Annotated in this window: 57 protein-coding genes and 1 pseudogene (2 of these 58 running past the window's edge); 24 read left to right on the top strand and 34 right to left on the bottom strand. The window is 68.3% G+C overall.

Annotated elements, in window-relative coordinates; all coding sequences use genetic code 11:
- From BM199_RS01110 to BM199_RS01120, 3 genes are all read left to right on the top strand, one after another.
- Positions 1–443 carry the 3' portion of a response regulator gene (locus BM199_RS01110; RefSeq protein ID WP_091668108.1) on the top strand. It extends 241 nt beyond the left edge of the window, so 443 of the gene's 684 nt are visible here — the last part of the coding sequence; its start codon lies beyond the left edge, outside the window; its stop codon occupies positions 441–443.
- A gap of 218 nt (positions 444–661) precedes the next feature.
- Positions 662–1,909 carry a glycosyltransferase 87 family protein gene (locus BM199_RS01115; protein ID WP_245788063.1) on the top strand — a complete coding sequence of 416 codons (1,248 nt, stop codon included), beginning with the start codon at positions 662–664 and terminating at the stop codon, positions 1,907–1,909.
- 93 nt (positions 1,910–2,002) lie between these two features.
- Complete coding sequence (locus BM199_RS01120; RefSeq protein WP_245788064.1) at positions 2,003–3,202, top strand: glycosyltransferase 87 family protein; 1,200 nt, start codon at positions 2,003–2,005, stop codon at positions 3,200–3,202.
- A gap of 79 nt (positions 3,203–3,281) precedes the next feature.
- Here BM199_RS01120 and BM199_RS01125 read toward each other — a convergent pair whose 3' ends face one another.
- Positions 3,282–3,866: a Uma2 family endonuclease gene (locus BM199_RS01125; protein ID WP_245788065.1), complete on the bottom strand. Its 585-nt coding sequence runs from the start codon at positions 3,864–3,866 to the stop codon at positions 3,282–3,284.
- 147 nt (positions 3,867–4,013) lie between these two features.
- Positions 4,014–4,775, bottom strand: a complete 762-nt coding sequence (locus tag BM199_RS01130; RefSeq protein WP_091668111.1) for a helix-turn-helix domain-containing protein — start codon at positions 4,773–4,775, stop codon at positions 4,014–4,016.
- Positions 4,776–4,886: 111 nt separating this feature from the next.
- Between BM199_RS01130 and BM199_RS01135 the strand changes: the two genes are divergently transcribed.
- Together BM199_RS01135 and BM199_RS01140 are read left to right on the top strand one after the other, a co-directional pair.
- On the top strand, positions 4,887–5,183 hold the full coding sequence (locus BM199_RS01135; RefSeq protein WP_091668115.1) for a hypothetical protein: 297 nt from the start codon (positions 4,887–4,889) through the stop codon (positions 5,181–5,183).
- Complete coding sequence (locus BM199_RS01140) at positions 5,180–5,713, top strand: GNAT family N-acetyltransferase (RefSeq protein ID WP_091668118.1); 534 nt, start codon at positions 5,180–5,182, stop codon at positions 5,711–5,713. Before BM199_RS01135 ends, BM199_RS01140 begins: the two co-directional genes overlap by 4 nt.
- A gap of 9 nt (positions 5,714–5,722) precedes the next feature.
- Here BM199_RS01140 and BM199_RS01145 read toward each other — a convergent pair whose 3' ends face one another.
- From BM199_RS01145 to BM199_RS01180, 8 genes are all read right to left on the bottom strand, one after another.
- Positions 5,723–7,315 carry an AbgT family transporter gene (locus BM199_RS01145; RefSeq protein ID WP_091668120.1) on the bottom strand — a complete coding sequence of 531 codons (1,593 nt, stop codon included), beginning with the start codon at positions 7,313–7,315 and terminating at the stop codon, positions 5,723–5,725.
- A 52-nt stretch (positions 7,316–7,367) separates the two neighbouring features.
- Positions 7,368–8,696 carry a M20 family metallopeptidase gene (locus BM199_RS01150; protein ID WP_091669581.1) on the bottom strand — a complete coding sequence of 443 codons (1,329 nt, stop codon included), beginning with the start codon at positions 8,694–8,696 and terminating at the stop codon, positions 7,368–7,370.
- Positions 8,697–8,753: 57 nt separating this feature from the next.
- On the bottom strand, positions 8,754–9,182 hold the full coding sequence (gene arfB / locus BM199_RS01155; protein ID WP_091669583.1) for an alternative ribosome rescue aminoacyl-tRNA hydrolase ArfB: 429 nt from the start codon (positions 9,180–9,182) through the stop codon (positions 8,754–8,756).
- 68 nt (positions 9,183–9,250) lie between these two features.
- On the bottom strand, positions 9,251–10,321 hold the full coding sequence (purM, locus tag BM199_RS01160; protein WP_091668123.1) for a phosphoribosylformylglycinamidine cyclo-ligase: 1,071 nt from the start codon (positions 10,319–10,321) through the stop codon (positions 9,251–9,253).
- A 31-nt stretch (positions 10,322–10,352) separates the two neighbouring features.
- Positions 10,353–11,891 (bottom strand): amidophosphoribosyltransferase, encoded by a 1,539-nt coding sequence (gene purF / locus BM199_RS01165; RefSeq protein WP_091668126.1) that lies wholly within the window; start codon positions 11,889–11,891, stop codon positions 10,353–10,355.
- A gap of 179 nt (positions 11,892–12,070) precedes the next feature.
- Positions 12,071–12,457 (bottom strand): hypothetical protein, encoded by a 387-nt coding sequence (locus BM199_RS01170; RefSeq protein ID WP_091668128.1) that lies wholly within the window; start codon positions 12,455–12,457, stop codon positions 12,071–12,073.
- Positions 12,441–12,677: a DUF397 domain-containing protein gene (locus tag BM199_RS01175; protein WP_425425477.1), complete on the bottom strand. Its 237-nt coding sequence runs from the start codon at positions 12,675–12,677 to the stop codon at positions 12,441–12,443. The genes BM199_RS01170 and BM199_RS01175 overlap by 17 nt, the downstream gene beginning before the upstream one ends.
- Before the next feature lie 199 nt (positions 12,678–12,876).
- The gene (locus tag BM199_RS01180) at positions 12,877–13,746 is read right to left on the bottom strand and encodes a helix-turn-helix domain-containing protein (RefSeq protein WP_091668131.1); all 870 of its coding nucleotides are present in this window, start codon (positions 13,744–13,746) and stop codon (positions 12,877–12,879) included.
- Positions 13,747–13,988: 242 nt separating this feature from the next.
- Here BM199_RS01180 and BM199_RS01185 point away from each other — a divergent pair, with 242 nt between their 5' ends.
- Positions 13,989–14,822, top strand: coding sequence for an SAM-dependent methyltransferase (locus BM199_RS01185; protein WP_091668133.1), 834 nt, complete (start codon positions 13,989–13,991; stop codon positions 14,820–14,822).
- An 8-nt stretch (positions 14,823–14,830) separates the two neighbouring features.
- Here BM199_RS01185 and BM199_RS01190 read toward each other — a convergent pair whose 3' ends face one another.
- Positions 14,831–15,211, bottom strand: coding sequence for a sterol carrier family protein (locus BM199_RS01190; protein ID WP_091668136.1), 381 nt, complete (start codon positions 15,209–15,211; stop codon positions 14,831–14,833).
- 75 nt (positions 15,212–15,286) lie between these two features.
- Here BM199_RS01190 and BM199_RS01195 point away from each other — a divergent pair, with 75 nt between their 5' ends.
- From BM199_RS01195 to BM199_RS33685, 4 genes are all read left to right on the top strand, one after another.
- The gene (locus BM199_RS01195; protein ID WP_091668139.1) at positions 15,287–15,895 is read left to right on the top strand and encodes a type VII secretion system-associated protein; all 609 of its coding nucleotides are present in this window, start codon (positions 15,287–15,289) and stop codon (positions 15,893–15,895) included.
- A gap of 154 nt (positions 15,896–16,049) precedes the next feature.
- Complete coding sequence (locus BM199_RS01200; RefSeq protein WP_091668142.1) at positions 16,050–16,880, top strand: lysozyme; 831 nt, start codon at positions 16,050–16,052, stop codon at positions 16,878–16,880.
- Positions 16,881–17,058: 178 nt separating this feature from the next.
- Positions 17,059–17,925, top strand: a complete 867-nt coding sequence (locus tag BM199_RS01205; protein ID WP_091668145.1) for a lysozyme — start codon at positions 17,059–17,061, stop codon at positions 17,923–17,925.
- A gap of 228 nt (positions 17,926–18,153) precedes the next feature.
- Positions 18,154–19,236 carry a hypothetical protein gene (locus BM199_RS33685; RefSeq protein ID WP_177242426.1) on the top strand — a complete coding sequence of 361 codons (1,083 nt, stop codon included), beginning with the start codon at positions 18,154–18,156 and terminating at the stop codon, positions 19,234–19,236.
- Positions 19,237–19,367: 131 nt separating this feature from the next.
- Here the strand turns inward: BM199_RS33685 and purL are convergent, their stop codons facing one another.
- Positions 19,368–21,677, bottom strand: a complete 2,310-nt coding sequence (gene purL, locus BM199_RS01215; protein ID WP_091668146.1) for a phosphoribosylformylglycinamidine synthase subunit PurL — start codon at positions 21,675–21,677, stop codon at positions 19,368–19,370.
- A gap of 166 nt (positions 21,678–21,843) precedes the next feature.
- Here purL and BM199_RS01220 point away from each other — a divergent pair, with 166 nt between their 5' ends.
- Both BM199_RS01220 and BM199_RS01225 read left to right on the top strand, forming a co-directional pair.
- On the top strand, positions 21,844–23,493 hold the full coding sequence (locus BM199_RS01220; protein ID WP_091668149.1) for an ABC transporter transmembrane domain-containing protein: 1,650 nt from the start codon (positions 21,844–21,846) through the stop codon (positions 23,491–23,493).
- Positions 23,484–25,256 carry an ABC transporter ATP-binding protein gene (locus BM199_RS01225; protein WP_425425478.1) on the top strand — a complete coding sequence of 591 codons (1,773 nt, stop codon included), beginning with the start codon at positions 23,484–23,486 and terminating at the stop codon, positions 25,254–25,256. Before BM199_RS01220 ends, BM199_RS01225 begins: the two co-directional genes overlap by 10 nt.
- 81 nt (positions 25,257–25,337) lie before the next feature.
- Here BM199_RS01225 and purQ read toward each other — a convergent pair whose 3' ends face one another.
- Together purQ and purS are read right to left on the bottom strand one after the other, a co-directional pair.
- The gene (gene purQ, locus BM199_RS01230; RefSeq protein WP_091668152.1) at positions 25,338–26,021 is read right to left on the bottom strand and encodes a phosphoribosylformylglycinamidine synthase subunit PurQ; all 684 of its coding nucleotides are present in this window, start codon (positions 26,019–26,021) and stop codon (positions 25,338–25,340) included.
- Complete coding sequence (purS, locus tag BM199_RS01235) at positions 26,018–26,257, bottom strand: phosphoribosylformylglycinamidine synthase subunit PurS (protein WP_091668154.1); 240 nt, start codon at positions 26,255–26,257, stop codon at positions 26,018–26,020. Before purS ends, purQ begins: the two co-directional genes overlap by 4 nt.
- A gap of 300 nt (positions 26,258–26,557) precedes the next feature.
- On the opposite strand from purS, the gene BM199_RS01240 reads away from it, so the two are divergent.
- Entirely contained in the window at positions 26,558–28,135 is a 1,578-nt protein-coding gene (locus BM199_RS01240) for a GMC family oxidoreductase (protein ID WP_091668157.1), read from the top strand.
- 15 nt (positions 28,136–28,150) lie between these two features.
- Here the strand turns inward: BM199_RS01240 and BM199_RS01245 are convergent, their stop codons facing one another.
- Positions 28,151–29,671: an aldehyde dehydrogenase family protein gene (locus BM199_RS01245; RefSeq protein ID WP_091668160.1), complete on the bottom strand. Its 1,521-nt coding sequence runs from the start codon at positions 29,669–29,671 to the stop codon at positions 28,151–28,153.
- A gap of 69 nt (positions 29,672–29,740) precedes the next feature.
- Positions 29,741–30,883: an MFS transporter gene (locus BM199_RS01250; protein WP_091668163.1), complete on the bottom strand. Its 1,143-nt coding sequence runs from the start codon at positions 30,881–30,883 to the stop codon at positions 29,741–29,743.
- A gap of 75 nt (positions 30,884–30,958) precedes the next feature.
- Between BM199_RS01250 and BM199_RS01255 the strand changes: the two genes are divergently transcribed.
- The gene (locus BM199_RS01255; RefSeq protein WP_091668166.1) at positions 30,959–31,918 is read left to right on the top strand and encodes an ArsR/SmtB family transcription factor; all 960 of its coding nucleotides are present in this window, start codon (positions 30,959–30,961) and stop codon (positions 31,916–31,918) included.
- A 35-nt stretch (positions 31,919–31,953) separates the two neighbouring features.
- Complete coding sequence (locus tag BM199_RS01260) at positions 31,954–32,589, top strand: MBL fold metallo-hydrolase (protein WP_091668170.1); 636 nt, start codon at positions 31,954–31,956, stop codon at positions 32,587–32,589.
- Here BM199_RS01260 and BM199_RS01265 read toward each other — a convergent pair.
- The 7 genes from BM199_RS01265 to BM199_RS01290 form a co-directional block, all read right to left on the bottom strand.
- Positions 32,552–33,259, bottom strand: a complete 708-nt coding sequence (locus tag BM199_RS01265; RefSeq protein WP_245788066.1) for a DUF2334 domain-containing protein — start codon at positions 33,257–33,259, stop codon at positions 32,552–32,554. The two genes, BM199_RS01260 and BM199_RS01265, sit on opposite strands and share 38 nt — an antisense overlap.
- A gap of 294 nt (positions 33,260–33,553) precedes the next feature.
- Positions 33,554–34,486, bottom strand: coding sequence for a sulfite exporter TauE/SafE family protein (locus BM199_RS01270; RefSeq protein ID WP_091668172.1), 933 nt, complete (start codon positions 34,484–34,486; stop codon positions 33,554–33,556).
- A 104-nt stretch (positions 34,487–34,590) separates the two neighbouring features.
- Positions 34,591–34,695 (bottom strand): putative leader peptide, encoded by a 105-nt coding sequence (locus tag BM199_RS35135; RefSeq protein ID WP_425425479.1) that lies wholly within the window; start codon positions 34,693–34,695, stop codon positions 34,591–34,593.
- A 178-nt stretch (positions 34,696–34,873) separates the two neighbouring features.
- Complete coding sequence (gene purB / locus BM199_RS01275) at positions 34,874–36,304, bottom strand: adenylosuccinate lyase (protein WP_091668175.1); 1,431 nt, start codon at positions 36,302–36,304, stop codon at positions 34,874–34,876.
- A 22-nt stretch (positions 36,305–36,326) separates the two neighbouring features.
- Entirely contained in the window at positions 36,327–36,920 is a 594-nt protein-coding gene (locus tag BM199_RS01280) for a TetR/AcrR family transcriptional regulator (RefSeq protein ID WP_091668178.1), read from the bottom strand.
- Positions 36,921–37,059: 139 nt separating this feature from the next.
- Complete coding sequence (locus BM199_RS01285) at positions 37,060–37,776, bottom strand: hypothetical protein (RefSeq protein WP_091668180.1); 717 nt, start codon at positions 37,774–37,776, stop codon at positions 37,060–37,062.
- 59 nt (positions 37,777–37,835) lie between these two features.
- A complete protein-coding gene (locus BM199_RS01290; RefSeq protein WP_091668183.1) occupies positions 37,836–38,342 on the bottom strand; it encodes a SigE family RNA polymerase sigma factor in 507 nt (168 codons plus the stop codon).
- A gap of 213 nt (positions 38,343–38,555) precedes the next feature.
- Between BM199_RS01290 and BM199_RS01295 the strand changes: the two genes are divergently transcribed.
- Entirely contained in the window at positions 38,556–39,521 is a 966-nt protein-coding gene (locus BM199_RS01295; protein ID WP_245788067.1) for a threonine aldolase family protein, read from the top strand.
- Positions 39,518–40,111: an HAD family hydrolase gene (locus tag BM199_RS01300; RefSeq protein WP_091668188.1), complete on the top strand. Its 594-nt coding sequence runs from the start codon at positions 39,518–39,520 to the stop codon at positions 40,109–40,111. The genes BM199_RS01295 and BM199_RS01300 overlap by 4 nt, the downstream gene beginning before the upstream one ends.
- An 11-nt stretch (positions 40,112–40,122) precedes the next feature.
- Here BM199_RS01300 and BM199_RS01305 read toward each other — a convergent pair whose 3' ends face one another.
- The 4 genes from BM199_RS01305 to BM199_RS01315 form a co-directional block, all read right to left on the bottom strand.
- A complete protein-coding gene (locus tag BM199_RS01305; RefSeq protein WP_091668191.1) occupies positions 40,123–40,470 on the bottom strand; it encodes a DoxX family protein in 348 nt (115 codons plus the stop codon).
- Positions 40,467–40,640 carry a hypothetical protein gene (locus BM199_RS33690; RefSeq protein WP_177242427.1) on the bottom strand — a complete coding sequence of 58 codons (174 nt, stop codon included), beginning with the start codon at positions 40,638–40,640 and terminating at the stop codon, positions 40,467–40,469. Before BM199_RS33690 ends, BM199_RS01305 begins: the two co-directional genes overlap by 4 nt.
- 129 nt (positions 40,641–40,769) lie before the next feature.
- Positions 40,770–41,933 carry a pyridoxal phosphate-dependent aminotransferase gene (locus tag BM199_RS01310; RefSeq protein ID WP_091668193.1) on the bottom strand — a complete coding sequence of 388 codons (1,164 nt, stop codon included), beginning with the start codon at positions 41,931–41,933 and terminating at the stop codon, positions 40,770–40,772.
- 89 nt (positions 41,934–42,022) lie between these two features.
- Positions 42,023–42,349, bottom strand: coding sequence for an STAS domain-containing protein (locus tag BM199_RS01315; RefSeq protein WP_177242428.1), 327 nt, complete (start codon positions 42,347–42,349; stop codon positions 42,023–42,025).
- Positions 42,350–42,603: 254 nt separating this feature from the next.
- On the opposite strand from BM199_RS01315, the gene BM199_RS01320 reads away from it, so the two are divergent.
- From BM199_RS01320 to BM199_RS01330, 3 genes are all read left to right on the top strand, one after another.
- Positions 42,604–43,302: an ANTAR domain-containing protein gene (locus tag BM199_RS01320; protein WP_091668198.1), complete on the top strand. Its 699-nt coding sequence runs from the start codon at positions 42,604–42,606 to the stop codon at positions 43,300–43,302.
- 5 nt (positions 43,303–43,307) lie between these two features.
- Positions 43,308–44,108, top strand: coding sequence for a GAF and ANTAR domain-containing protein (locus tag BM199_RS01325; protein WP_091669597.1), 801 nt, complete (start codon positions 43,308–43,310; stop codon positions 44,106–44,108).
- A 115-nt stretch (positions 44,109–44,223) separates the two neighbouring features.
- The gene (locus BM199_RS01330; protein ID WP_091669599.1) at positions 44,224–45,294 is read left to right on the top strand and encodes a fatty acid desaturase family protein; all 1,071 of its coding nucleotides are present in this window, start codon (positions 44,224–44,226) and stop codon (positions 45,292–45,294) included.
- A 29-nt stretch (positions 45,295–45,323) separates the two neighbouring features.
- On the opposite strand, the pseudogene BM199_RS33150 reads toward BM199_RS01330, so the two are convergent.
- Positions 45,324–45,506: pseudogene (locus tag BM199_RS33150) on the bottom strand (transglycosylase); the annotation flags it as partial.
- Positions 45,507–45,768: 262 nt separating this feature from the next.
- Here BM199_RS33150 and BM199_RS01340 point away from each other — a divergent pair.
- Complete coding sequence (locus BM199_RS01340; RefSeq protein WP_091668204.1) at positions 45,769–47,670, top strand: serine/threonine-protein kinase; 1,902 nt, start codon at positions 45,769–45,771, stop codon at positions 47,668–47,670.
- A gap of 5 nt (positions 47,671–47,675) precedes the next feature.
- Here the strand turns inward: BM199_RS01340 and BM199_RS01345 are convergent, their stop codons facing one another.
- From BM199_RS01345 to purD, 5 genes are all read right to left on the bottom strand, one after another.
- Entirely contained in the window at positions 47,676–48,446 is a 771-nt protein-coding gene (locus BM199_RS01345; RefSeq protein WP_091668206.1) for an ESX secretion-associated protein EspG, read from the bottom strand.
- Positions 48,447–48,454: 8 nt separating this feature from the next.
- On the bottom strand, positions 48,455–50,170 hold the full coding sequence (locus tag BM199_RS01350; protein ID WP_245788068.1) for a magnesium chelatase: 1,716 nt from the start codon (positions 50,168–50,170) through the stop codon (positions 48,455–48,457).
- A gap of 17 nt (positions 50,171–50,187) precedes the next feature.
- A complete protein-coding gene (locus BM199_RS01355; protein ID WP_091668212.1) occupies positions 50,188–50,763 on the bottom strand; it encodes a DUF3558 domain-containing protein in 576 nt (191 codons plus the stop codon).
- On the bottom strand, positions 50,738–51,145 hold the full coding sequence (locus BM199_RS01360) for a PE domain-containing protein (RefSeq protein ID WP_091668214.1): 408 nt from the start codon (positions 51,143–51,145) through the stop codon (positions 50,738–50,740). The genes BM199_RS01355 and BM199_RS01360 overlap by 26 nt, the downstream gene beginning before the upstream one ends.
- Before the next feature lie 261 nt (positions 51,146–51,406).
- Positions 51,407–52,675 carry a phosphoribosylamine--glycine ligase gene (gene purD, locus BM199_RS01365; protein WP_091668217.1) on the bottom strand — a complete coding sequence of 423 codons (1,269 nt, stop codon included), beginning with the start codon at positions 52,673–52,675 and terminating at the stop codon, positions 51,407–51,409.
- Between the two features lie 219 nt (positions 52,676–52,894).
- On the opposite strand from purD, the gene BM199_RS01370 reads away from it, so the two are divergent.
- Positions 52,895–54,019, top strand: a complete 1,125-nt coding sequence (locus BM199_RS01370) for a glycerophosphodiester phosphodiesterase (protein ID WP_091668219.1) — start codon at positions 52,895–52,897, stop codon at positions 54,017–54,019.
- 82 nt (positions 54,020–54,101) lie between these two features.
- Here the strand turns inward: BM199_RS01370 and BM199_RS01375 are convergent, their stop codons facing one another.
- Positions 54,102–55,388 carry an adenylosuccinate synthase gene (locus tag BM199_RS01375; RefSeq protein ID WP_091668221.1) on the bottom strand — a complete coding sequence of 429 codons (1,287 nt, stop codon included), beginning with the start codon at positions 55,386–55,388 and terminating at the stop codon, positions 54,102–54,104.
- A 171-nt stretch (positions 55,389–55,559) separates the two neighbouring features.
- On the opposite strand from BM199_RS01375, the gene BM199_RS01380 reads away from it, so the two are divergent.
- Together BM199_RS01380 and BM199_RS01385 are read left to right on the top strand one after the other, a co-directional pair.
- A complete protein-coding gene (locus BM199_RS01380) occupies positions 55,560–56,222 on the top strand; it encodes a hypothetical protein (protein ID WP_177242429.1) in 663 nt (220 codons plus the stop codon).
- A 194-nt stretch (positions 56,223–56,416) separates the two neighbouring features.
- Positions 56,417–56,464 carry the start of an HNH endonuclease family protein gene (locus BM199_RS01385; RefSeq protein ID WP_177242430.1) on the top strand. It continues 609 nt past the right edge of the window, so only the first 48 of its 657 coding nucleotides appear in the window; the start codon lies at positions 56,417–56,419; its stop codon lies off the right edge, out of view.

Genomic DNA, 56,464 nt, shown 5'->3' on the forward strand with positions numbered 1-56,464 from the left:
TCGTGATCACCGCGGCCAGGGATGTGGAGACGATCCGGAGCGCGATGCGCGGTGGCGCACTGCACTACCTGATCAAGCCGTTTCCCTACTCGGCCCTGCGCGACCAGCTCGAACACTTCGGTTCACTGCACGAGAAGCTGAACCGGCTCTCCGCGCAGACCGGAGCGGGCCAGCAGGACGTCGACGCCGTTTTCGGTGCCCGGCCGCGATCAGCGAGCACTCTCCCCAAAGGGCTGACCGAGCAGACCGCGAAACTTGTCCAGAAGGCACTACGCGAGCACCCAGCCGGCCTGTCGGCCACGGAATGCGCGCAGGTCACGGAGCTTTCCCGGCCCAGCGCCCGGCGCTACCTCGAGCACTTCGCCACCAACGGACAGGCCGAGGTGCGGCTGCGTTACGGCGGAACCGGACGTCCGGAACGGCAGTACCACTGGCGAAGCTGAGCCTTCCCATGCTCTAGTGTAACAATTTGGCATACGTACAGTGTCCTATCAAAGGTCAGGTTATTCACCACCGCCGTGCGGCCATCCACGGGCCTCACCCGCAGTTGGCAGCCACGACCGCCCCTACTGCGGCACAAAAGCCTGCCGCAGCGGGGGCCCTCTCCGGGGCGGCCCCGTCTACCAACTTGTGAATAACCCTCACACGGGAGTTGTCGGCTTTGCTCAGCTATCGATCCGTTCTCGACCGCGCCGGGATCACGTCCGCCCATGACGAGTACCGGCGACACCAGCGATTGGTGCGGATCGCGCTGACCGTCCTGGTGGTCTCGGTGACCGCCTACGCGATCGTGGGCAGCGGTTTCGTGGACCTGCACGTGTACCGCACCGGCGGCTACGCCTGGCTCACCGGCATCGGCCTCTACACACCCGGGTTTCCGCAACTCGTACCCGGATCCCCGCTGCCGTTCATCTACCCCCCGCTGTCCGCGATCCTGTTCAGTCCGCTCTACCTGCTGCCGTGGCAGGCCGCCAAGTTCGTCCTGACCCTCGCCAGCGTGCTCGGACTGGTCGCGACGCTGGTCGTCACCGCGTATCGCGTGTACGGCAGGCGTTCGCTCGCACTGGTGCTCGGCCTTGGTGTCGCCGCTGCCGGGCTGCTGTTCGAGCCGGTCCGGCAGACCATCCACTTCGGGCAGATCAACCTGATCCTGATGGGGCTGGTCGCGGTGGACTGCCTGCTGCCCCGCACGCGCTGGCCACGCGGGCTGCTGATCGGACTGGCCGCCGCCATCAAGCTGACCCCGGCGGTGTTCGTCCTGTTCTTCCTGGTCCGCCGTCAGTACCGAGCGGCAGCCGTCACCGTGGCGTCGTTCGCCGGCTTCAGCCTGGCCGGATTCGCCCTTGCCCCATGGCAGTCGCTGAAGTACTGGTTCGACTTTCTGCCGAGGACCGACACCACGGTCGGCGTCGCGTACGCGTTCAACCAGTCCTACCAGGCCATCCTGCATCGCGTGCTGGGCGAAGGCCTCGCACGATCGGCGGTGTGGGCGTTGCTCGTCGCAGGCACCTTCGTGCTGGCCTGGGTCGCCGCACGACGAGCACGTGCGGCAGGCGACGACGTCGTCGCACTGCTGGCCATCGCCTGCTGGGCCGTGCTCGCTTCCCCCATCAGTTGGTCGCACCACTGGGTCTGGGCCGCTCCGGCCGCGGTGGTGCTGCTCAGGGCGGGACAACAGGCGGCTGTCCGCACGCGCGTGCTGCTGGCCCTGGTCGGCCTCGTCTTCGTCATCGGTCCGCACACGTTCATGCCGCAGTTGCACGAGGTGGAACTGCACTGGATGTGGTGGCAGCACCTGTTGGGCTCCAGTTATGTGCTCGTCGGTCTCACCTCGCTGATCTGGCTGTCGCTGCGCAGGCCGGCCGTCGAGCGAGCGCCGGCGCCGGCGGCGGTGGCTAACCTGAGCTGAGCGTCGGCTGGCGACAGCCTCACCCTAGGATCGTCGGCACATCGTGTGCGGCATCAACGAGCTGGGGGCCAGGGGTTGAGCAGCAAGGTACCCGTGTTGCAGCGGCATGGCGTCCGCGCCGCCGACGCCGCCGAGATGCGGCGGCACACCACCCATTCCAGGTGGCTGCTCGTCGTGCTCGGCATGACCGCCCTTGCGTTCATCCTGATCTGGCCCGGCTTCCTCGACCTGCACGTCTACCGCGCAGGCGGTTACGCGTGGCTGCACGGCATCGGGCTCTACTCGGACCAGTTCCCGGGCCTGGTCCCCGGCATGCCCCTGCCGTTCACCTACCCGCCGTTCGCCGCGATCGTGTTCGCGCCGGTATGGCTGCTGCCGTGGCACGTGGCGAAAGTACTGATCACCACCATCAGTGTGCTCGGCCTGCTCGCGGCCACGCTCACGGTCAGCGGCCGGTTGTACGGGCGCCGGACCGTCTCCGTGGTCGTCGGCGTCGGGGCTGCCGCTGCCTGGGCGCTGTTCGAGCCCGCGAGGCAGACCATCAGCTTCGGGCAGATCAACCTCATCCTGATGGGCCTGGTGGCACTGGACTGCCTGCTGCCCCGCACGCGCTGGCCACGAGGGCTGCTGATCGGCCTCGCCAGTGCGATCAAGCTGACGCCCGCTGTGTTCGTGCTGTACTTCCTGGCCCGTAAGCAGTACCGAGCGGCCGCGGTGAGCTTCGGCTCCTTTGTCGGGTTCGGCCTGTTCGCCTGGGCATTGGCACCCTCGGACACCGCGCGATACTGGTTCGACTCCCTGCTCGACCCCGAACGCATCGGCGGGCTGGCGTACGCGTTCAACCAGAACATTCGGGCCGTGCTGTACCGGCTGCTGCCGGAGGGCACCCTGCAGACCGGGCTGTGGATGGCACTCGTCGCGGTCGCACTGGTGCTCGCCTGGATGGCTGCCCGCCGCGCACTGGCGGCAGGCGACCAAGTCAACGCACTGCTGGCCATTGCCCTGTTCGGACTGCTGGCGTCACCGGTGAGCTGGTCACACCACTGGGTGTGGATCATTCCGGCCGCCATCGTGCTGGTCCGATGGGCACAACGCAGTGGCATCGGCGTGCGAATCGTGGCCGGGCTGGTCCTCGTGGTGTTCGCGATCGGTCCGCACAGCCACCTCCCGCAGACCCATGATCTGGAACTCCAGTGGACGTGGTGGCAGCACCTGCTCGGCTCCAGCTACGTCATCATCGGCGTCGTCGCCCTGCTCTTGTTGGCCCTTCGCCGACCGTCTGACCAGCACTGATAGCTGACGCGGCTGGCGCCCTGCTTACCCGACAGTGGTAGCGCGGGTCGGCGGTGCCAAAATCGCGGATACCGCTTACTCAGTCGCGCGTACTTGCCCTACGGGAGACCCCAAGCGCCCGGACGTCGATCGTGAGCGGCGCCGGTGTCGCCAGCACGACCTTCTCGGCACCCTCGGCATCCAGCTCGTACTCACCCTCCACGAGACGATATGTCGACAGACTCACCGGCGGTTCGACGTCGATCAACCAGTAGCTGGGGATGCCGGCCTCGGCATACTCCGCGAACTTGACCACCCTGTCGGTGCGCGAGGAGCCCGGCGAAATCACCTCGACGGCGACCAGAACGTCCTCGGCGCGAAGACGAGACGGACCGGTGTCGCCAATCGAACTGGGTATCACCAGCACGTCCGGAACGCGCACGGTGGCGACCTGCCCGCCTGCGATCACCACATCCATGTCCATGACCGGCTCGAACTCCGGCGGGAGCTGGTCGTTCAGCTGGCCCCACAACCGTGCCGCGGCTCGCTGATGCCCGAATACGGGCTTCGGACTCACCTGCAGAACCCCCTCCACAAGCTCAATGTGCTGGGAGTTGTCCTCCGGCAGGGCAATCCAGTCGTCGAGCGACAAGCGCTCGCCCGACGTCCATGAGTCCAGGCTCACCGCGACCACCTCCTCTTCTCCCCAGTGACAACCAGTGTGGCACGAAGCACCGACAGGGACCTGCGTGTGCCGTCCACGCACACGTGTTTGCCTGCCGTGTGCAGGTGTGTGCCGCCGATGCACGCGGCGACAGGCGTCCACGTCGATTCACGGTTTACAGCTCAGGTCCGCGATCAGTTCAAGGGAATCGGTGGTGCCAAGAGCCTCGGCCAGAATGGTGCTGAGCGCCGTTCGGTAAGACGCGAGGTCGTCCTTCTCCTCCAGGTAGAGGGTCACGCCGTGGTTCTCCACGAACACGATGCTCGGTTCGCCGCTGAACTCCAGTAACAGGAAAGGACCGCGTAGACCCGGGTGCACTCCGGCCCGCAGCGGCACCACCCGGTGCAAGACACTCTCGTCGAGCACCGACAGATACTGAACGTCCTGACGGCGCAGGAGGCCTCTCCTCGCCATTCGGGAGCGCACCAGTCCGTTCAGTTCGGCGTCGGTCATGGTCGGGTTGATCCCGCGGATGACGGCCGTCGCATACTCGGCCGTCTGCAGCAGCCCCGGCACGAGCGCGAGTTCGTAGTTCTGAATGCGCGTCGCCCTCGCCTCGAAGTCGAGGAAAGCCCGCCAGTCCGGCAGCCCAGAACGCTGGCTCTGCCACCAGCCCTGTTCGTCGGATTTCCTTACCAGTTCCAGAATTGTGTTCCGTCGGCGTTCGGGGACGCGGTAGAGACCCAGCAGCGCGGCTACGTCTTCTGACTCCAATCCCCGGTGTCCGGTTTCCAGTCTGCTGATCTTGCTGGGAGACATACCGAGGAGGTGTGCCACCTCGGCGCCAGTCATACCGGCTTGCTCGCGCAGCTTGCGCAGCTCGGTCGAGACCTGGCGGGAGCGCACGCTCGTGCTCTGGATCGGGGGCATGGTCCAGTATTTCCCCGCGTGCAAGCCGCGCCGCAATGACACAAACGGAGTACTTGCTTGCACCTGTGGCAACGTGCCAGCGTTCGGCCGATGGCCGAACGGGGAGGTTGAGTGCTCGAAAGAGAGAACGACGTCACTCGCGAGTTGTGTCTGCGCACACTCGCCCAGTATGTCCGGGAGGATGGTCCGCGCCTTTTCGCGATCTACGGCGTATACCACTCGCTACCACTGGAAACGGTCTGTGGCTGGGGATTGGAGTGGGACGCCGACCATGGCGGAGCGGTCTTCTACGACCCCGACACCAGGCTCACGTGGCGTGCCGATTCGGCACAGAAAGTATTACAACGCTATCGGATGGTCGCTGATGCTCGCATTGTCCTTGGGGCAAGGGGCAGGCTTGAGCCGTGACGCAAACACTTTCCACAGACGACCTGGACAAGCAGGCACTCGAAGAACTCCGCCTCCTACTGGATCTCGCATTTCGCGGTGAATTCTCGGAGCACGACTGGGCGCATACTCTCGGCGGCTGGCACGCGATGGTGCGCCACGGGGACGAACTCGTGGCGCATGCGGCCGTCATTCCGCGCACCGTGCGAATCGGCATGCGTACGTTCCGCACCGGTTATGTGGAGGGCATGGCAACGCATCCGGCCCACCGTCGGCGAGGCCACGCGAACACACTGATGGAGGCCGTGAACGAACACATCCGCTCGACATACGACCTGGGCGCGTTGTCCGACGGCACGGAAATCGACGGATTCTACCAACGGCACGGCTGGGTGACCTGGTTCGGCAGGTCCTCTGTGGACAGAAAGGACGGCTGGACCGCGACCCCGGAGGAGGACGGCAGCATTCTCGTGCTGCGGACCCCCGCTACCGCCAGGGTGGACCTGACCGCACCGATCGCCTGCGACTGGCGGCCCGGTGACGTCTGGTGAACCTCACCGCTAACGGTCCACGTGGATGTCCATTCCCGGTCCCATCGGTAGATCCGCGAAGTAGAACACGCTCAGGATCACCGCCCAGACCGTCCAGAAAGGAACGACGAACGGGACCATCTTCGCGATCACCGTGCCGAGTCCGGCGCCCGGCTGGTAACGCCGGACGAAGGTGAGCAGCACGATCATGTAGGGGTTCAGCGGGGTCATCACCTGCGTCGCCGAGTCTCCTACGCGGAAGGCTGCCTGCGTGAACCCTGGCTCGAAACCCAGCAGCAGGAACATCGGCACGAACACGCTCGCCATCAGGGTCCACAGACTCGACCCCGAGATGATGAACAGGTTCAGCAACGAGGCGAGAATCATGAAGCCCAGCAACGCCGCGTACCCGGTGAGTCCGATGTCCTGCAGGAAGTTCGCACCGGTCACGGCCAGCCAGGCACCGATGTTGGTCCAGGAGAACAGGGCGATGAACTGGCCGAGCATGAAGGCCAGCACGATGAACCCGGACAGGTCCTTGAGTGCCTTCCCCATCAGCACCGGCACGTCGGCGGCCTTGGTTATGGCGCCGACAGCGATGCCGTAGGCGAGTCCGGGCACGAAGAACGCCAGGAACACCAGGGTGGTCACCGAGTCGAGCAGGGGCGACTTCGGCAGAAAACCGCCGTCCTCGTTGCGCAGTGGCGAGCCCGGCGCCAGTACCAGCACGAGGATCGCGGCGACCAGACCCAGCAGGGTCAGCCCGGCCAGCCGGAGTGCGCGGCGCTCCCTCGGTTCCAGTTCGACCGAGAGCGCGGTGCCCTCCGGCTTGACCGGCCCGGTGAAGTCACCGCTGACGTCATCGGGTACCTCGTCGCGCGGAAAGTTGTTGCGCTCCAACGAGGGCTCTACGACCTTCGCGATGATGAATCCCGCCATCAGGCTGAGCAGGATCGCGGCGACGACGTTGAAGAAGTAGTTGGAGACCGGCGTGACCGTCGTTCCGGGGTCGGGCAGGGTCGCGGCGACCGAGTTGCTGATTCCCGCGAACAACGCGTCGAGACTGGTCACCAGGACGGAGGTGGAGTAGCCCGCACCGGCGGCGGCGAATCCGCCGATCAATCCGGCGACCGGATGCCGCCCCGCGGCCTTGAACACCATGGCGGCCAGCGGCGGGATGATGATGAACGCGGAGTCGGCCATGATGCTGCCGGTGACGCCGATGAAGCCGAGCGCATAGGGCAGCAGCCAGCGCGGTGCTTTGCGGAACGCCAACCGGATCACCGCGGAGAGCATTCCCGTCCGCTCGGCCATCCCCACACCGAGCATGATCGTGACGACCGTCTGCAGCGGCGGGAACTCGATGAAGTTCTTCGCCAGGCCGGTGAACAGGAACCGCACGCCCTCGCCGCTGAACGCGCCCCGGATCGGTGTCGCCTCGTCCTCACCGGGAATCAGCACCGACACGTTGAACGCCGCCATCACCGTGGCGATCAGACCGACCAGCAAGGTCAGCAGTGCGAACAGGATGAACGGCTCGGGTAGCCGGTTGCCCGCGCGTTCGATCCGGTTGAGCACCCGGTCCAGCCGGGTCTGCTCGGGCTGCTGCATGGCCTTTGACATCACGCCACCCCCAGGTCGGTGCTGTGCTCCGGTATCGAAGGTCCGGCTGCGCTCAGGTGAAGAACTCGGGCACGTCGAGCGGTCCGCCCGCGTCCTCGAACTCGCGGTGTGTCGCCGCGCGCAACTCGTTGTCAGCCAGGTAGTCGACCGCGGTCAGCGCCAGCCCGAGCGCTCCGTCCACAACGGCCCTGTCCCCGCTCGGCGAACCGGCCGCAGCGGCAAACTCCTTGGTGTGCAAGGCAACCGTGGGCTCGGAGACCGCGATCATCGGGTGGATGGCCGGCATGCGGTAGCTGAGGTTGCCGAGATCGGTGGAACCGGTGAGGAAGTCGGGCACTACCCCGGGCGGCAACGGCTTGCGCCCGCACGGTTCCTGATTGACGGCCCATCTTCCCGCCAGTGCATGGTTGAACCTGATCGGCAGGTACGGCGGCTGCGCGTCCCACGCGAGTTCGACGCCGCAACCGGTGACTTCGGCCGCACCCCGGGCGATGGCTGCAAGCCGGTCCGCGAGGTCCCGCAGGGTCTCCGGTCGCATGGAACGCAGGTAGAACAGCAGTGCGGCACGCTCGGGAACCACGTTCGGCCGTGCTCCGCCGTCGGTGAAGACGCCGTGCACCCGGTCGCCGGGCGGCAGGTGCTGACGCAGCGCGGCGACTCCCTGGTACGCCGTGACGGCCGCGTCCAGTGCGTTGCGGCCCATGAAGGGCTGTGCCGCCGCATGGGCGCCGACGCCGTGAAAGATCATTTCGAGCTGGCGGCGACCGAGGAACGGATGCAGCGCGATGTCGTGGCTGAACGGGTGCAGCATGATTACGGCGTCGACGTCGTCGAAGACTCCCGCCCTGGCCAGGGTTTCCTTGCCGCCACCGCCCTCCTCGGCGGGAGTGCCGATCAGCGAGACACGGCCACCAGCGGCGGTGATGACGGAGGCCGCGCCGAGGAAGCCGCCGACCGCGGTGGTGCAGATGATGTTGTGCCCGCAGGCGTGCCCGATGCCGGGCAACGCGTCGTACTCGGCGAGCACCGCGATGTGCGGGCCAGCTGTTCCCGCGCTCGCCCGCATCGCCGTGTCCAGGCCGCCGAGGCCGATCTCCGCATGGTGCCCGTGTCGCTCCAACAGGGCCGCGACCTCGCGAACCGACCGGTGTTCGGCGAAGCCGACCTCGGGGTTGGCATGCAGGTCCCGGCTGAGCGCGACCAGGTCGTCACCGTGCTCGCTCACTGCGGCGGTGACCTGCTCGCGTAGTGCGGCAGGCGCCCCGGCATGGTCCGAGCCGGGAGGCTCGGCCTTGGCAACGGCGTCGGCGGTCGCGGCGGTCAGGGACCGCAGATAGCTGTCGTCGGGTGGTTCGGGAGCCGTATGGGTTGCACCTGTCACCCGCCGCACACTAACCCGACCGGCGGCGGTGATCCACAGATCTGTCCGCTATGTGCGTTAGTCGTCGAAACGACCTCTGCGCCCCTTCTTCACATCGCTGCGCCGCTTCTTCGCCGCGATCCGCCGCTCCTTGGAGCCACGAGTCGGGCGGGTGGGCCTGCGGGGAGGCGGAGGTGGCGCCATTGCCTCCCGAAGGGTCGCGACCAGCCGCTCGCGCGCGGCCTCCCGGTTCGCGAGTTGCGCCCTGTGCTCGCTCGCGGCGATGGTCAGCACCCCGCCGGTGAGCCGCCCGCCGAGCCTGCGCAGCAGGCGCTCCCGCTGGTCGTCACGCAGCGACGGCGAGTTCGCCACGTCGAAGGAGAGCTCGACCCGGGAGTCCGTCGTGTTGACGCCCTGGCCCCCAGGACCCGACGAGCGGGAGAAGCGCTCGCTGAGCTCGCCGGCCGGGATCACCAGCCGCGAGTTCACCCTGAGGTCGTCGGCCATGGCGCCATTGTCCCCGATGTCGGCTGTGCGCAGAACGCACACACGTGTGCGTGAATGGCGAACTCGGGTCAGAAGCGGGGGTGGTCGCCGGAGAGGAGGGCGCGTTGGGCGTCGGGGTCGTCGGCGGGACCGACGTCGCCCAGGACCCATGCCGGGATGTGGCGGGCCGTGAGCACGGCGAGTGAGCGGTCGACGTCCTCGGGCGCGACGATCGCGACCATGCCGACGCCCATGTTGAACGTGCGCTCCATCTCGGCGCGGTCGACCTTTCCGAGCTGCGCGATCAGCGCGAAGATCGAGGCCGGGGTCCAGGTGCCCCGCTCCAGACTCGCCCGCAGGCCACGCGGCATGACCCGCGCCAGGTTCGCCTCGAGTCCGCCACCGGTGATGTGCGCGAACGTCCGCACCTCGGCCTCCGCGACGAGCGCGAGGCAGTCGCGGGCGTAGATCTTGGTCGGTTCGAGCAGTTCCTCGCCCAGCGTCCTGCCGAGTTCCTCGACGTGCCCGCCCAGCGGCATCCTGGCGATGTCCAGCAGCACGTGCCTGGCGAGGGAGTAGCCGTTGGAGTGCAGCCCTGTCGAGCCCATCGCGATGGCCACGTCACCGGGGCGCACCCGGTCCGGGCCGAGCAGGCCCGACGCCTCGACAACACCGACACCAGTGGCGGAGATGTCGTAGTCACCCTCGCCCATCATCCCGGGGTGTTCGGCGGTCTCACCGCCGAGCAGGGCGCAGCCCGCCTGGACGCAGCCTTCGGCGATGCCCGAGACCAGCGCCTCGATCCGCGAGGGAACGACCTTGCCGACCGAGATGTAGTCCTGCAGGAACAGCGGTTCCGCCCCGGTGACCACGAGGTCGTCGACAACCATCGCAACCAGGTCGATGCCGACGGTGTCGTGCTTGTCCAGCGCCTGAGCCACCGCGATCTTCGTACCGACACCGTCGGTGGACGACGCGAGCACGGGCTCGGTCCACCGGTCCAGCTTCAGGTTGAACAGGCCCGCGAACCCGCCGACACCACCCATCACCTCGGGGCGGGAAGCGCGCTCCGCATGCGGCTTGAGCAACTCGACGGCTTCATCGCCCGCATCGATATCGACGCCTGCGGCTGCATAGGTAGCGCTCGTGGACTCGCTCACGAAGCGAACTCCGTCCTAAATTCTCGGATGATCAGGGACGCCGGACGGCGTCCTCGGCACCGTACCCGGCTGGGGACACGTGAAGAGCTGGGCCGGTCGAGCCCTCCGCACCGCCGATGCCCTCCAGCAGGTGCTTGCCGATGAGCGCGTCGTCCGGCAACGGAATCGGGTACTCGCCGTCGAAGCACGCCGCGCACAGCCGGGACCTCGGCTGTTCCGAGGCCGCGACGAGGCTGTCCAGCGAAACGTAGCCGAGGGAGTCCGCACCGATCGACCGGCGGATGCCGTCGGCGTCCACTCCGTTCGCGACCAGTTCGGCCCGGGACGCGAAGTCGATGCCGTAGAAGCAGGGCCAGCGCACAGGGGGCGAGGCGATGCGGACATGCACCTCGAGCGCGCCGGACTCGCGCAACATCCGCACCAGCGCGCGCTGGGTGTTGCCGCGGACGATCGAGTCGTCCACCACGACGAGTCGCTTGCCTCGGATGACGTCACGCAGCGGGTTCAACTTGAGCCGGATGCCGAGCTGGCGGATGGTCTGCGAGGGCTGGATGAACGTCCGCCCGACATAGGCGTTCTTCACCAGACCCGACCCGTACGGGATGCCGGAGGCCTGCGCGTACCCGATGGCGGCGGGAGTGCCGGACTCGGGCACCGGAATCACCAGATCCGCGTCGGCTGGATGCTCCGCGGCGAGCCTGCGGCCGATCTCGACCCTGGTCGCGTGCACGCCGCGGCCGGAAATGGTCGTGTCGGGCCTGGCCAGGTAGACGTACTCGAACACGCAGCCCTTCGGCTCCGGGTTGGCGAACCTGGAGGAACGCAGTCCCTCCGCGTCGATCGCCAGCAGCTCGCCCGGTTCGACCTCACGGACGAAGGACGCGCCGACGATGTCCAGGGCCGCGGTTTCACTCGCGACGACCCAGCCGCGTTCGAGCCTGCCGAGGACCAGCGGCCGGACGCCGTGCGGGTCACGCGCGGCATAGAGCGTGTTCTCGTCGGCGAAGGTGAGGCAGAACGCACCCTTGATCGTCGGCAGCAGTTCGAGCGCGGCCGCCTCGATTCCCTTGTCGGCCGCGGCGGCGGCGAGCAGGCCACAGACCAGGTCGGAGTCGGTCGTGGCGCCGTTCGTGTTGATCACGCCCAGCTCGCGGGCCCGCTCGTTCAGCTCGGCGGTGTTGACCAGGTTGCCGTTGTGCCCGAGTGAAAGCCCGCTACCGGTCGCGGTGGTGCGGAAGTTGGGCTGGGCGTTCTCCCAGGTACCGCCCCCCGTGGTCGAGTAGCGGCAGTGGCCGACGGCGATGTGGCCCTGCAGCGTGGAGAGGATCTGTTCGTTGAAGACCTGGCTGACCAGGCCGAGATCCTTGAACACGACGATCTGGCGGCCGTCGGCCACGGAAATGCCCGCGGCCTCCTGCCCACGGTGCTGAAGTGCGTACAGGCCGTAGTAGGCCAGTTTCGCGACTTCCTCACCCGGAGCCCAGACGCCGAAGACGCCGCACTCCTCACGGGGTTCGGGGTCTGGCTGATCTGGCGCGGAAGATCCAGTGGCGGACTGGTCGGAAAGCACCGAGGAGCTCCCTGATGACGAGGGTTGCCTACGTATGGAGTGTAGACGCCCAAAGCCACTGCACCGACCTTGCGCGCCGGTTCGAGACTGGCCTCACGTCGACAGGGCAGCAGGTGTCGCCTCTGGGATGTCCCCAATAATGTGGCATTGGGGACATCCCCAGAGGCGACTCATGGACGCTAGGCGGAAGCCATCAGCCATTTCGCGCGGCCCGCCTCGCCGGGAACCCAGCAACCACGGGTGTCCGCACTGCCCGGCGCGTACTCCTTGTCGCCGAGCGAGAGCAGTTCGTCGATCACCGAGCACATCTCGCCGGTGGACCGCCACAGCTGAGTGCGGGGTTCGAGAATGTCCGCCTCGTCGGCGGGCATCCGGATGGCGAGCACATCGTCCTCGGCCTCGAGCCGGACCACGTCGATGACCGTGCCGTGCGCCCGCACGCCGACCACGGCGAGAACCTCGCCGTCGGCATCACGGGGATGCACGAATCGGTACCCGCGGTCGATCAGCCTGCGGAGCGTCTTCTCGGTCTCTACGGCCTGGACGGCATCACGAGAGGACGTCATCGAACTCGCCGTCCTTGGCGCCCGCGAGGAACGCCGCGATCTCCTCACGCGTGTAGATGAGTGCCGGACCACCGGGGAAGCGCGAGTTGCGCATCGCGATTTCTCCGCCTGGCAGTGGTGCTACCTCGACACAGTTGCCGACCGCTCCGCTGTGCCTGCTCTTGCGCCAGCGCGCTTCCGACAGGAGTTCTGCCGAGATGCCGTTGCGTACCTGCTCCATGATCCCCAACCTTCCCGACTTCAAACTCGGGGGACGATGCATCTGCACGTGCATTCACTTGTGCACCGAACGTAGCACGTGCCGGTGCGCGTGTGAATGCACGTGCACAGGGAATTGAGCGAAAATTAGCCTGTCCGGGTGATGCCAGCCAGCGAGTTCGTGCTCTATTGTCCCCGCGCGAAAAACGGGAAAGTGCTGGTCAGAGCTCGGCGCGCAGCTTCATCAGCCACTGCCGCGTCCGCTCGGGTGTCTCGGCATCCACCGCGAGCCGGTCCAGCGCCCGGCTGTAGACCTCGATCTCGTCGAGTCGTTCGAGGTACAACGCACCGCTCAGGTACTCGATGTACGCCACGTTCGGCAGCTCCGGCTCGGCGAAGCGGAGCAGGGTGAACGCACCCTCTGCCGCGTAGCCACTGAGCTCGAGCGGAACCACCTGCAGCGAGATGTTCGGCAGCGACGTCAGTTCGAGCAGCTTCTCGACCTGCCTGAGCTGGACCGCACGCCCGCCGATCGGCCTGCGCAGCACGGACTCGTCGATGACCGCCCACAGCCGCGGCGCGTTCGGCCGCATCAACACCTTCTGCCGACGCATCCGGAACGCGACCCGCTGCTCGACCTTGTCGCTGGCGTTCTCCGGCACGCCGTGGCTCGCCACCGCCCGCGCGTACTCCTCCGTCTGCATCAGACCCGGCACGAACTGCAGCTCGTAGGTCTGGATCCGCGACGCGGCCTCTTCGAGACCGACGTAGTTGTCCAGCCACTTCGGCATCACGTCGCTATAGCTCTGCCACCAGCCGGGCTGGTTGGACTGCTTGACCATGTCGAGGAAGTTCGCGCGCTCGGCCGGGTCGGAGACGCCGTACATGGTCAGCAGATCGGCGACGTCGCGTTCCTTGAAACCGACCCGGCCCAGCTCGAGCCTGCTGATTTTGGATTCCGAGCTGCGGATCTGGTAACCGGCATCCGCACGGGACATGCCGACGGACTCACGCAGCCTGCGCAGGTGCGCCCCGAGGACCATCCGTCTCGCGGTGGGTCCACCACCGTGCTCGGCGCCACCCGTGGTCATCGCCCGCGTCCTCTCCTGCCTACCCGTCCGTGCGTGCGTACGCGATCCACTCAACCGCCGCGATGCAGAACCTTACCCCTACCTCTACCGAAACGTGCCCATTGATTACCGCCTGTGCGACTCGTTGGGCCAGGTGGGGACGGGATGGGAGAACAAGCCCCACCTCCGTTTACGCGCCGAGTCCGTACGCCTACCCTAGGTGCGGTCCGATTCGTGTTCGATATGTCACAGGTGAGGCCTCCATGACCGGCGTCGTGCCCCGTTCCGATCCTCCCGCTCCCGTTGGCGTCGACCCCACAAGGGCAAGCATCGCCCGGGTGTACGACGCGTTCCTCAACGGCAAGGACAACTACGAGATCGACCGCGAGGTACTCCGCGGGGTGCAGGCGAAGGCGCCGGAAGCCCAGGACCTCGCCACCGAGAACCGTGGCTTCCTGATCCGTGCCAGCCGGTTCATCGCCCACCAGACCGGCGTCGCCCAGTACCTGGACTGCGGCAGCGGCCTGCCCACCGCGGAGAACACGCACCAGGTCGTGCAGCGGATCAACTCGGACTCGACCGTGGTCTACGTCGACAACGACCCGGTGGTGCTCGCGCACGGGCGGGCGCTGCTGGAGGAGAACGACCAGACGCACTTCTCCGCCGCGGACATCTTCAACCCACCCGAGGTACTCGAGGACGAGGTGGTTCGCAAGCACCTGGACTTCTCCCAGCCGATCGCGCTGTTCCAGATGGGCACAATGCACCACTACACCGGCGGCGGCAACCCGGCCGACATCATGCAGAACTACATCGACGCGCTGCCCAAGGGCTCGTACGTCGGGATCAGTCACTTCCTCGATCCCGAGAACCAGTACAGCGCCGTCGCGCGCAAGATGGAGGACGTCTTCCTGCACAGCCCGATGGGCAGTGGCACCTTCCGGACCAAGGCCGAGATCCTGGAGCTGTTCTGCGGGCTGGAGCTGGTCGACCCCGGCCTGGTCCTGTGCGCCGACTGGTGGCCGGACGGCCCGCAGCTCAAGCCGCTCAACCAGGTGCAGTTCTGCATCGCGGGCGGCATCGCCAAGAAGAACTGAACTCCAGCTCACAACCGCAGGATCGGCAACCAGCGGGTGAGGTCGGCGCGAGTTCCGGACGCGCTGACTTTGCCCTGCTCCACCGCATCCGTCCACTGCAGACGCCCGGTGGCGAGCTCCAGCCAGGTGCGCGCTTCGGTCTCCACGACGTTCGGCGGCGTGCCTCTGGTGTGCCGGGGCCCCTCGACGCACTGCACGGCCGCGAACGGGGGCACCCGAACCTCGACGGTGCGCCCGGGTGCGTCGGCGGCCAGTGTGCGCAAGCTCAACCGGACGGCAGCGGCGACATCCGACCTCGGCGGCTCCGGCCCGTCTCCGCTCAACCAGGCGGAAACCCGCTGGACGGCGGCTCGTAACTGGACGGCATCAGGCGGACGCGAAGGGCTCATTCCCCAACACTAGGATGAGCGCAGGACACGACACCGCCGGACACATCCGGCGAAGCGACAGACGTGGGGACCGATATGGCGCAGCGGGACGAAGCGGACCGGCTGACTTCTAAGCCGACGACCCCGAAGAAGCCGAAGATCACCCGGGAGATGCGGGCGAACGCCAGAGCCAACCCGAACAGCTGGCTCTACGTGATCGACGAGGCCTTCGACCCGAACGGACGGGTTCCGTCCTGGGCGGTGGTCGGCGCCTACCCGGTGAACGCGGCGGGTGACATCGTCGAGGACTTCCATCCCAACGACCGGTACCGGCCGTCCCCGAAGGCGCTCGGTTTCCCCGAACCGAACAACGACCTCGAGCGCCTGCTGCAGCTCGTGCGGACCAATCACCGACCCGCGGAGGACCTGCCGAAGGTCATCCTCGACTCGACCTTGTTCGTGTACGCGATGTCTCCCGTGCAGCGCACGGTCATCGGCTTCCACAACACGGATGGGCGCGTGCTGGTTCCGGCCTACACGGCCAAATCACTGGTGCCGAAGGAGTGGCCGCACGCACGCGCGGTGCTCGGCCGCGACATGGTCGGCTTGCTCGCCGGCCACCCGGTCGCGATCAATCCACACGATCTGGTGACGGCCGTCGTACCGGCCGAGCATCTTGTCCAGGCGCTCGCCCGAGAGCGGTAGTCGCTGCTGACAAGCGAGAAGGACCCTCCTTTTCGCTCTGTCCTACCTGAACACTTTTACCCTTTCGAGTGACTCTCAGCTCGCGAAGTACGTTCTATCGAGGCATCGTGATGCCGTGGAGGGACGTGCCACCAGAGCTGGTTGGGAGTCACCCATGCACAACACGAATTCTGCGTCTCGCGGCGCAGGCATTGTGGTCACCGCGATCGCGGCGATCAGCGCCATGACCGTCACCGCGGCGCCCGCCCCCGCGGTGACCGCCGACTACACCGGCGCGGACGAACGTTCGGCCGGTTCGCAGATCGCCATTCACGAGGGTGTCCACGGTGCACCGGCCAGTGGCCGCTACGCCCCAGCAGGTCAGGTACTCGGTCACGACGTGAGCGGCTGGCAGGGCGACGTCGACTGGCCGGCGGCCGCGAAGGCCGGCGCGAAGTTCGTCTACGTCAAGGCCACCGAGGGCACCGGTTACCGCAGCCCCCGGTTCACTCAGCAGTACAACGGTTCCTACGCCGAAGGCCTGATCCGCGGGGCCTACCACTTCGCCAGGCCGGACGTGTCCGGCGGCGCGGCACAGGCGGACTACTTCGTCGACCATGGTGGCGGCTGGTCGGCCGACGGCAAGACCCTGCCCGGCGCACTCGACGTCGAGTACAACCCGTACGGCGAAACCTGCTACGACAAGTCACCGGCGGAAATGACGTCCTGGATCCGGGCGTTTTCGGACAGATACCACGAACGCACCGGCCGCCACCCTGCGATCTACACCAGTACGAGCTGGTGGAAGAAGTGCACCGGCAACAGCGACGCGTTCGGCTCCACCAGCCCGCTCTGGCTCGCGCGCTACGCACCGGAGATCGGCGCACTGCCCGCGGGATGGTCGAACCAGACGATCTGGCAATGGGCCGACGCGGGGAGCCTGCCCGGCGATCAGAACTACTTCAACGGCAGCTCAGAGCGACTGCAGAAGCTGGCCAGCGGGTAGTTCGTCCGTCCTGTCCCTTCTCACTGTCTGTACGACGTTGCAACTGTAAATCACCCACTTGTTTCGAGTAATTCACGCAAACTCGTGACAAGCGACACAGTTTTCAGCAACAATCGATGCTCGGATGGCTACTCCCTGTGAGCCATTCGGACGCGAGGGCAACTCGGAAGGGATACATATGTCCACTGCACGAAGAGGCTGGCGGCGCGTGATCGGCACCGCCGTCGCAGCCTCGGCCAGTGTGCTCCTGCTTGGCGCACTGACCCCGGCAGCCGCGAACACCCAGGTCATCGAGGGCATGCCCGTCGATGAGTACGTCAAGAAGTACGACCATCCGCTCGGTTCCCAGATCGCCAGGGTCGAAGGCGACCGGTCCACACCCGCCACCAGCGCCACGGCCGTCCACGGTGACGACGTGCGAGTGCAGGCCAGCGTCGCCGGTATCGACGTGAGTGGCTGGCAGAAGAATGTCGACTGGCAGTACTGGTGGAACCAGGGCAAGCGGTTCGCCTACGTGAAGGCAACGGAGGGCACCGGCTACAAGAGTCCGTACTTCGCCCAGCAGTACAACGGCTCCTACAACATCGGGATGATCCGCGGGTCGTACCACTTCGCACTGCCGGACAGGTCGAGTGGCGCAGTGCAGGCGAACTACTTCGTCAACAACGGCGGCGGCTGGTCGCGGGACGGCAAGACCCTGCCGGGGGCACTCGACATGGAGTACAACCCCTACGGCTCCACCTGTTACGGCAAGAGCAAGTCCGCCATGGCCGCGTGGATCAGGGACTTCCACGACACCTACCACTCCCGCACCGGCCGTTGGCCGGTCATCTACACCTCCACGAGCTGGTGGAACCAGTGCGTCGGTACCGCGCAGAGCTTCGGCGGAACCGTGCCGCTCTGGGTCGCGCGCTACAGCTCATCGGTGGGCACCCTGCCCAACGGGTGGAGCTTCTACACCTTCTGGCAGTACACCTCGAGCCCCATTGACCAGAACACGTTCAACGGGGCATACGACCGGCTGAAGGTGCTCGCCACCGGCTGAACACGGTTCAGAACAGTCCGTCACGGCTCTCGTCCGATCCCCGGATCGGACGAGAGCCGCTTCACGCGGACCGAACAACGGCAGGCAGAATGCGTGCAGCCAAGAAGCAGGGGGAGGAACCGAAGCCTCCACGCCCGCGTCGCACCACAGACGCAACCAGCGCGGGCGCGTCTCGACGGCGAAGCGGGATCGAAGTGCTTCCGCGCAGGACCACTGGAGGAACGGCTCATGACCTACCCACCTCAGCCTGGCCAGCCGTACGGTCAGCAACCTGATCCCTACGGGCAGGGTGGCGGCTACCCGCAGTCCGGCGGCTTCCCGCAACAGCCGGGCCAGCCGGGCGGGCAGTACGGTCAGCAGCCCGGTTACGGCCAGCAGCCCGGCGGGCAGTACGGCCAGCCCGGCTACGACCCGAACGCCGGATACGGGCAGTACGCCGGATACCCCCAGGGCGGCCAGTACGGCCAGCCCGGCGGCTTCGGCGGACCGCCGCCCAAGAAGAGCAGGACCGGGCTGTGGATCGGTCTGTCGGCAGGCGCGGTGGCCGTCATCGCCTTCCTGGTGACCGGCCTGCTCGCACCGGGCTTCCTGCTCGGTGACGAGAACGCCGCCGGCGGCCCGAAGGAGACCGCGGAGGCCATCGCGACCGGACTGAACAACAAGGACCGTGCGGCGTTGAGCGCACTGGAGTGCGAAGCTGCCGACGAACCCGTCAGTAAGGCCATTGAGAACGTCGACGATATCGACGGCGCCCGGTTGACCGGCGAGCCGAAGAAGGTCTCCGAGACCTCCTACACGGCCACCGTCGAGGTCGACCTGGAGGGGAAGCCGATCGGTTTCGAGGGCGGTCTCAACAAGGAGGGGGACAAGTGGTGCTGGCAGAGCATCAGCCTCTCCGCCGGGGACATCGACATGCCCAGTCCACCCACCGGCGGCCCGACCGGTGTGAGCGAGGCTGAATCGAGCGAGGCCGACGCCCCGGCCCCTGGTGCGGGGACCGACGGCGACACGGGCACCGGTAGCGCCGCTGCCAAGGTGCTCATGGAGGAGTGGATCGGCAGGATCAACGGCGGGGACAAGGCCGGCTCGATGGAGCTGGTCTGCGAGGCGGAGAAGTCCCTCACCGAACGGGACGTGGACACCCTCATCGACGGCGATGCCCAGCTGGAGCTCGGCAAGGTGGATGACGGCACCTACTACGTCTCGGCCGAACTCGGCGGGACGCTGGAGGGGAAGCCGATGGAGGGCGAGGTCACGGCGGACAACTTCGACGAGACCGGCTTCTGCATCAGCCTCGTCTTCATCAACTGATCGACAACTGCCGTCAGGGCCCCTGGGACCGCGTTCAACACGCGGTCACGGGGGCCCTGACCGCGCTGCACCACAGGCGCGGGTTCACCGGGGCGGGCAGGCAGCGGGGCCGGCTCGGTTCAGCCGCTCGCTCAGTCGAACAGGGCGGGAAGGGTGCCTTCCCAGGCTTCGCGCAGCTCGTCCAGCGGGAAGCTCGCCACGTCCTGGATGTCCAGCGCGCCGGAGTCCGGATCGACCACGCCGGTCCTGCGCCAGGGCAGGCCGCGCGCCGTGCAGAGTTCGGTGAACCGCAGCTCCTCGCTGCGCGGCACCGCGACCAGCACCCGGCCCGCGGACTCCGAGAACAGCTGCACGAAGGGGTCGGTGTCCGGATCGAGCACGATCCTGGCGCCGCACTGGCCGATCAGCACGGTCTCGACCAGCGTCTGGGCAAGGCCTCCGTCGGACAGGTCGTGCGCGGCCGAGATCAGCCCGTCCCGCGAGCCAGCCACCAGGACATCGGCCAGCAGCCGCTCCCTGGCCAGGTCCACCGCGGGCGGCTGCCCGCCGAGGTGGCCGTGCATGACCTCCGCCCACGCGGAACCGTCCAGCTCGTCGCGGGTGTCGCCGAGCAGGATCAGCGTCTCCCCTGCCTCGGCACCGATGCCCGTCGGAATGCGCCTGGTGACGTCGTCGAGCACACCGAGCACGCCGACCACCGGGGTCGGCAGGATCGCCGTGTCCCCGGTCTGGTTGAAGAAACTGACGTTGCCGCCGGTGACCGGGATCCCGAGCTCCGCGCAGCCGTCGGCGAGTCCGTGCACCGCACGCTCGAACTGCCACATCACGCCAGGGTCGGTGGGCGCACCGAAGTTGAGGCAGTTGGTGACCGCGAGCGGCATCGCGCCGCTGGTGGCGACGTTGCGGTAGGACTCGGCCAGCGCGAGCTGGGTGCCGCGGTACGGGTCGAGGAAGACGAAGCGGCTGTTGCAGTCGGTGGAGACGGCGACACCGCGACCTGTCGACTCGTCGATCCTGATCACCCCGGAGTCGGCGGGCTGCGCCAGCACCGTGTTCCCTCGCACGTAGCGGTCGTACTGCTGGGTGACCCACTCCTTGGAAGCCAGGTTCGGCGAGGCGATCATCGTCAGCACGGTCTCGCGCAGTTGCTCCGGAGTGGACGGACGCGGCAGCGAACTCGCGGAGTCGGCCTGTAGTGCATCCTGCGTGGACGGACGCTCGAACGGACGGTCGTACACCGGACCCTGGTGGGCGACGGTGCGCGGCGGCACGTCCACGACGGTCTCGCCGTGCCAGGTGATCACCAGGTTCTCACCGTCGGTCACCTCACCGATCTCCGTGGCGATGACGTCCCACTTGGCGCAGACAGCCATGAACGCGTCCACATCGGACGGCTGCACGACGGCGCACATCCGCTCCTGCGACTCGCTGGAGAGGATCTCCGCGGGCGTCATGCCCTTCGCGCGCAACGGGACCTGGTCGAGGTCGATGTGCATTCCACCGTCACCGGCAGCTGCCAGCTCCGACGTCGCACAGGACAAACCCGCTCCCCCGAGGTCCTGGATGCCAACCACGATCTTCTTGGCGAACAGTTCGAGGCAGCACTCGATGAGGACCTTCTCGGTGAAGGGGTCACCCACCTGCACGCTCGGCAGCTTCTTGCGGCCACCGGCGGTCTCGTCACCGGAGAAGGTGTCACTGGCCAGCACCGAGACGCCGCCGATGCCGTCGAGGCCGGTGCGCGCGCCGAACAGGATGATCTTGTTGCCGGTGCCGGACGCGTGCGCGAGGTGCAGGTCCTCGACCCGCATCGCGCCGACGCACATGGCGTTCACCAGCGGGTTGCCCGCATAGGACTTGTCGAACACGACCTCGCCGCCGATGTTCGGCAGGCCGAGGCAGTTGCCGTAACCGGCGACCCCGGCGACCACACCCGGCAGCACCCTGCGGGTGTCCGGGGCGTCGGCCGGTCCGAAGCGCAGCGGGTCGGCCACCGCGAGCGGGCGGGCACCCATCGCCAGGATGTCGCGGACGATTCCACCGACACCGGTGGCCGCGCCCTGGTAAGGCTCCACATACGACGGGTGGTTGTGGCTCTCCACCTTGAACGTGACGGCCCAGCCGTCACCGACGTCGACGACACCCGCGTTCTCGCCGATCCCGGCGAGCATCTTCTCCTTCATGGCGGGCGTGGAGGTCTCACCGAAGTAGCCGAGGTGCTTCTTCGAAGACTTGTACGAGCAGTGCTCGCTCCACATCACCGAGTACATCGCCAGTTCGGCGTCGGTGGGCCTGCGACCGAGAATCTCGCGGATCCGGGCGTACTCGTCATCGGCCAGACCGAGTTCGAGGTAGGGCTGCGCGAGCTCGGGAGTCGCCACGGCATGTGCGGTGGTGTCGACGACGGTGCTGGTCAGAGTGTCCACGTCAGGATTCGCCACGGGTAAAGAGTAACTGCGGCGCGTCCAGCGCCTCCTTGGTGGGCGGTGGCGGGTGACGGGAGGGCGTAACTGCGGCGCGTTCAGCGCCTCGTTGGTGGGCGGTGGCGGGTGACGGCGCCGGAAATTCGGTCGCTTTGCACACCTGGGGCTTCTAACGTCGTGCGACGTGCCCTACTCGCCGTATCCGGCTCCCGCGCTGCGCCTGTCCGAGCGGCCGACGCCGGCGGGCTTCCTGCTGGCAGTCCTCCGGGCGCGCCCTTGGCTGGCCACGGCGTCGGGGGTGTTCGGTGCACTGTGGCTGGTTCCCGGCGCACTGCTGCCGCTGGTGGTCGGCAAGACCATCGACCTCGGCATCGCCGGTGGCGACACGGGTGCGCTGCTCCTGCTCGGCGGCCTCGTCCTGCTCATCGGACTCACGCAGGCCGTCTTCGGCGCGTGTCTGATCTTCACCGGCCACGGCATGTGGATGCACGGGGCGTCCAGCGCTCGGCGCACGGTGACCGAGCACACCGCCCGCCTCGGTGCGACGCTGCGCGAGCGGGCGGGAACGGGCGACGTGATGGCCTTCTCCACCTCCGACGTCCACCACTGCGGCAATGCCTTCGAAGTCGCGGGCAGGTTGATCGGCGCTGTGGTCGCCTTCGTGGTGGTGGGGATCGCGTTGCTCTCGTTCTCGCCACTGCTGGGCCTCGTCGCGCTGGTCGGAGTGCCTCTGGCCGTGCTGGGCATCGGGCCGCTGCTCGCACCGCTGCAACGGCGGAAGGAGGCCCAGCGCGAGGAACTGTCCGGCGTGAACGCGCTGGGCGCGGACATCGTGTCCGGGCTGCGCGTCCTGCGGGGCGTTGGCGGCGAGCGGCAGTTCCTTGGCCGGTTCCGGATGGCGAGCAGGCGAGTTCAGCACGCCGGTGTGGACGTTGCCCGCAGCGAGTCCTGGCTGTCCGGGGCCGAGGTGGTGCTGCCCGGCCTGGTCACCGTGACGATCACCTGGCTTGGTGCCCGGCTCGCGGCCGAGGGCGTGATCAGCGCGGGCGAACTGGTGGCGTTCTACGGTGCGTCGGCGTTCCTGGTGATCCCGGTGAGCACGGCCACCGAGGCGGCGGGGGCAGCGGCATCGGCGGTGGTTTCGGCGAAGAAGGCATGCAGCCTGCTGCGGCTGCGACCACGCCTGACCGATCCGGCGTCCCCGGTTCCGCTGCCGGAGGGTGCGCTGGAACTGCACGACACCGAGTCCGGCGTGACCGCGGTGGCGGGCAAGCTCACGGTGATCGACCTCGGCGCGCGGGCGGAAGCCGTCGCGGAGCGGTTGGCCAGGTTCCGTGATCCCGCGCCGGGACAGCGTGTGCTGGTCTCCGGTGTGCCCGCGGAGCAGGTCGCGCTGGGCGAGCTGCGGCGGCGGGTGGTGTACGCGCACAACCAGGACCTGTGGTTCTCGGGAATCCTGCGCGAGCAGGTCACCCCGTCGAGGGAGTCGGCCGTGGATGTCGAGACCGCCATAGCGGCGGCCGATGCGGGCGACATCGTGCAGGCGCTGCCCCTCGGCCTTGACGAACTGATCGGTGAGCGTGGGCGGGAGGTCTCCGGTGGTCAGCGGCAGCGGCTGAACCTCGCACGGGCGCTGGCGCTGAACCCCGACGTGCTGCTGCTCGACGAGCCCACCTCGGCGGTCGACGCGCATACCGAGGCCCGCATCACCGAACGGGTCGCCGAACTACGGAGGGGACAGACCACAGTGGTGTTCGCCCAGAGCCCGCTGTGGGCGGCGGTGGCCGACGAGGTCGTCGGACCGGAACTGCCCGAGGTGACGTCGTGCAGCTGAAACTACCGCTGGCCACGGCCGCGCAGGCCCGGGCCTGGGCTCGCGGAACCCTGCGGGCCAATCGTTCGGCCTTCGTCGGGGTCATCGGGCTGTTCATGATCGCGACCGTCGCCGGCCTTGCCGGGCCGCAGATCCTCGGCGCGCTCGTGGACAAGGTGGTCAACGGCGGCGGCACGCTGAGCATCGACGTCCTGGCGCTGATGTTCGTGGGAATCCTGCTGGTCCAGGGCCTCTTGAAGCGTGCGGCGCGGCTTCGGGCCGGCGTTCTCGGCGAACGCGTGCTGGCCCAGACCCGCGAGGACTTCGTGGAGCATTCGCTCCGGCTGCCGCTGGGCACCGTCGAGGCGGCGGGAACCGGTGATCTGCTGAGCCGCGCCACGAGCGACGTCGACCGGATCAGCTACGCGGCCCGCAACGCCGTGCCGGAGATCCTGATCGCGCTGATCACGGTGCTGCTGACGATCGTCGCGATGATCGTGACCTCGCCGCTGCTGGCACTCGGGCTGCTCGTCGCGGTCCCGGTGCTCGGGATTCCGACACGCTGGTACTGGCGGCGGATCCCGAAGGCCTCCGAGGACATGCTGGAGCGCTGGGCAGCACTGCAGTCGGACTTCCACGAGACCGCCGAGGGCGGTCGGACCGCCGAAGCGCTCGGGCTCATCGAACGGCGGATGAAGAACGGCGAACACCGCCTGCAGGACGCACTCGTCGGTGAGCGGGTGATGCGCAGGCTGCAGGTGCGGTGGGTGCCGTGGCTGGAACTCTCGCACGCGGTCCCGATCGCGGCGATCCTGCTGCTCGGGGCCTGGGCCTACAGCGACGGGCTGGTGCAGCTCGGCACGATCACCACGATGGTGCTCTACGCGCAGGCGCTGGCCGCGCCGATGGACGAGGTGCTCTGGTGGGTGGAGGACCTGCAGATCTCCGGCAGCGCGCTGCGCCGGGTGCTGGGTGTGCGTTCGAGCGCCGAGGATCGGCGGGACGCGCCCGACAAGGTCCCGAGCAAGCAGGACACGGTGCTGCGGGTGCGCGACGTGCGGTTCGGCTACTCGGCGGACCGAGAGGTGCTGCACGGCGTCGACCTGCGGGTGCCGGAGGGCGAACGGCTGGCTGTGGTGGGCCCGTCGGGGGCGGGCAAGTCGACACTGGGCCGACTGCTGGCCGGAATCGCGGCACCGACCAGCGGGTCGATCACGATCGGCGGGGTGGAAGTGTCCTCGATGCCGGAGGATCTGTTGCGCGGTGAGGTGCTGTTGCTGACCCAGGAGCACCACGTGTTCGCGGGCACGCTGCGGGAGAACCTGACCCTGCCCACGCGGCCGGAGCAGCAGCACGGCAACGGGGAGTGGAGCGACGCCGAACTGCTCGATGCGCTGGACGCGGTCGGCGCGTCGGGATGGTCGCGATCGTTGGAGCGGGGACTGGACACGGTGCTCGGCTCGGGGGCGCGCTCGGTGCCCGCCGCCGTCGCGCAGCAGCTGGCGCTGGCCCGGGTGGTGCTTGCCGATCCGCACACGCTGGTACTCGACGAGGCAACCTCGTTGCTGGACACCGGGTCGGCGCGGAAGCTGGAGCGCTCGCTGAGCCGGGTGCTGGCCGGGCGGACGGTCATCGCCATCGCACACCGGCTGCACACCGCCGCGGCGGCCGACCGGGTGGTGGTGTTGGAGGACGGCCGCATCACCGAACTGGGCAGCCACGACGAACTACTCGCCGCGAACGGCCCCTACGCCCGCCTGGTCCGCGCCGCCACTCCCGCCTGATCGCACTTTCCCGGGAAAGTGCGGTACTTGCGCACGCCGGGTATCGCACTTTCCCGGAAAAGTGCGATACCCGTGGGGCGATCAGGCGGCGGAGACCAGGGAGTCCAGCGCGGAGTAGAAGATGCCGAGGCCGTCGTCGGACGGGCCGGTGAGAGCGTCGATGGCGTGCTCGGGGTGCGGCATCAGGCCGACCACGCGGCCGTTGGAGCTGGTGATCCCCGCGATGTCGGCCCTGGAACCGTTGGGGTTGCCGCCGACGTAGCGGAACACGACCCGGCCCTCGGCCTCCAGCATGTCCACCGTCTGCTGGTTGGCGACGTAGCAGCCTTCCATGTTCTTCATCGGGATGAGGATCTCGGCGCCCGCGTCGTAGCGCGTGCTCCACGCGGTCGAGTTGTTCTCCACACGCAGCCACTGGTCCCGGCAGATGAAGTGCAGACCCTCGTTGCGCACGAGCGCACCGGGCAGCAGGCCCGCCTCGCACAGCACCTGGAAGCCGTTGCAGATTCCGAGCACCGGCATGCCTTTCTGGGCGGCCTCGATGACCGAGGTCATCACCGGGGCGAACCGCGCGATCGCGCCCGCCCGCAGGTAGTCACCGTAGGAGAAGCCGCCGGGCACGACCACGGCGTCGACGCCCTTGAGGTCGGCGTCGGCGTGCCACAGCGAGACCGGTTCGGCGTCGGCGTAGCGCACGGCGCGCTCGGCGTCCGTGTCGTCCAGGGTTCCGGGGAAGGTGATGACCCCGACGCGCGGGCCGCTCACGCCTCCACCCGGCGCACGGTCCAGTCCTCGATCACCGGGTTGGCCAGCAGGCCCTCGGCGATCTTGGCCAGCGTCTCGTCGTCGACGGAGTCGTCGACCTCGAGCTCGAAATGCTTGCCCTGACGGACATCAGTGACTCCCTGGAAACCGAGGCGCGGCAGTGCTCCCGCGACAGCTTGGCCTTGCGGGTCCAGGATCTCCGGCTTGGGCATGACGTCAACGACGACTCGGGCCACGGCAGACTGCTCCCTCGTCTGTGCAGGTCGGCGGTACTTGATGAGCGTATCCGAGCGATCTGGGAGCGAACTCGGCGGCCTCATACGGTCGCGGCGGGTAGCCCCCCGACAAGCCACCCGCCGCGACCCGCGTACGCGTCCCTCGGACGCGACTTCCGGTAGACGGACGTGACCGCGAGTGAGTTGCTCGAACGCCGCAGATTCAGGCAGACGGAGCAGTCCGGGCATGACACCCTTGGCCAGAGTGTGTGTCGTCGGTCATCATCAGTAGTTGACGCAGCGCCAATACCAGGAGGCATCGTGGCCGATCAGGACTGGGACTACGTGATCGTCGGAGCGGGCAGCGCCGGCTGCGTCCTGGCGAACCGGCTGACCGAGGATCCGTCCGCACGGGTGCTGCTGCTGGAGGCAGGCGGGGAGGACACCGCCGACGAGATCCGCGTTCCGGCCGCCTTCGCCTCGCTGTTCAAGACCCAGTGGGACTGGAACTACGAGACCACCGAGCAGAAACACCTCGGCCGCAGCGCCTACTGGCCACGGGGGAAGATGCTCGGTGGCTGCTCGTCGATGAACGCGATGATCTACATTCGCGGCAACCGCGCCGACTACGACGGCTGGCGCGACACACACGGCGCCGCGGGCTGGGGATACGCCGACGTGCTGCCCTACTTCGTCCGCGCGGAGGGCAACACCCGCCTCGGCGGGCCGCTGCACGGCACGGACGGACCGCTGCGTGTCGAGGACCGGGTCTTCACCCATGAGCTCTCGAACGCCTGGGTGGACTCGGCTGTCACCCACGGAATCAAGCGCAACGACGACTTCAACGGGGAGTCGCAGGAGGGCGCCGGGCTCTACCAGGTGACCTGCCACAAGGGCAGACGCTGGTCGGCGGCCGACGCCTACCTCCGGCCCGCGATGAAGCGTCCGAACCTCACCGTGCGCACCCACGCGCAGACCACGCGGGTACTGCTCAGCGACGGCAGGGCGACGGGTGTGTCCTATCTGGAGGGCGGATCGGAACGAACGGCCTACGCGGGCACCGAGGTGATTCTCTGCGGCGGAGCGATCAACTCGCCGCAGTTGCTCATGCTGTCCGGCATCGGTCCTGCCGAGCATCTGCGTGAGCACGGTATCGACGTGGCCGTGCACCTGCCCGGCGTCGGCGAGAACCTGCACGACCACCCGGCCGCGCCGGTCATCTGGTCCACTCGCGACACCACCGACCTGGTCGACTCGGCCACCCCGCTCGGCATGCTTCGCTGGCAGCTCACCAAGCGCGGCCCGCTTGCCTCCAACGTCGGCGAAGCGGGCGGCTTCATGTCCACAGTGGATGGGTTGAACGCGCCGGACATGCAGTTCCATGTGGCGCCGACACTGTTCTACGACAACGGTTTCCGGGAGCCGACGGTACCGGGTTTCACCTCGGCGACGACCCTGGTCGACGTCGCCAGCCGAGGCAGGCTGCGGCTGCGTTCGGCGCATCCGCAGTGGCGTCCCGAACTCGATCCCGCCTACTACAGCGAACCGGCCGACTTCGACGCGACGCTGGCGGGGATCAGGACGCTGATCGAGATCGGGCGCACCGGTCCACTGGCCCGCTACCTGGACAAGCCGTTCCTGCCCTCGATGGAGGAACCGGACGAGGCGGCGCTGGCCGAGCACGTGCGGCAGTGCACCCAGACCCTGTACCACCCGGTGGGAACGTGCGCGATGGGCAGCGGCGAGCAGGCGGTCGTCGACCCGGCGCTGCGCGTGCGCGGCGTGGACGGGCTGCGCGTGGTGGACGCATCGGTGATGCCGGTGGTGCCGCGAGGCAACACCAACGCGCCCACGATCATGGTCGCGGAGAAGGCCGCCGACCTCATCCGCGGCCGCTGATCCCGGCGGGCGGTATCAGCGCTTGCCGTGCATGACGGCCATCAGTTTGCCGACGAGGGCGTCGGTCTTCTCCGACCGGCTGAACGTCGTCAGTGCCAGCGGCGCCGTGTAGCGCTGCCTGGCGATCGACTTCGCCCTGGCGAACTCGCGCAGGCCCTCGGGGCCGTGGATCCGGCCGAAGCCCGAGTCGCCGACCCCGCCGAACGGCAACGACGCGATTCCCGCGAAGGACAACGGCGCGTTGATCGCGGTCTGTCCGGTACGCAGGCGCCGCGCGAGTTCCATTCCGCGCCGCTTCGAGAACACCGTCGAGCCGAGCCCGAACGTCGAGTCGTTGGCCTTCTCGACCGCCTCGTCCATGTCGCGCACCTTGGCGATGGTGACGGTCGGCCCGAACGTCTCCTCGCGCACGGCGATCGAGTCCTCCGGCACGTCGACCAGCACGGTCGGCTGCACGTACCGGTCACCGACGGCGTCGGCCCCGCCCACCAGCGCCCGGCCGCCCTTGGCGAGCGCGTCGGCGATGTGCCTGCGGACCACGTCGAGCTGGCTCGGCATCGTCATCGGGCCGTACTGCGCGCCCGGGTCCGATCCGGCCCGCACCTGCTTCGTCCGCTCGACGACCTTGGCGACGAACTCGTCGTACACCTGCTCGTGCACGTACACCCGCTCCACGCCAACGCAGGTCTGCCCCGAGTTGGAGAACGCGCCCCAGACGGTGGCGTCCGCCGCCGCGTCCACGTTGGCGTCCGCATCGACCAGCACCGGGTCCTTGCCGCCGCCCTCGATGATGACCGGGGTCAGCGTCTCGGCGGCCGAGGCCATCACCTTCTTTCCGGTGGCGGCCGAGCCGGTGAAGGCGATCTTGTCCACACCGGACTTGGTCAGCGCGGCACCAGTCGCGCCGAAGCCGGTGATCAGCTGGAGTACCGGGTGCTCGGGCACCACCTCGTTGAACGCGTCGACCAGCCACTTACCGACACCGGGCGTGTACTCGCTCGGCTTGAACACCACCGCGTTGCCCGCGGCCAGCGCATAGCTGACCGAACCCAACGGCGTGTAGACCGGGTAGTTCCACGGGCCGATCACGCCGACGACGCCGAGTGGCCGGTACTCAACACTCGCCGCCTGGTTGGACAGCAGCAGGCCCGCGGCCCTTCGCTGCTTGCCGAGCACCTTGCGGGCGTTCTTGCTCGCCCACGCGATGTGCTCGATGGCGAGCACGGACTCCAACTGCGCGTCGCCGCGCGGCTTGCCGGTCTCGGTGTGCACGACGTCGCACAGTTGCGCGAGTCGCCGCGCCAGCACGCCCTTCCAGCGGCGCAGCCGTTCGGCTCTGCCGTCGAAACCGAGCGAGTCCCACCATCGCACGGCCTCGCGAGCGCGGGCGACAGCCTGCTCGACCTCCTCGGCGGTGTGCACCGGGTAGGTACCCACGACCTCGTCGGTCGCCGGATTGAGCGAGTCGAAAGTCTCCCTGGCCGGGGCGGCCGTGTCGGGTGTCGCTTGCTCGGCGGGTTCCACGATGCGGGTCATCAGGCATGCCTCCATCGGCTCGGCTCCAAGACCAGACTAAAGCCCTACTGGCAAGCTGCCAACAGGCTGTCAGGAAGGACGTGCCACCAGAATGGCACAGGCCAGCGCCGCGCTACCCGCGCCGAGCAGCGGGGCCAGGTGCAGCGGGAGCAGCCCGACGGTGAGTGAACCGATTCCGAAACCGGACGCGTTGACAGCGAAAGCCACCGAGAAACCCTCCGCCCGCCGCCCCTCGGGCAGGAGCCGCTGCAGCCGGACCGACGCCACGGTGAGCAACGGGCCGACGCACGCGCCGACGAGCGCCACTCCCATCAGCAGCCCTGCCCATCCGGGCACCACAGCCACCAGCACGCCACCCAGGACGAACCCGCAGAGGAACACGATCGCCGAGGCCCTGGTGGTCCGGCCCCGCCAGGCGAACAGTGCACTCCCGCCGATACTCGCGCCGGACAACACGGCGACGATCAGGGCCGCCGCGGCTTCCCCCGCACCCAGGCGCTGCGCCAGCGGCAGCGGAGCGACCTCGATCGTGGACAGCAGGTGCCCGATGGAGAACAGGCACGCGAGCCAGCCCACCGCCGTGCGAACCGGCAGCTCGGGGCGCTGCGCCGGTTGCTCCACCCGCACCGTGACCGTGCGGGGCGCGAAGGTGGCCGCGAGCAGGTAGACCACGGCCATCGCGGCGAGCGGCAGCAGCGAGTCCACCAGGTTCAGCAGCACCACCAGCATGGGTCCGCCGATCAAGACGGACTCCATCAGCATGGCGTCCACCGCGATCGCCCTCGGCAGCAGCGCGTCGCCGACGGTTCCGGCCAGGAGGGTGCGAAAGCCTCCGGAGAGCCCGCCTGCCACGACACCCGGCACGACCACGAGAACGAGCAGCACGGCCGGCGCCGCCCCCGCCGCGGCAGCCGTGGCGAGCGCGGTGAGCCCCGCCGCGGCGGCGAGCAACATCAGCACGATGCCCCTGCCCGCGCCGATCCGGTCGAGAAGTCTGCCTGCCGGCACGGCGCCGAGCAGTTCGGCCACCACGAACACCGCCATCATCACACCCCCCAGCCGGTACGAACCGGTGGTGGCGGTGGTCAGCACGGTGAAGGCCAGTGGAGCCATCGTCGCGGGCAGCCGTGCGAGCTGAACCCCGGCGGACCAACGCCAGTACCCGCCATGGCGCAGGAGACCGGAAGTGCCCGCGTGGTCGATCGTCGTCATGTCGAGGACTCTGCGGCGCGGTGATGGTGCGCGATACTGATTCGGGCAAGGCCGAATTGGACGGGGTGGTCGGGCGTGATCGAGCTGGTCCTCACCCGGGCGAGCACCAACCGTGTGCGGTTCGCGATCTCGCCGCTGGAGGAGGCACTGGGTGCGGTGCAGACGCTGACCGGGCTGCGCGGGCACCCGGCGCACCTGCCCTGGCTGACCGAGGCCGCGCGCAGGGTGGGGACGCTGCCGATCGGCGAACTGCGGCTGGTACTCGGCGCACGGCGCTACATCACCGACTTCCTCAGCCCACCCCCGTCCGGGCCACGGACCACCGCGCAGGCGCAGCTCGCCGAGGTCCGCAGAACACCGCCCGAGCAGGTCGCCACCGAACTGGCCATGGTCGACGCCGATCTGGGCGCGCTGCCGAACGATCCGCGGCGGGCCCGCGATCTGCTCGCCGACCAGTTGGAACTCGTGTGGGCCGAACTCATCGCGCCGCACTGGCCGAAGATCCGGGAGTCGCTCGCCGCCGACATCGCGTATCGGTCCGCGAGACTGGCCGAGGGCGGCACGGCGCTCGCTCTTGCCGGGCTTCATCCGCGGATCCGGCTGACCGGTGCGGTGCTGGCCATCGAGAGCCGCAGCCGCGCGCGGCTCGAACTGGACGAGCGCGGCCTCGCCCTGCTGCCTTGCGTGTTCGCCTGGCCGAGGGTGGGCGTGATGATGGTGCCGCCGTGGCAACCTTCGGTGCTCTACCCGGCTCGGGGAGTGGCGGAATTGTGGTCATCACGTCCGGCTCCGGACGCCGCGCTCACCGCCGTGGTGGGCAGGACGAAAGCGGCGCTGCTGCACGCACTGGACAAGCCGGCCACCACGGCAGCACTGGCGGCGGAGTTGGAATTCGCGCCGAGCACGGTCTCCGAGCACCTGACCGCCCTGCGCGCCGCGGGACTCCTGACGGCGAACCGCAGTGGACGCACCGTGCTCTATCGCCGTACCCCACTCGGGGACGCACTCCTCGACGGCTCGGCACCCTGGACGTAGCCTTGATGCACATGCCTCCGTAGCAGGGAGAACAGATGCGTATCGTCCACTTCGGACATTCTTGCGTTCTGCTCGAGACGGACAGCGCCCGAATACTGGTCGACCCCGGCACGTTCTCCGCAGGCTTCGAGAACGAGCGGGAGCTGGACGCGGTCCTCATCACGCATCAGCATTTCGACCACATCGACTCCGAACGCCTGCCCGCGCTGCTCGCCGCGAATCCGGGCGCCGAACTGATCACCGATCCCGGCACTGCCGAGACGGTCGACAAGCTCGGCCTGCCCGCCCGCACGGCCCACTCGGGCGATGCGTTCACCATCGGCGGCACCGAGGTGATCACCGTCGGTGGACGGCACGCGGTGATCCACGCCGACATCCCGGTGGTGCCCAACGTCGGGTTCGTGTTCGGGGCCGGTGCGTTCTACCACCCTGGGGACTCGTTCCACGTCCCCGAACAGCAGATCGACGTGCTCGGCCTGCCGACCGGCGCACCCTGGCTGAAGGCGAGCGAGGCGATCAACTTCCTCCGCGCGGTCGGCCCCCGGCTCGCCGTGCCGATCCACGAGGCCGTGCTGGCGAACCCGGCCATGCACTACGGCCTGTTCACCAACCTCGCGCCGGAGGGCACCGAGGTCAGGGTGCTGCCACGCGGCGAGTACGCGTCGCTGTAGCGGAGTAGGTCGCGCCGCGTGCTCCCGACTCGAGCGCGATGTCGACGGCATCGAGGAAGGCCTGCCACCTGCCGGCGCGCTCGAGGTCGGCGGCGTCGACACCGAGCCGGACCAGGCCGCCCCTGCGAGCGGCGCGAGCCGCGCTGAGCACCAGCGCGAAGCAGCGGACGGTCTCGGTGCGCTGGCGCTGTGCGCCGAACCCGTGCACTCGTGCACGGTGGAGTTCGCCGGTGCGCAGGACCCGGACCGCCGACAGGTCGGCACACAGGGAGAAGCCGCGCTCGAGCAGTGCGTCCAGGGTACCGCGGGACACGAGCCAGCGCGGCGGGGCGAACCCGTCGGCCCGCAGCCCGGTGCGCTCCAGCGCGGCGGTCGCCGCGGTCAACCGGAGCCGGGCCTCGTGCGCCGGCAGCGCGGCGAACTCCGCCTTGCGGCCGATCCGGACCGTATGGGCCGGCGTGATGCGGTGGTCGTAGCCGTGCAGCAGGACATCGTCCCCACCGGCTGCGCGGGCGCGCATCCACTCGGTGGCGTCGGATTCGGCGGAGTTCGGGGTGACAAGCATGGACAGCGGGACCTGGCGCCGATCCAACTCGGTGGCGAGCTCGGCGCAGCGGTGCAGCGATCGGGAGGTGATGCCGGACAGCGAGACGAGCAACCGTGCGTCCACACCACCCAGTAGGCACGACGGGGGTGGCCATCGCCTTTCCCCGAGGTGACACCCCCGCGAAACCAGAAAAACAGATCAGCGCGCGATGAGCGGACCACTCACCCGCACTGCCGCCACCCCAGCCCCAGCCCCCTCACAGATGGAGCGTCTGCAAGTACCACCAAGCAAGATCACCTTCGCCGTTTTCCGCTACCAACCCGGCGAGCGCCGCATGCCGCTTGGTAGCACTTGAGGACGATGTGGATCTTGCTTGGGCGTACTTGCAGACGCTCCAAGCTCTGGAGGTGACCGGGGTCAGGAGGAGAGGGGCTCGGACTGGCGCGCGGGGGTTTTGGGGTCGTCCTCGCCTGCGAGGGCGTTGACGCGCTTCTCCTCGCGCACGGAACGGATCGCGGCGAACAGACCCGCGCCCCACAGTGCGACGATCGCCGTGTAGATCACGATGATCAGCGCGGTTCCCGCTCCTGCGGCGATCAGCAGCGAACGGGCGTTCGTGAAGACGATCATCCCGCCTGCCGCGGCACCGAGCACGCGCGGCGGCATCCTGCGAACCAGCCAGGCAGCGAACGGCGCGGCGATCACGCCACCGATCATCAGCCCGGCCACCACGGTGTAGTTCAGGTGGTGCTCCTGGGAGAGCGCGAAGAAGAAGCCGACGCTGGCCGCCAGCGCGACGATGAACTCGGACGTGTCCACGGAACCGACGACCTTGCGCGGCTCAAGCCTGCCGGACGACAGCAGCGTCGTGGTGGCGACTGGACCCCAGCCACCGCCACCGCTGGCGTCGATGAACCCGGCGATCAACCCCAGCGGCCCGAGAAAGCGCGCACCGGGACGCTTCGCGGTGATCAGTTTGCCCAGCTTGAGGAAGGCAAACCGGATCAGCACGTACAGCCCGAGCAGCAGCAGGATCGTAGTGATCCAGATCGCCGCCGAAGTACTGGTGAGGGAGGTCAGCACGTAGGCCCCGAGCACGGCGCCGATCGCGCCGGGCAACGCCAGGATGCCCACCGTGCGCCAGTCGATGTTGCGGAAACGCCAGTGCGAAACGCCGGATGCGAGCGACGTGCCGACCTCGGCCAGGTGCACCGCGGCGGAAGCCACGGCAGGCGCTGTCCCCACGGTCACCAGCGTCGTGGTCGCGGTGACGCCGAAGGCCATCCCGAGTGAGCCGTCGACGAGCTGGGCGAAGAAGCCGGCCAAGCCGAACAGGAGGAGAGTGTGCATGCGGACCTCGTGAGTCAGGGCCGGCCGCGCAGTCGTGTGGCGGCCGCGGCGGAGGAATTGACCAGACCGGGCGAGACCGCTGGAAAGCGCTAATGCACGCTACGTCAGCGGTGGCAAAGTCGGCACATCGCCGAACTGACGCGCAGCAGATCGATGTGCCTGCGCTGTACCAGCGCGACACGATCGACGATTGCCACCTGCGTCACCACGACGGTGATATTTCCAGAGCACCGCGCCGCAATCCACTCGTTCTCAGATAGTGAGCGGCCGGGTGAGCGAGGTCACGCCGCCTCGACCCCTTGCACTTTTCCGGGAAAGTGCGAGGCCGAACACGCGCGATCCCAGGTCGCGGGCTCACCCCTGAGCACTTTCCCGGGAAAGTGCGAGTCAGAGGATGGGCTGTGGGGCGTAGGACGTGGCCTCGGGGAAGCGCTTGAGGACGTCCTCGATCCGGGCTACGACGGCCGCGACCTGGCGTCCGGCGGTCCCGGTGAAGGAAATCCGGTCGGTGAGCAGCTTCTCGAGCTCCGCAAGGCCGAGCGGCACTCGCTCGTCGGCCGCCAGCCGGTCCAGCAGGTCGTTGTCCGTCTGGCCCTGCTCGCGCATCGCGAGCGCGACGGCGACGGCGTTCTCCTTGATCGCCTCATGCGCGGTCTCCCTGCCGACGCCCGCGCGCACCGATGCCATCAGCACCTTCGTCGTCGCGAGGAACGGCAGGTACCGCGCCAGCTCGCGGTCGACCACCGCGGGGAAGGCGCCGAACTCCGCCAGCACCGTCAGGAACGTCTCCAGCAGCCCGTCGAGCGCGAAGAACGCGTCCGGCAACGCGACCCTGCGCACCACCGAGTCAGACACGTCGCCCTCGTTCCACTGGTCACCCGCGAGCTCGCCGACCATGGAGAGGTAACCGCGCAGCACAACGGCGAGCCCGTTGACCCGCTCGCAGGAACGCGTGTTCATCTTGTGCGGCATCGCCGACGAGCCGACCTGACCAGGCTTGAAGCCCTCGGTGACCAGCTCGTTGCCGGCCATCAGCCGGATGGTCGTGGCCATGCTGGACGGCGCGGCCGCGACCTGGACCACAGCCGAAACCACGTCGAAGTCCAGTGAGCGCGGGTACACCTGCCCCACGCTGGTGAGCACCCGCTCGAAGCCGAGGTGCTCGGCGACCTTTCGCTCCAGGCTGTCCAGTGCCGCCTCATCGCCCAGCAGGTCGAGCATGTCCTGTGCCGTGCCGACCGGACCCTTGATCCCGCGCAGGGGATAGCGCGCGATCAACTCGTCCAGCCGGTCGAACGCGACCAACAGCTCGTCGGCCGCCGTCGCGAACCGCTTGCCCAGGGTCGTGGCCTGTGCCGCGACATTATGTGAACGACCGGCCAGCACGAGGTCGCCGTACTCGGTCGCCAGCGCGGCAAGCCTGCCGAGCACGGCCGCGACGCGGCCGCGAACCAGCTCCAGCGAGCGGCGCACCTGCAACTGCTCAACGTTCTCGGTGAGGTCCCGCGAGGTCATGCCCTTGTGCACGTGCTCGTGCCCGGCGAGCGCGTTGAACTCCTCGATCCGGGCCTTGACGTCATGCCGGGTGACCCGTTCCCGCGCGGCGATCGACTCGAGATCCACCTGCGCCAGGACACGCTCGTAGTCGGCGAGCACGCCGTCCGGAATCTCGACACCGAGCTCGCTCTGCGCCCGCAGAACAGCCAGCCAGAGCTCCCGCTCCAGCATGACCTTGCGCTCCGGTGACCACAGCTCCACCAGCTCGGTGGAGGCGTAGCGGCCGGCGAGCACGTTCGGGATTCGCGGTTTCTCACTCACGGCGCAACAGCGTAAACCCCGGTCAGCTGAGTGCTGTGCGCAGCATCCTGGCGGCGGCCGCCCTCGGCTCGGGGTCCACGGCCACCAGCGCGTTGACCACGGAACCGTCGACCAACGCGATCAGCCGTTCGAGCTCCACGGCGCCGACGGACGTGCCCGACCGGGCGAAGATCTCCGTGAGCAGCTCGTTCAGCTCGGCATTCAACATCCGCATCAGCGGCCGGAGGTGGGGGCGGCGGCCGGTGGCCACCAACCGCTCGTACCGCAACAGCACCGCTTCGGCATCCACGGCACGGTCGTCGTGCTGTGGGCCGAGTAGCAGTTCGAGGACCAGATCGACCAGTGCGTCGACGCCGCGTTCCCTGGTCACCAGGTCGTCGAGACACTGGCGCCCCTTGTCGAGTTCCGCACGCGACTGTTCTTCGACGGCCGCCGTGACCAGGTCGTCGAGAGAGTCGAAGTAGTACGTGGTCGACGCCAGGGGCAACCCGGCCCGTTCGGCCACGGCCCGATGCCGGATGGCGTCGAAGCCGCCCTCGGTGAGCAGCTCGGCGGCCGCGGTCACGAGTGCCGCGCGCCTGCGCTCCCCCTTGGGAGTGCTGGCAGGGGTGCTCATTCTGATTGCCTCACTCGCCGGCGGGCTGCACATCGCTCGGTGCCATACCTGATTCGCCCACAGTGCCGGTCGCTCATGCCAATTGCCTCACTCGCCGGCGGGCTGCAGATCGCTCGCTCATCCGGAACATCCTGCCAGGTCAGTACCTGGCGGCGAGCTCGGCCGCGATGGACTCCACCGCACCGGCAAACGGCGCCTCCGGCCCCTGTTCGGGAATGCTCAGCACGAGCAGGGTGGCGTTCGACGGCGTGGTCCGCTCGACGATCACGGTGCCCTCCGGCTGCTCTGCCAGCTCGATCGCGGTTCCTTCGGGAACGACCGTTGCGGAGAGGGTGCCCGACGCCGCGCCATCGTTGACCTGGAATGCGACGGACCGCCATCCCGGTGAACAGACCCGGCCGGGCTGCGCCTCGGAAGTGACGGCGACCGGGAGCTCGCCAGCGAGGGCGATGGCGAGCTCCCGGTCAACCTGATCGCACCCTGGGGTGCTCTCCCCTGACGCGTCACCCCCCTGCTTGGGCGACGCATCCGGGAAGCCTTCTGGCGGCCCCGCATTGGGTAGACGCCCTTGGGCGTCCCCGGGTTGCTCCTGAGCGCCGAACTTGGTGGCGCTGTTGGCGTCGGGAGCGCCGGCGACGCTCGCGGTGTCCTCGCCGAGGTTCCCGTTCAGCAGTACACCGAGCGTGCCGAGACCGGCAAGTACGAGTACACCAAAGCTGCACGCCAGAACGATCATGTTTTGCTTACGGGCAGTAGCGCGCTTGGAACGCGCGGCGATGTCGCCTGCGTCGAAGGTGGGCGCGGGAGTGTCCCCTGGAGCCTCCCGGAACAGGGTCTCCAGCTCGCGGTCATCCATGCGCTTCCACCTCCTCGTTTCTCTGCGGCGGCGCCATCGGTGGCCGCGCAGGTGCGGACCTATCCATGCGCTTCCACCTCCTCCAGGACCACGCGGAGATTCGCCAGCCCGCGCGCCGTCTGACTCTTCACGTTGCCCTCGCTGCAGCCGAGCGTGGCAGCCACGGCAGCCACGTCGAGACCCTCGAAATAGCGCAGGACCAGCACTGCCCGCTGTTTCGGCGGCACCTTGCGCAGCCCCGCGAGCAGGTCCTGCCGGGTTGCGACCCGGTCGTCGAGATGCTCGCTCTCGACCGCCCGCTCAGGCATCGTCTCCGTCTGCCGTTCCCTCCGCCATGGCCGGCGGGACTCGTCGATCGAGGCCCTGACCAGCGTCTTTCGCACGTATGCGTCGGTCGCCGACCTGTCGCGAATCTTGCGCCACTTCCGGTGCAGCGCGACGAACGCCGTCTGCGCCAGATCGTCCGCACGGTGCCAGTCACCGCACAGCATGTACGCGGTCCTGCGCACGGAGTCCCGCCGTGCGGCGAAATACTCCGCGAACTCCTGCTCGTCGCGCTGGTCCACGCGGTTGGCTCTCCGCTCGCTTTGGTCGTCCGGGTGAAGGACGGAATGAGGGACGTCCACGGTTGCACAGCGGACGTGATCGCGGCAGAAAATCTTTGCTGAGTACGGCGGTTGAAAGCGCAAACAGGCGTGTGATGTGATCAGGCCGTGACCAAAGCTGCCGCTTCCGTGATCGACTTTCGCTCCGACACTGTCACCCGTCCAGGTGACACGATGCGTGCGGCGATGGCCAGAGCGGAGGTGGGCGACAACGTCCTCGATGGTGACCCAACAGTCGAAGAGCTGGAACAACGATCCGCCGCGTTGCTCGGTATGCCCGCGGCGCTGTGGACACCCAGCGGCACGATGGCCAACCTCGTCGCGCTGAGCCTGCATCTGTCCCGGGGAGACCGGTTCCTCGCCCCGCGCGACGCCCACGTTCTCGTCAATGAACTCGGCTCGGCGGCGTGGCTGGCAGGCGGTATGCCCTTTCCCCTCGAACACGACGCGGGCCCAGGACGGCCGACGCTCAGCACTCTGCGCAACGCGGTTGGCCCCGCGGACGGCCCCTACTACGCCCTGCGCACCACCCTGCTCTGCCTGGAGAACACGCACAACGCCGCGGGCGGAGCCGTCACCCCGCCCCACGAACACGCCCAACTCGTCGCCACTGCGAAGGAAGCCGGGCTGCGCGTGCACCTGGACGGTGCACGCATCTGGCACGCCGCGACCTCGCTCGACCTGCCACCTGCGGCGCTCACCGTGGGCGTGGATTCGGTGGCTGCCTGCTTCAGCAAGGGCCTTGGCGCGCCGGTCGGTTCCGTACTGGCCGGAAGTGAGGAGTTCATCGAACGGGCAAAGCGGATGCGGCAGATGCTCGGTGGCGGTACCCGCCAGGCAGGGGTGCTGGCCGCGGCCTGCCTCGTGGCGCTGGACCAGATGAGCGAGTTGCACGAGGACCACGAGAACGCGCGGCGGCTGGCCGAGGGCCTTATCGAGCTCGGGTGGCAGGTGGCAACGCCGGAGACGAACATCGTGCTGGCCGGTGTCGCCGACGTCCCGCGCTCGCTGTACGCGCTGGAGAGTATGGGGATCCGCGCGCTGTCGATGGCAGGCAAGGTGCGGTTCGTGACCCACCGCGATATCTCCGCCCCCGATGTCGAGGAAGCCCTGCACCGCATCAAGTCGGCGACCGCATGACCGGGAACCAGTGGCTGATCTTCGACTACGGCGAGGTCATCAGCAGCAGGACGGCCGCGTTGCCCGCGCTCGCGCAGCGGATCGGTGTGCCCGCGTCGGAGTTCGAACCCGCGTACTGGGCCGCGCGCAACGCGTACGACCGCGGCTGCACCGACCTGGACTACTGGCGAGCGGTGGGGCAGCGGGTGGGGGTCGGCGTCGATCGCGCGACGTCAAATGATCTGACCGAACTGGACATCCTCGGCTGGTCACGGACCGAGCAGTCGACACTCGACCTGCTCGACACGCTGTCCGAAGCCGGATCGCGGATGGCCCTGTTGTCGAACGCACCGGTGTCCTTCGCCCGCTTCGCCGAGCGACAGGAGTGGACGCGACATTTTCGTGAGCTCGTGTTCTCCGGGGACCTGCGGATGGCCAAGCCCGATCGCGCGATCTTCGACGTCCTCGTGTCCAGAATCGGTGCCAGGCCACAGGACTGCCTGTTCGTCGACGACCGGCAGTCCAATATAGACGGAGCAAGGGAGGCAGGGCTGCGGGCCGAGCGCTGGACCGGCGCGGAGTCCGCGCTGGCGTTCCTGCGCCCGGCCTGAGCCGGACCTCGTCACGCGATCAGCAACACCGCGTTGATCGCCGCCAAGACTCCGAGCGCGGCAGGCGGGCTGAACCTCTGCACCGAGTCACCCGCACGCAGATGGAAACCCACGGCACCGATCATCATCAGCACCAGGCCGATCGAGGCCGCGACCCCGAGCCAGGTCATCCAGAACCCGATGACCAGTCCGACCGCCGCGGCGACTTCGAGCGCACCGACGGTCATGTCGAGCCTGCGGGGCACGCCGAGGTGCGCGGCCGCCTCGTTCGTCTGCTTCGATCCGGCCAGCTTCGCGCCACCTGCCCCGAGAAACAGCGCTGCCAGCAGGATCGACAGGATCGCCGCGCCGGTGTTCACGACCTAAGTCGCTTGGGGTCGTCCTTACCCTTGATGGCTCCGTAGGCGGCGGTGCCGAGGAACAGCACGCCACCGATGATCGCCAGCCAGAACAGGCCCTCGATCACGAATCCGAGCACCGTGAACGCCAGCCAGATGACGATCAGTGCCCCGACGATCTTCCAGAACATGGCCTTCCTCCGATTCGGGTGTGCCGCTACCTCCAGGTTGTCACGTCCCGGCGGCCAAAGCTCGTTTCCGCGACGATCCTCAGGGAGATCTCCGGGTCACCCCCGAGGATCGACGCCGGAAAAGCGTGGTTAGAGCCAGCCACCCAGCCTGCGCACCCCCTCCACCACCTCCGACTCGGCGCCCGCGAAGGAGAACCGGACGAACTTGCCACCCTCGTCGGGATCGAAGTCGATCCCGGGGGTGATGGCCAGCCCCGTGTCGGCCAGCAGCCGCTGACACCAGCTCAGGCTGTCGGAGGTGTGCGCGGACACGTCGACGTAGGCGTAGAACGCGCCGTCCACCGGGGCCACCCGGTCCAGCCCGATCTCCCGCAGTCCGCTGATCAACAGGTCCCGGTTCTTCCGGTACCGCTCGACGTGCCCGTCGAGTTCGGCGTAGGAGTCCGCCGTGAACGCGGCGACCGCCGCACGCTGGGCGAGCGCGGGCGCGCAGATGTTGAAGTTGCCGGTGAGCACGTCCACCGCCCGATGCAGGCGCTGCGGCACCAGCATCCAGCCCAGCCGCCAACCGGTCATGGCGAAGTACTTGGAGAACGAGCCGAGCACCAGCGCCTCCCGCGAGCTCTGCCACGAGCAAGCGAGTTCCGCGCCGTAGGAGATGCCGTGGTAGATCTCGTCGCTGATCAGCTGCACGCCCCGGGCGGAGCACCAGCCGGCGATCGCGGCGAGTTCGCCGGGGGCGAGTGCCGTGCCGGTGGGATTGCTGGGGCTGGCGACGATGAGACCGCTGATCGGCCCGAGCTGGTCGAGCAGTTCCGTCGTCGGCTGGAACCGGGTGCTCTCGTCGGTGGTGAACTCGACGACCTCGCAGCCGAGTGCGGCGAGCAGGTTGCGATAGGCGGGGTAACCCGGCCGCGCCATGGCCACCCGGTCGCCCGCCTCGAAGGCGGAGAGGAACGAGAGCAGGAACCCGCCGGACGATCCGGTGGTGACGATGACATCCTGCGGGTTCACCTCGAGGCCGTAGTTGCGCTCGTAGTGCCCGGCGATCGCCTCGCGCAGGTCGGGGATGCCGAGCTGAACGGTGTAGCCCAGGTCCCCTTCCCGCAGCGCCTTCTCGGCGGCGTCGAGCACCGGCCGGGGAGCACCGGCGGTCGGCTGCCCCGCACACAGGGCGATCACGTCACCATGAGTGCGCTGCCGCGCCTTGGCCGCGGAAAGCACCTCCATCACGTGGAACGGAGCGACGTCGGCGCGGCTGGACGGACCGGGGAAGGCAGCGGGATCGACCATGCGGGTCAGCGTAGACGGGAATTCGTCGACGAATTCCCGGATGGGGATGGCGCCGCGTCCGGTACGAGCGCCGAGCTCATGCCGACGAATCAGACAGCTGCGGCGGCCGTCAGCTTGGGGTAGACCTCCAGCGGCTGGTGCTGGGCGGCCACCTTCAACGACCGGCAGACTGTGGCCGTGTTGGCGACGATCCGCAGGCTGGTGTGCTGCAGTCGGGCCCGCCGGTGGGCGGTTATCAGCACACTCAGCCCGGCTACGCCGAGAAAGGTGACGGCTTGCAGGTCCAGCACCACGACTGGGGACGTGCTGCTGGAGAGCTGGTGCGAGAGCCGCTCCCCGAGTTCTGGCGCAACGCGCAGGTCGACCTCGCCTGCGACCTCGAGTACCGGAACGTCGTGCGTGTCTCGCTCGATCACGGCAAACTCGTGGTTCGGGCGGGTCCTAGAACGGACGAAGCCAGGATTGGAATGAACGACGCTCATGGTCACGATCGGCTCCAGACCCAGCCCTGCCGTCTCCGGTCCCACGGCCGCAGGATCGGGACGGACAAAGCTGATTGAAACTGAGCCATCCAGCGCGCGGGGTCCAGGCTCCGCCGACAGCGTGCTCCAGCAGCCTATCCTCCAGTCATACTGGTAGCCAAGGGCCAGCACCGGAAAGGATGGCGCTCGTGACTGTCGCACGGCGCGAGCGGCTACTCGGACTGCTGGACCCCGGGAGTTGCGATCCCGTCGCCCTGCTGCGCCGCGTGTGTGAACTGTGCATTTTCGAGTGTTCGGTGTCCGGTGCCTCGATGAGCATCGGCGGCAGCGGCACGGACGGCAACCAAGCGCTGGTGCATGCGACCAATGCCCGCAGCGTTCTCCTCGAAGACCTGCAACGCACCGTCGGTGAAGGTCCGGGGCACGCGGCACGCGACACTCGCGGCCCCGTACTGGTACCCGATCTGTCGATCAACCTCGCGCGGTGGCCGGGATACACCCCGGGGGCTCAGGCGGCCGGAGCGGCCGCGGTGTTCTCGTTCCCACTGCAGGTCGGCGCGGTGAGCCTGGGATTGCTGGACCTGCACCGGACGAGCGCAGGCTCGCTCGGCCGCGATCAACTGGGCGATGTACTACTACTGGCCGAAATCGCTACTCACGCGGCGCTCGACGATCTCGGCAGCGTCGCGGCGATGGATATGGCACGGCTGTCCGACATCCACGCCGTGGTCCACCAGGCGACGGGGATCGTCAGCGTGCAGCTGACGGTGAGCATGCGGGAGGCCCTGGTGCGCATTCGCGCTCACGCTTACGCCAACCAGTTGCCCCTCAATGAGGTGGCACGACAGATCGTGGACAAGCGATTACGTCTGACGAGAGGACAATGACGGACATGGCCCAGACATCGCCCGAGCCCGCGACGGACGTTCGAACCACGACGGTCGACAAGCGAGAGGAACGACTGGCTCAGGCCTTCGTCGCACTGGCCGACACGCTGGTGGACGACTTCGACCTGCTGGATTTCCTGCGCATGCTCACGGAACAGTCGGTAGAACTACTCGGCGTCGCCGCCGCCGGGGTCATCCTCATCGATGAGCGCGGGGGACTGCGGGTGGCGTCCGCGTCGTCCGAACGGGCCGAGCTGCTCGAGGTGTTCGCCGTGCAGGCCGAGGACGGCCCGTGCATCGAGTGTGTGCAGAGTGGGCAGCCGGTCGCCAGCACGGATCTAGCGGCAGCGGCCGAGCGCTGGCCCCGGTTCACCGCAGCAGCCCACGAATGCGGATTTCGCGCCGCGCAGTCACTGCCGATGCGCCTGCGCAAGCAGGTCGTCGGGGTGCTGACCCTGCTCAACACCGAGGCCAACGGTGTCGAGATGCACAGCGCCAAGCTCGGACAGGCGCTCGCCGACATCGCGACCATCGGCATCCTGCAACAACGCGCGATCGACCACGGCGAACTGCTCTCCGAGCAGCTGCAAACCGCACTGAACAGCAGGGTGGTGATCGAACAGGCCAAGGGCGTGCTCACCGCGCACCACGAAGGCCTGGACATGGAGCAGTCCTTCAACCTGCTGCGCAGATACGCCCGGTCGCAGAATCTGCGCCTTTCCGATCTCGCCCACGCGGTTGCCGAGCGGACCGTGGACGTCGACCTCATCGTCGGGCAAGAAGCCCCCGCTCAGGCAGGCCGCTGATTTGAACGGGCGCGCTTGGGGAAACCCCCAGTAAGCTGGAGCCCACACCGCTCGAGACCCCGGCGGGCACAGGGACCGGTATCGAATGTCCCGAACACGCCGATCGGGGATGAGCATGGCAACTCCTGGAACGACAAGCCAAACGACCGGTGCCGACCGCACGAAGCCCGCAGCGCAGAGCGGGCACGGGAGCGACTTCGCCGACCTGCGCCGCCTGATCCAACACGAGGGTCTGCTGGACCGGCGCCGCGGCTACTACGCCGCCAAGGTGGGCCTTAACCTTCTGGCCTTCGCCGCGGGCTGCGCCGCGTTCGCGCTGCTCGGCGACTCCTGGTGGCAGCTGCTCACCGCGGTGTTCTTCGCGGTGCTGTTCACCCAACTCGCGTTCGTCGGCCACGATGCCGGGCACAAACAGATCTTCCGTACCCGGCGAGCGAACGACCTCGTCGGATACGCCCACGCCGGGTTGGTCGGGATCAGCTACGGCTGGTGGATCGGAAAACACAATCGCCACCACGCCAACCCCAATCACGAGGACGACGATCCCGATCTCGACGTTCCCCTGCTTGCCTTCACCCGAGCGCAGTCGGGCACCCGCCGAGGATTCGTGCGCTGGACAGCGAAGTACCAGGCTTACCTGTTCTTTCCGCTGTTGCTGTTGGAGGGGCTGAACCTGCACTGGGCGAGCATCCAGGCCGTGTGGCGGGGCGAGGTCAAAGCCCGCAAGGTCGAATTGGCGCTCCTGGTGGGGCACGTCACCGGGTACCTGACAGCGGTGTTCGTCGTCCTGTCACCGCCGGTTGCGATTGCCTTCATCGCGGTGCACCAGGGGTTGTGGGGGGTTTACATGGGCTGCTCGTTCGCGCCCAATCACAAGGGCATGCCGACCATCAGCGCCGGAACCAAGCTCGACTTCCTCCGCAAGCAGGTCCTCACCAGCCGCAACGTGCGCGGCGGACCATGGGTGGATTTCGCGCTCGGCGGTTTGAACTACCAGATCGAGCATCACCTGTTCCCGAGCATGCCACGTGCGAACCTGCGTCGAGCACAGATCCTGGTGCGAGGTTTCTGCCTCCAGCGGGGAATCGACTATGCCCAGTGCGGGTTGCTGCGCTCCTACGGATACGTGCTCCAGCACCTGCATTCGGTCGGGGCGCAATTACGTGCCCATGGGAATCATGGATAACTCGTCACCCTCGGCACCCGGGCTGTCGCTCAGAAGCCCTGGTAGCCGCCCCCGCCCGCCATGGACTTGAGGCCGGGGTGGCCCTCGAAGCCACCGTAGCGGTCGAACGTGTAGCGGATTCCGGCGATGATGTTGTCCACCGGGTTGTAGATGTCGTCGTGCCCCGGCAGCTTGTGCGCCTGGAACGTCGGGTCGATGCACTGCAGATCTTTCGGCAGCCCGTCGGCGATCTGACCGATTCCGCCCGAATTCGCCTGTGCTGCGGACACCAACCCGCGAATCGCGTCGATCTCGTATTTCGGCACGCTTCGTCATCCCCTCAGTGCTCGCCCCGATCGATAGGACGGGAACACCTCCGTCAGGGTTCCAGGACCACAGTAGAGCGCCCGAAGTCGCGGATGCGCTTTTTCGCCGGACACCCCACGGCCGGATGAAGGCGGCTCGGTAGCATCCGCGGTGGAGGGCAACGACGTAATGAAGCCGCTGACGCCGTCGGAGCACGGATTCACGGGACGCTACCGGCTGTTGGCCGCGCTCGGCGAGGGCGGAATGGGCCGCGTGCTACTCGCCGCGGCCCCCGACGGCCGGCTGGTCGCCGTCAAGCATGTGCATCCCGGATTCGCACAGGACGCCAGTTTTCGTACCCGTTTCCGCCACGAGGTCGCGGCGTCGCGGCTCGTTTCCGGGGCTTACACCGCGGCTGTCATGGATGCCGATCCGGACGCCCCTGTTCCCTGGCTGGCCTCGGTTTTCGTCGCGGGCCCCTCCCTGCGCGAAGCTGTGGACGCGACCGGGGCGCTGCCGGTCACCGCGCTCCGGCTGCTCGCGGCAGGACTGGCTTCGGCACTCGCCGACATTCACCGGGCCGGCCTCATCCACCGCGACCTCAAACCGAGCAACGTGCTGCTGGCCGTCGACGGCCCGCGGGTGATCGACTTCGGTATCGCCAGGGCAGCCGACGGCAGTTCGGACCTGACCGGCACCGGCTCGTTGATCGGTTCGCCGGGATTCATGTCACCCGAACAAGCACGGAGCGAAACACTCACTCCGGCCAGTGACGTCTTCTCCCTCGGCGTTCTGCTGGTGATGGCCTGCACCGGCAAGGACCCGTTCACCGGCGCCTCCGCTCCACAGACCCTCTACAACGTCGTACACGCCAGCCCCGACCTGGCCGAAATCCCCGACTCGATCCGCCCCCTGGTCGAGGCGTGCCTGGCCAAAGAACCGGCACACAGGCCCACGCCCGCGCAGATCCTCGACTTCGTCGGACCGCTCGGGCCCGGCACGGTGTCCTGGCCACCCGCCGTGCGTCAGCTGATCGAGCGACAGCAGGCGGAGGTGCACGCCACACTGGCCCTGCCGCCGTCCGCTCCGGCTCCGCGCCACCGCGGGCGTGGAAAACGGGCGCTGGTGGCGGCCGCCGCGCTCGCCGTGGTGGCGATGACCGCGGGCACGGTCACCGCGGTAACGCTGAACTCCGGTGACGGCGATCAACAGTCAGCCACGCCCGAGCGCGGTGCGCTGGGCGGCGACCGGTCCGAAACGACCGTGCCCGAGCCGCTGGGTCTCGAACCGCTGAGCCTGGAACGGTTGCTGGCTGTCGATCCGTGCCAACTGCTGGCGGACGTGCCGATCCCCGGGGTGGGCAAGCTCGAACCGGAAACCGAATCCTACAACCTGAACGAATGCAAGTACGAGTCCGAGGACGTCGGGCGGCTCACCGTGGAGATCGGCGAGCGGATGCCCAACACGAACGTACGAGCCGCGGACCAGGACGCCGAGGGCCATCCCGTGATCATCGGCCAGAATGTCCAGAAATGTGATGCGGCCGTGCAGATCCCGGACGAGGAGATCGGCGTTGTCGTCACGACCTCGGTGGCCCGCAACGACTCCTGTGACGACGTGGAAGCGGCGTTACGGGTGGTCGTCAACCGGCTGTACGCGGGACCACCTGAGTTCGACCGGCCATCGGAATCCCTGATCGGTGTGGATGCCTGTGCGCTGATGGAGGAGAAGGAGGCGCGAAAAGTCTTCGGTGTGGTCACTCGGACCGAACGGACCAAGCTGAGGGAGTGCACGCTGGAGGTCGGCGGCAAGTTCCGGATCGCACTCGACCAGGGCATCGCCCCGGAGGCGGTTCCCGACGGCCGGGAAAAGGTCGACCTCGCCGGGAAGACCGGCTTTCTCAAGCCGGGCGACGAAGACGGTGGCAGCTACTGCGCACTGGAGTGGAGTCACCGCCCCGTCGGCGAAAGGCGCAGCGAGACCGTCTACATCTTCCACACGAGTTCCACCGAAACGAAGCGAGTCGACGAACTCTGCGGTCAGACGCAGGAAGCCGCGAAACTCGTCGTCGAAGCGCTACCGAAGACCTGACCCGGTCACACCTCGTCCAGCAGTTCCCACACGCGCTGAGCCAGAAGCGCGTTGTCAGCAGGTGCGATCGTCGCCCATTCCTGGCCGTCCGCGTTTCGTTCCACCTGGAACAGGTACCGGCCCGCGTCGGTGTCGTGGAACGCCACCACCCTCCCGGCCCTGCGCTGACCGTCGCGTGTGGACTTCTGTGCACCCAACTGTCCACGGGCGACTGTTCCGACGAGCATCCCGGCGAGTTCCTGCGCCTGCCACAACGGAACCTTGCGGTCCTCCAGCGCGAGAACCAGCGCCTTGACGTCGCCATGTGCCTCGGCGTCGGCATCGCGCAACACGTCGTACGGCACGCTGACCGATTGGCCGATGCCGGGCGACAACTCGCCCGCGACCGAAACGGCGGCCTCCGGCAGGGCGCTGTCCCTGGCCGGGATGAGCCACACCTCGTCGCCGTCCACCACACCGAGCAGGGCCTGGCTGCCGATACTGACCGCGAGCCCGCGGATCTCCCTGTCCGTCCACACCCACACATCAACGGAAACCTTGGGGTGAGCGAAAAGGTTGAGCATGTCGATCAGTGCGCCCGACGCCTTTCGGCCACGGGCGAGCCCCCTCCGGGCGAGGGATTCCCACGCCCGCTCAACGAGGTCCGCGCGCTCATGCCGGGTCACGCCGGGACTCGGGACATCGAGGGCAGGATGCCGGTCGGGCAGGCGCTCGACCTCCCACAGCATGTCCAACTCGAGGGTGGACAGCACAATGCTGCCATTCGACTCGGTCATCGAAGTACTCAGCGCCGATCTGAGTCTGAACCGCTGATCACGTCGGGCGCGACCATGCGCTCATCGGCGAACAGATCACTGTCGTCGATGCCGAACTTGCGCACGTGACCTGCGTCGGACTCCCCGTCCTGCGGCGCGGCGCGCTCCATGAAGCTGCCCCGGCCCTTGCCGCTCTGGGGATTGAGTTTCTCGGAGTTGCGCGAGACCCTGGCTTCCTCCTCCGGCAGGTCACCGACGGGCAACTGGTGCGGTGACCGGGCGGCGCCGGGAGCGCTACGGCCGACGCCCCGCCCCTTGCGTTCATCCTGCCCGCTGAGAGCGCCCGCGACACCGCCCGCGCCCAGTGCCGCGATGCCTCCGCTGAGGTCGCCTGCCCTACCTGGCACACCGGAGGCCGGCGTCACCGAACCACTGAACGAACCGGGGTGTTGCGTGGGCTGCGGCAACGAGCCGAACGACTTTCCCTTGGCCAGTGGGGTATCGCCCGCCGCCTGTCCACCGGGTGTCCCGGCACCTGACTGCGGCACGAACTTGCCCGCGACACCGCCGACAGGGGCGACAGCGGAGCCGCCGGGTACCGCGGGCTTCCCGGCCACGTTCGGCTGGCCCTGCTTGGCAGCGGCGCCGCCCTGCGTCGAGCCGGAGGACGAACCGGCCCCGGCACCCGAGCCGGTGCCCGCGACGCCGCCGACGGCGGCTCCGGGCGCGAGCGGCGTCGCACCACCGGAAGCACTGCCTGGCGCGGCACCGGACGCGCCGCCGGTCACCGGCATCCGGGCCGCGTCGGGCTGCTGTCCGGGCCGGACCGTGCCGACGACACCGCCGGTGCCGCTCTGGACCGGGGCGGAGGTACTGGGCGCGGACGCGCTCGGGGCCGTGCCGCTCGGCACGGTGGTCGCAGGGGCCTGCGCGCCCGTGCCCCGCGCCGGTGGCGCGGTGCGTTGCGCCGCCCCCACCACAGGCGCGGGCGACTCGACCACCGGAGCCGGACCACGCAGTGGCGCGGGGGCCTGCCCCTGACTGGGCGTGGGCGTCCTGCTCGGTTCTCCCGCCGCGTTGGCGGCAACGGTCGGCGACGCGGTGTCGGGCAGTGGGCCGCCCCCCGCGTTCACTGATCCGGGAAGCCGCGGAGCCGCACTCATCTGCAGTGCCTCGGGCTTGGACATCGGCTGGATGGAGGCCAGGTTCTCGCCGCTCTCCCTGGCGTAGCCGTTCAACGCCTCGAGCGCATGCTGCCGCGCCTCCCGTGCGGCGAGCACCTTCCTGGTGTGGTCGGTCTCGTAGCCGATCAGACTGAACAGCGAGTCGCCGAGACTGAAGCCGCCCGCACCCTCGCGCAAAGTCTGTGCGTCGGGCAGCTTGTGCAGCGTGCGACTGAACGCCTCGCCCTGCGCGAAGATCATCTCCGCCGAGTGGCTGACCTTCTCGTTCGCGTCGGCGGTGAAGGCGGCCTCACTGTCGATCGCCGCGCCCGCCTGAATTCCCGCGTCGCTCTGCCATTCGACACCGAGCTTGCCCAACTCCTCGCGCAGTGTCCGCTCCGTGCTCACCAGCGCGTCACCGACCGCCTTGAGCGCATCGACCGCGGCGCCGAGGCCCTCGGTGCCCCCGCCCGCTCGGAAGAGGTCGATCTCGTCGGCGAGGCCGAGATCCGTGTATCCGTCGAACCGGTGACTGCGTATCCGGTCGACCAGCGCCGATATGTCGGCAACGCTGATGGGCACGCCGTTCATGCTCTCACTCAGCCCTTCGCTCGGAGGGTCCGCAACGCGAGCGTCGCGGCCTTCGCCGACAGGGCACACAGCTCCTGCTGGTCGAAGGCGTCACGGGTGATGGGATACAGCTGCGAGCGCAGGGTCTGTCCTTGCGCCACACCGACGAGGATTTCGCAGTCGGCCGGGGTTCCCCTGTCCCGGTACCGGGTCACCGAGGGGTATCCGGCCACCTCGCCGGTTCGGGCACGCACCGTCGTCGACGCGTATTCACCGTCGATCCAGGCATGCAGGTCCGCGTCGGTGATCGTTTCCAACACGTGGGAGTAGTACGGCCGGGTCCGGTCGACATCGAACGAGCACGCCCGCCCGGCCTCTCTCGGCCTGCTGTTCACCCCGAGTTCGTCGAGCTGAGCGCTGCTCAGCAGCGAACACGGGTCGACGTCGTCGAGGGAGAGTTCCTGCGGCCGCTGGAACGGCTCGCTCGGTCCGGTGCCGTCCGGCACGGGAACGGCCCGGCCTGGCTCCGTCGAGCCACACCCGGACAGTCCCAGCAGCACCACCATCAGCAGCACCTGGTTACGCGCCGGGGTCGCGCCGGTCACCAAAGCTCTCCGCCTTGTCGTCCTCGCCGGCCTCGTAGGCGGCGCTGGCAGCGCGCAGCTGCTCGACCAGGACTCGCAGGCCCTCGATGTAGGCCCGGACCCTGCCCTCGTAGGACTCTTCGCCGTCGACCACCACCGAGTTCCACGCCTCGATGGCGTTCCTGCTGACGATGTCCTCCGACGGCGGTGCGATCCGCAGCGCACCCAGTTGGGCGCGCACCCGGTCCTGCAGCTCGTTGGCCTGTGCCTCGAGCACACCGGCGACCTCGAGCAGCTTGTCCGGCTCGACCTGGATGTCGCGGGCCCCTGGAACGGCGGGAACGCTCGCGCCCAGCGCGTACGTCGACAGAGCACTACCGGACTGCACGGCGCTGTCTGTCATCTGCCCACCCCCGCTGACGGTCGGTAACCGGCCGGTTCCAACAAGAGGTTACCAACGCCGATGTAACAGCGGCCTGAATTCGCGAAGAAACCGGCTGTCCGCTCATAGGTCGGGTTCTTCACCACGACCTGTCATCTCGACCTCGCGTCACACGTGCAGCCATCCGTCGCGAGCCGCCCCTACTGTGGCAAAAGAAGCCTGCCACAGCGGGGGCCCGCTCCGGGCGGCCCCCGCCGAACGACTTGTGAACAACCCTCCCGGTCAGGGCTGGGGAACGGGCAGGGCGATGTCGCCGCGCGCCGCGCGCCGGGCGATGTCGGTGCGGTGATGCGATCCGGGCAGGTGCACCTTCGCCACCCGCTCGTAGGCCTGCACCCGCGCGGCTTCGAGGTCCGCGCCCGTGCCGACGACCGAGAGCACCCTGCCGCCGTGTGAGACGACCGCGCCGTCGTCCCGCCGCCGAGTACCCGCGTGCAGCACACCCTCGGCCTCCGAGCCGGTGATGACGTCACCGGGACGCGGGACACCGGGGTAGCCGTCGGCGGCCAGCACCACGGTCACCGCCGCGCCGTCGGCCCACTCCAGGGGCGGCTGCTCCGCGAGGGTGCCGGTTGCGGTGGCGTACAGCAGCCCGGCGATCGGGGTGCGCAGCAGTGCGAGCACGGCCTGGGTCTCGGGATCGCCGAAGCGGCAGTTGAACTCGATGACCTGCGGGCCTTCGGAGGTGAGCGCGAGCCCCGCGTAGAGCAGCCCGGAGAACGGGGCGCCGCGCTTCGCGAGTTCGTCCACCACCGGCTGCACGGTGGTGCGCACGATGTCTTCGACGAGACCGTCCGGGGCCCAGGGCAGGGGGGCGTAGGCACCCATGCCGCCGGTGTTCGGCCCGGCGTCGCCGTCGCCGACCCGCTTGAAGTCCTGCGCGGGCAGCAGCGGAACCACGGTGCGGCCGTCGACCAGGCAGAAGAGGGACGCCTCCGGACCGTCCAGGAACGATTCGAGGAGCACGGGGTGCCCGCCGTCGAGCAGGGTGATGGCGTGCTGGCGGGCGACGTCGACGTCCTTGGTGACGACCACGCCCTTGCCCGCGGCCAGACCGTCGTCCTTCACCACCCAGGTCGGACCGAAGCGGAGCAGCGCGGCGTCGAGATGCGCCGGGTTGTCCACGATCTCGCTGTGCGCCGTCGGAACACCGGCCGCGGCCATCACGTCCTTGGCGAAGGACTTGGACCCCTCGATCCGGGCGGCCGCGGCGGACGGGCCGAAACAGGCGATGCCCGCGGCGCGGATCGAGTCGGCGACACCGGCGACGAGCGGCACCTCGGGACCGATCACCACGAGGTCGGCCTTCCAGCTCACCGCCAGTTCGGTGACCGCGGCCGGGTCGGCCTGATCCACCCCCAGCGGTTCCGCGAGCGCGGCGATTCCGGCGTTGCCGGGAGCGCAACCCACGGCGGTGACCGCCGGGTCGTGTGAGGCGGCGAGGACGAGGGCATGCTCACGGGCTCCGGAGCCGATAACCAGGACACGCACGCGCAGAGCGTAGCCCCTGCCGGTAATTCGCCGACGAGTTCCCCTGCCGAGGCCGCCGGTGACGGAAAGCCGTCGGCGAATTACCGCAGCTGGCTAAACTTCGCGCACTCGTCGTTTACCAGGGTGTCAACGAGGTGACCGGGTTCCTTCGCCTCGCGGACGCACTGGGCGGTGAGGGTTGCCCGGAAGATCCCGAATCCCTGCTTGGAGGTTCTTGCGATGGTGCGAAAGAGACTTGCCGCGCTGGCCCTGACCGGACTCGCCGTGCTCGGCGTGGTCACCGTGTCGGGCCCGGCCGCGGCGAAGGAGAAGGGGTCGGATGCTGCGGCGACCGCCCACCGGGGGCACGATGAGCCGGTGATCGTCGGCCACCGCGGAGCCCCTGGATACCGCCCGGAGCACACCCTCGCGTCGTACGAACTGGCCTACCGTCAGGGCGCGAACTGGGTGGACGTCGACCTGGTGCCAACGAAGGACGGGCACCTGGTCGCGCGGCACGAGAACGAGATCAGCGGCACGACGGACGTCGCCGAGCACCCGGAGTTCGCCGACCGCAAGACCACGAAGGTCATCGACGGCACCGAGTTCACCGGCTGGTTCACCGAGGACTTCACCCTCGCGGAACTGAAGACACTGCGTGCGGTGGAGCGGATTCCGCAGCTGCGACCGCACAACACGATCTACGACGGCCGGTTCGAGGTGGTGACCTACCAGGAGGTGCTCGACCTCACGAAGCGGCTCGGCAGGGAGCTGCGGCGCACACTCGGGACGTACCCGGAGGTGAAGCACTCCACGTACTTCACCTCGATCGGCAATCCCGTTGAGCCGAAGCTGGTGCGGATCCTCAAGCGCAACGGCCTCAACCGGCACAGCGCCCCGGTGATCATCCAGTCCTTCGAGGTGACCAACCTGAAGGAACTGGACCGGCAGGTGCGGGTCCCGCTGGTGCAGCTGACGCTCGCCAACGGTGCACCGCAGGACTTCGTGGCCGGCGGCGACCCACGTACCTACGCCGACCTGGTGACGCCGGAAGGCCTGCGCGAGATCGCCCGCTACGCCGACTACCTCGGCCCGGAGAAGAACCAGATCATTCCGAGGGACGCCGAGGGGAACCTGACCTCGCCGAGCTCTCTGGTGCGCGACGCACACGCCGCGGGACTCGAGGTCGTGCCGTTCACCTTCCGCAACGAGAACGCTTTCCTACCGGCGAACCTGCGTTCGTCGGACGACCCGGCCGCATGGGGCGACGCCTTCGCGGAGTACGAAGCCTTCTTCGCCGCAGGCGTGGACGGCCTCTTCGCCGACCAGCCGGACACCGCGCTGGAAGCCCGCCGGGGCCGCTGAGGTGAGTTCCCCAATGTGGCATTCGGGACGTTGAAGTTCTCAGATTCGACGCTGCCACATTGGGGACATCCCCTCGGGGCGGCTACGCGAACTGGTGGCGCACGATCGTCTGCTCCCGGCCGGGGCCGACGCCCACCGCTGAGACGCGGGCGCCGGAGAGTTCCTCGATGCGCTCGACGTAGGCACGGGCGTTGGCCGGCAACTCCTCGAAGGTGCGGCACTGGCTGATGTCCTCCCACCAGCCGGGCAGCTCCTCGTAGACCGGCGTCGCGTGGTGCACGTCGGTCTGCGTCATCGGCATGTCCTCGGTGCGGAAACCGTCCACTTCGTACCCGACGCAGACCGGAACGCTTTCCAGGCCCGAGAGAACGTCGAGCTTGGTGAGGAAGTAGTCGGTGATTCCGTTCACCCGCACCGCATACCGGGCGATCACGGCGTCGAACCAGCCGGTGCGCCGCGACCGTCCTGTGGTGACACCGAACTCACCGCCGGACTTGCGCAGGTTCTCGCCTGCCTCGTCGTGCAGCTCGGTCGGGAACGGACCGGAACCGACCCGGGTGGTGTAGGCCTTGAGGATCCCCAGCACGGTCGTGATGCGTCCCGGACCGATACCGGAGCCCGCGCTGGCGCCGCCCGAGGTCGGATTCGACGAGGTCACGAACGGGTAAGTGCCGTGGTCGACGTCGAGCAGGGTGCCCTGCGAGCCCTCCAGCAGCACGGTCTCGCCACGCTCGAGGGCCTTGTTCAGCTGCAGCCTGGTGTCGGCGATGCGGTGCGCGAACTTCTCGCCGGCCTCCAGCACCTCGTCGGCGACCTGCTCGGGGTCGAGCGCTTTGCGGTTGTAGACCTTGATCAGCACCTGGTTCTTGAACTCCAGCGCCGCCTCGACCTTCTGCCGGAGGATCTTCTCGTCCAGCAGGTCCTGCACTCGCACACCAACTCGGGCGATCTTGTCCTGGTAGCAGGGGCCGATCCCGCGCCCGGTGGTGCCGATCTTCTTCGCGCCCAGGTAGCGTTCGGTCACTTTGTCGATGGCAACGTGGTACGGCATGATCAGGTGCGCGTCGGCCGACAGCAGCAGTCCCGAGGTGTCGACCCCGCGCTTCTCCAGCCCGGCCAGCTCGTCGAGCAGCACCGCAGGGTCCACCACCACGCCGTTGCCGATCACGTTGGTGACCCCCGGTGTGAGGATGCCGGAGGGGATGAGGTGCAGGGCGAAATCCTGGCCGTCGGGCAGCACGACGGTGTGCCCGGCGTTGTTGCCACCCTGATAACGCACGACCCACTGCACGCGGTCGCCGAGCAGGTCGGTGGCCTTGCCCTTGCCTTCGTCTCCCCATTGGGCTCCGATGAGCACGATGGCCGGCATGTGACACTCCAGGATGTTCGGCGACAGGGTTGTGGCGATGGAAAATGCCGGTGCATGACTTTACATCGCGACCTGCACCGATGATCAGCCGTGCATTCGGAATCGAGCATGATGGTACTCAGCGGTGCGCGACTGTACCGACAACACGACGAGAACAGGAAGGTCGGTCACGTGCACGGATTGCTGCTGGTGTGCGGGGAGAACACGCCGGACCTTCCCGAGATCGACGGACTCCCGGTCCATCGCCTCCCCACGCGGCCCGGCAAGTCCGACGTGGACCCGCTGCTGAGCGCCGAGGGGGCGGGGCATCTGGTTGTCCTCGGCACGGACGGCGACCTGGCGGCAGTGGTACTTCGCCTGCTACGCAAGGACAAGCTGGCCACGACGACACTAGGTTTCGTCCCGGCCGATCCCGCTTCGGCGGTTGCGGAGATCTGGTCGCTGCCCACCGATCCGCGGCGGGCACTGCACCTCGCGCTGGTCGGTGACGTGGATCCGGTTCCGCTGATCCGGGACGACGTCGGCGGAGTACTGATCGGACGCGGCGTGATCGGCCCGGTACGCGGAGTTGCCTACTGTGACGACGACGTGGCACTGCGCGGCGCGGCGCGGGGAATCACGGTGGAGCCGGACGACGCGGGTGCGGGCCTCGTGGTTCAGGTGACCAAGGGATCGCTGTTCAAACGGCGCATCACGTTCAACGCGCGCGCGTTCCAGCTCGGCTGTCTCCCGCTCGTGCCGCTCGCGGACGGCGTGCCGTACTCCCGCCCGATGAAGCGCTGGACCTGGTACCGCCACACCGAGGACCTGCGTCTGGTCCGCGGCCTCGCCTGACCGTCCGGACCCGTCCGCATTTTCGCGGGAAAAGTGCGGCCGCGTGGGCGTCCGGGTTGGTGCACTTTCCTACGAAAGTGCTGGTCCGGTTAACCCACACGTGTTGCGTTCGTCACCTTTCCGGTTCAAGGTCGGAAAGTACCCAACCGCCGGATCGGCAGCTCCCCAGCCGGCCTGACGAGAGAAGGCACGCCGTGAACGTCTCCCGTACCGCGTCCACATCCCGCATCGTCCGTCAGGCG

This window comes from Amycolatopsis marina (assembly GCF_900111885.1).
Taxonomy (GTDB): Bacteria; Actinomycetota; Actinomycetes; order Mycobacteriales; family Pseudonocardiaceae; genus Amycolatopsis; species Amycolatopsis marina.

What these genes read in the sequence shown, in the direction of transcription:
- BM199_RS01130 (WP_091668111.1), bottom strand. Translation starts at nt 4,775, where the DNA reads ATGCCCCCGATCCAGAGCACGAGCGTGCGCTCCCGCCAGGTCTCGACC.
- BM199_RS01145 (WP_091668120.1), bottom strand. Translation starts at nt 7,315, where the DNA reads ATGTCAAAGGCCATGCAGCAGCCCGAGCAGACCCGGCTGGACCGGGTG.
- arfB (WP_091669583.1), bottom strand. Translation starts at nt 9,182, where the DNA reads ATGGCCGACGACCTCAGGGTGAACTCGCGGCTGGTGATCCCGGCCGGC.
- BM199_RS01170 (WP_091668128.1), bottom strand. Translation starts at nt 12,457, where the DNA reads ATGACGTCCTCTCGTGATGCCGTCCAGGCCGTAGAGACCGAGAAGACG.
- BM199_RS01175 (WP_425425477.1), bottom strand. Translation starts at nt 12,677, where the DNA reads ATGGAGCAGGTACGCAACGGCATCTCGGCAGAACTCCTGTCGGAAGCG.
- BM199_RS01180 (WP_091668131.1), bottom strand. Translation starts at nt 13,746, where the DNA reads ATGACCACGGGTGGCGCCGAGCACGGTGGTGGACCCACCGCGAGACGG.
- BM199_RS01185 (WP_091668133.1), top strand. Translation starts at nt 13,989, where the DNA reads ATGACCGGCGTCGTGCCCCGTTCCGATCCTCCCGCTCCCGTTGGCGTC.
- BM199_RS01190 (WP_091668136.1), bottom strand. Translation starts at nt 15,211, where the DNA reads ATGAGCCCTTCGCGTCCGCCTGATGCCGTCCAGTTACGAGCCGCCGTC.
- BM199_RS01195 (WP_091668139.1), top strand. Translation starts at nt 15,287, where the DNA reads ATGGCGCAGCGGGACGAAGCGGACCGGCTGACTTCTAAGCCGACGACC.
- BM199_RS01200 (WP_091668142.1), top strand. Translation starts at nt 16,050, where the DNA reads ATGCACAACACGAATTCTGCGTCTCGCGGCGCAGGCATTGTGGTCACC.
- BM199_RS01205 (WP_091668145.1), top strand. Translation starts at nt 17,059, where the DNA reads ATGTCCACTGCACGAAGAGGCTGGCGGCGCGTGATCGGCACCGCCGTC.
- BM199_RS33685 (WP_177242426.1), top strand. Translation starts at nt 18,154, where the DNA reads ATGACCTACCCACCTCAGCCTGGCCAGCCGTACGGTCAGCAACCTGAT.
- BM199_RS01245 (WP_091668160.1), bottom strand. Translation starts at nt 29,671, where the DNA reads ATGACCCGCATCGTGGAACCCGCCGAGCAAGCGACACCCGACACGGCC.
- BM199_RS01250 (WP_091668163.1), bottom strand. Translation starts at nt 30,883, where the DNA reads ATGACGACGATCGACCACGCGGGCACTTCCGGTCTCCTGCGCCATGGC.
- BM199_RS01260 (WP_091668170.1), top strand. Translation starts at nt 31,954, where the DNA reads ATGCGTATCGTCCACTTCGGACATTCTTGCGTTCTGCTCGAGACGGAC.
- BM199_RS01270 (WP_091668172.1), bottom strand. Translation starts at nt 34,486, where the DNA reads ATGCACACTCTCCTCCTGTTCGGCTTGGCCGGCTTCTTCGCCCAGCTC.
- BM199_RS01280 (WP_091668178.1), bottom strand. Translation starts at nt 36,920, where the DNA reads ATGAGCACCCCTGCCAGCACTCCCAAGGGGGAGCGCAGGCGCGCGGCA.
- BM199_RS01285 (WP_091668180.1), bottom strand. Translation starts at nt 37,776, where the DNA reads ATGGATGACCGCGAGCTGGAGACCCTGTTCCGGGAGGCTCCAGGGGAC.
- BM199_RS01295 (WP_245788067.1), top strand. Translation starts at nt 38,556, where the DNA reads ATGCGTGCGGCGATGGCCAGAGCGGAGGTGGGCGACAACGTCCTCGAT.
- BM199_RS01300 (WP_091668188.1), top strand. Translation starts at nt 39,518, where the DNA reads ATGACCGGGAACCAGTGGCTGATCTTCGACTACGGCGAGGTCATCAGC.
- BM199_RS33690 (WP_177242427.1), bottom strand. Translation starts at nt 40,640, where the DNA reads ATGTTCTGGAAGATCGTCGGGGCACTGATCGTCATCTGGCTGGCGTTC.
- BM199_RS01310 (WP_091668193.1), bottom strand. Translation starts at nt 41,933, where the DNA reads ATGGTCGATCCCGCTGCCTTCCCCGGTCCGTCCAGCCGCGCCGACGTC.
- BM199_RS01325 (WP_091669597.1), top strand. Translation starts at nt 43,308, where the DNA reads ATGGCCCAGACATCGCCCGAGCCCGCGACGGACGTTCGAACCACGACG.
- BM199_RS01330 (WP_091669599.1), top strand. Translation starts at nt 44,224, where the DNA reads ATGGCAACTCCTGGAACGACAAGCCAAACGACCGGTGCCGACCGCACG.
- BM199_RS01340 (WP_091668204.1), top strand. Translation starts at nt 45,769, where the DNA reads ATGAAGCCGCTGACGCCGTCGGAGCACGGATTCACGGGACGCTACCGG.
- BM199_RS01345 (WP_091668206.1), bottom strand. Translation starts at nt 48,446, where the DNA reads ATGACCGAGTCGAATGGCAGCATTGTGCTGTCCACCCTCGAGTTGGAC.
- BM199_RS01360 (WP_091668214.1), bottom strand. Translation starts at nt 51,145, where the DNA reads ATGACAGACAGCGCCGTGCAGTCCGGTAGTGCTCTGTCGACGTACGCG.
- BM199_RS01370 (WP_091668219.1), top strand. Translation starts at nt 52,895, where the DNA reads ATGGTGCGAAAGAGACTTGCCGCGCTGGCCCTGACCGGACTCGCCGTG.
- BM199_RS01375 (WP_091668221.1), bottom strand. Translation starts at nt 55,388, where the DNA reads ATGCCGGCCATCGTGCTCATCGGAGCCCAATGGGGAGACGAAGGCAAG.